Source organism: Stenotrophomonas lactitubi (assembly GCF_002803515.1).
In the GTDB taxonomy this organism is placed as follows: domain Bacteria; phylum Pseudomonadota; class Gammaproteobacteria; order Xanthomonadales; family Xanthomonadaceae; genus Stenotrophomonas; species Stenotrophomonas lactitubi.
Window position 1 is genome coordinate 4,033,856 of the sequence record NZ_PHQX01000001.1, and the last position, 56,392, is coordinate 4,090,247.

Consider the following 56,392-nt stretch of genomic DNA (forward strand, 5'->3'; position numbering starts at 1 on the left):
CCAGCGGTCGCCCTTGCGCAGCAGAGTGTTGACCGAGCCGGCGCGGCGCGCGCGTGCGGTCAGCGTGGTGCACACGGAGAATGCCGCTTCCTTGTGCGGTGAGGTGACGTTGGCACCGACACCGCCCTCAGCGGCGAACACCTCCAGCCCGGCCAGGAAGGCGTCCGGGGCGAGATCGATGCTGCGGTAGTCGAGGGAGATGCCTTCCTGGCGACCGAACGCCGCATGGATCTGCGGCGACTTCGAGTGGGCGACGGGGTGTCCGAAGACGGCGTAACGATCGGTCATGGAATCCTCAAGCTGGCTAGACTGGTGCTCTTTCGTGCATGGACCTGGATGATGCGTATCGCCCCGACCCTGCTGGTGCTCGCCGCCAGTCTACTCTCTGCCCCGGTAGCGATGGCGTTGAACGAGTACGGCATCGAGGGCATGGGCGTGGTCTCCACCCGCGCCGATGAGGGCCGGGCCACGATCAGCGCCGATGGCCAGCGCATCGTCTTCGCCCGCCGTGGCGAGGCCGGCTGGGGACTGTGGCAGGCGCGCGTGCTCGACGGCCGCTGGCAGCAGGCGCAGGCCTTGCCGCTGGCAGTGACCGGCGAGGTGCGCGACCCGTATTTCAGCCGCGACGGCCGCTGGCTGCTGTTCGCCGCAGGCCGCGAGGGCCGGCTGGCGCTGTACCGGGCGGCGATCGCCGCCGATGGCGGCTTGGGCACCCCACAACCGTTGGCCGGCGATGGCGGTCGCCATGAGGAGCGCGGCCCGGCATTGAGCGCGGACGGGCGGCGGCTGCTGTTTGCCCGCCATCAGGGCCGCGGTGCCGGCTGGGACCTGTTTGTGGCCACGCTGGACGCGCAGGGCGCGCGCGGGCCGGCGACGGCGTTGCAGGCATTGAACAGCGCTGCCGATGAAACCGATGGGGACTGGCTGGGCATCGAGGGCGCCGTGGCCTTCAGCCGCGACAGCGGTGACGCCGCGCAGGTCTGGACCAGCGGTTGCGCGTGGACGGGCGCTGCGCTGCAGCCGTTGGGGTTGTCGTTCAACCAGGGAAGCGGCTGGACCGGCGCGCCGGTCGTCGACAACGCCAAGCCGGGCGAAATGATGGTGGCCAGCAGCGCGGCGAAGTCGCCACGCGCCGGTGGCGTGGATGTGTACCGGCTGGCAGTACCCAAGGTGGTGGCGGTGGCGGAGTGCGTGCGGTAGATCCACGCCATGCGTGGATGATCGTTTGGAAGGTGCCGACCGGCTCCCTCCGGTAGGTGCCGACCGCCCCCTCCGGTAGGTGCCGACCTTGGTCGGCACAGAAACAAAACCGCCAACCAAGGTTGGCGACTACCAGTAGATCCACGCCATGCGTGGATGTCGTCTTCTGACAGGTGCCGACCCTGGTCGGCACACCGGAGCGCCAACCAAGGTTGGCGACTACCAGAACATCAGCTCAGCGCGACAGCACCTTCGCGCGCTGCTGCTCGTATTCCACTTCGCTGAGCTGGCCGTTGTCCTTGCGCCGGTTCAGCGCGGCCAGTTCGGCCTGCACGCTCTCCGGCAGGGCCTGCTCGCGGGCAACCTGGGCGGCAGCGGAAAGCTGCTCGGGCGGGCGCCTGGCGGCACGCCAGGCAGCGACGAACACGCCGACGATGATGGCCCCGAACACCAGCGTACCAGTGCCCCAGATCAACCATTGCATCCAACCCATTTCAGGTCCCATCGCGTGTTCCTCCGTCTGTCGTGGGCGCTATTGTCAGCGCTCGCGCAGCCAGCGCGCCACCTGCGGCGCAAAATAGGTCAGCACGCCATCGGCGCCAGCGCGCTTGAAGCCCAGCAGCGATTCCAGCACGCAGGCGCGCTCGTCCAGCCAGCCGTTGGCGAACGCCGCCTTCATCATCGCGTACTCGCCGCTGACCTGGTAAGCGAAGGTCGGCACGCCGAAGGTCTCCTTCACCCGCCGCACCAGGTCCAGGTACGGCATGCCCGGCTTGACCATCACCATGTCCGCGCCCTCCTCCAGGTCCAGCGCGATCTCGCGCATCGCCTCGTCACCGTTGGCCGGGTCCATCTGGTAGGTCTTCTTGTCGGCCTTGCCGAGACTGGCTGCGCTGCCCACCGCGTCACGGAACGGGCCGTAGAACGCCGAAGCGTACTTGGCCGAGTACGCCATGATGCGCACGTTGAGATGGTGGTCGGCATCCAGCGCACGACGGATCGCACCGATACGGCCATCCATCATGTCCGAGGGCGAAATGATGTCCGCGCCCGCGTCGGCGTGCGACAGCGACTGCTTGACCAGCGCTTCGACGGTGATGTCGTTGAGCACGTAGCCCTTGTCATCGATGATGCCGTCCTGGCCGTGCGTGGTGTACGGATCCAGGGCAACGTCGGTCATCACCCCCAGCTCCGGGAAACGCGACTTCAGCGCGCGGATCGCACGCTGCGCCAGGCCGTCCTCGGCCCACGCCGCGGAGGCGTCCAGCGACTTCTGCGAGGCGTCCAGCACCGGGAACAGGTCGATCACCGGGATGCCGAGTTCCAGCGCTTCCTCGGCCACCTTCAGCAGTTCTTCGATCGACAGCCGCTCCACGCCGGGCATCGACGGCACCGCCACGCGGCCGGCCGGTTCGTGCACGAACACCGGATAGATCAGGTCGTCGGTGGTCAGCGTGTTCTCGCGCATCAGGCGGCGCGAGAATTCGTCATGGCGCATGCGCCGCGGGCGGTAATGGGGATGAGGCATGGCAGGCTCCGAGGAGTGGCTATTGCAACAGGTAGCCCTGCGGCAGCAGGGGTTCGGGCAACGGGCGTTCGCCGAGGGCATCGAGCTGGTCGATCTCGATGGTGCGCACCAGCGCGTCCAACGGCAGGTCGTTCGGCTCCAGGCCGAACGGGTCTTCCATTTCTTCACCCAGCTGGTCCAGGCCGAAGAAGGCATAGGCCAGCACCGCCGACAGCACCGGCGTGGCCCAGCCCAGCGAGCTGGCGAGGCCGAACGGCAGCAGCACGCAGAACATCCACGCGCAGCGGTGCAGCAGCAGGGTGTAGGCGAACGGCAGCGGGGTCGTGAGGATGCGCTCGCAGCCGGCCTGGATCGAGGACATCGCGTGCAGGCGCTCTTCCAGCTGGACGTAAAGAATGGAATCGAGCGTGCCTTCGCGACGGGCCTGGGCCAGTTCGGCGGCGATCATCGCCAGCAGCGCATCGGGCACGTTCTCGCGCTGGGCGAGCTGCCCGCGCTGTTCCTCGTCCAGCCATGGCACCGCGGCCAGCGCCACGTCGCGGGCACGCAGGCGCGCGGCCAGTGCATAGGCGAAAGCGGTGGTCAGGTAGCTGATGCGCTGGCGGCGTGGCGCATCGTCGGCCAGCAATACCTGTACCTGCCGCGCCAGCGAACGCGATTCGAACACCAGCTGGCCCCACAGCTTGCGGCCCTCCCACCAGCGGTCGTAGCAGGCGCTGTTGCGGAAGCTGAGGAAGATCGACAGGACCAGGCCGAGCAGGGTGAACGGGGTGACCGAGACGCGCTCGATGCCGACCGGCGGCGCCAGCTCCACCACCGCGGCGACCGCGATGGAGAGGGTGAGGATGGCCAGCACCTTCGGCGCGATCGCCGGGACGATGGAGCCACGCAGGATGTACAGCAGTTGCCAGCCGTGGGGACGGGAACGAATGATCATGGGAGCAGCCGCGCGGCGCGCGGTTCGACAGGCACGCGGGGGGCTCGCGCAGCCGCCCATTCTACTCCCTGCCCGGCCAGCGGCCGTGTCCCTGCGACGCCCTGTCGCACCGGCCGGGGCCGGCTCAGATCACGCCGCCACCCAGCCCCAGGCGCAGGATGCCGACCACCACCACGATGCCGTTCAGGATCAGCCCGGTCCAGGCCCGGCCGCGCTTGCTGGGGTGGGTGAACAGGATGCCGAGCGCGGCGATGATCGCGCCGACCGCAGCAAACGGGATCAGGAACCAGTTGCCCCAGCCCAGCAGCGGTATCAACGCCAGGATCATCCACAACAGGGCCAGTACGCCCCACAACAGACTGATCACACCCATAGCGCGCTCCCGTGGTTGTTCGTGCTCCCAACCATAGCCGTTCCCGGCAGCGCCGCCTACCGCCGTTGCCGTCAACCTCACCGGCGCCGTGCTAGCGTGCGGCCATGGGTCGAGCACCGATGTTGGCGCCGATTCAGAGTGCCCGGCTGATGATCCGAACCAGTCCTACAGGGGTATACGCCATGAACATCCGTTGGGTCGCCTTGGCGGCCATGCTGCTGACCGTTGCCGGTTGCGCCAGCACCTCCAAGGTCATGCTGGGCCGCGCCCGTGCGCCGATCGATCCGGCCCAGGTGCAGATCTATTCGACGCCGCCCGCCGGTTCGCAGGAAATTGCCCAGCTGGAGTCGTCTTCGGCGGTGGGCTTCGGCACGCAGGGCCAGACCGATGCCGCCGTGGCGCGCCTGAAGCGCGAAGCCGCTGCGCTCGGTGCCAACGGCGTGATCCTGATGGGCGTGGGCAGCAGTGGCTCACCGGTCGGCATGTCGGTGGGTGCCGGCAGTTACGGCTCACACGTGGGCGGTGGCGTGGGCATCGGCATACCGACCACGCAGAAACGCGCGGCCGGCGTGGCGATCTGGGTGCCGAACCCGGCGCCGCCGGCACGCCTGCCGACGCAGACGATCACCCCGCAACCGCAGCGGTGACCCGCACGGGTCACCGCGGGTAGCGCCGGGCCATGCCCGGCGTCTCTTCCCTTCCGCTGCGCTCGCCGGGCGTGGCCCGGCGCTACCGTTACTTCTTCTGGTATTTCGGCACGAACACCTGGTTCACCGCTTCGGCCAGCTGGTCCGGCGGCAACAGGCCCTGGTCGAGCAGGAAGTTGTTGAACGCCAGGCGGTCGAACTTCGCGCCCAGTGCCAGCTCGGTCTGCATGCGCAGTTCAAGGATGCGGGTATAGCCGTAGAAGTAGCTGCCCGCCTGGCCCGGCATGCGCACCATGTAGCGGTCCAGTTCCTGGGTGGCCATCGCCTTGGACAGACCCACCTGCTCGATCAGCACGCGTTCGCCGTTGGCACGGTCGGTCAGGCCGAGATTGAGCATTGGGTCGAGCATTGCGCGGGCGGCACGCAGCAGGCGGAACTGCAGCGCGATCATCTGCCCGTCCAGCGGTTCGTACGGCACCATCTCCGCTTCGGCGTACAGCGCCCAGCCTTCCACGTTCACCGAATTGAACGCGAACATCGTGCGCGCCAGCGACACGCCGCGCTCGACCATCGCGGTGAACTGCAGTTCGTGGCCCGGGCGGCCTTCATGCGCGCTCAGCGTCCAGGCCGCCGAACCGAAGTTGAAGTCGTCGTACTGCGCGCCCGCACCGGCCGCCGGGTTGCCCAGCGGCAGCACGAAGGTGCCCTGCTGCCCGGTGTTGTTGACCAGCGGCGCAGGCAGGAAATGCGGTGCCGGGCTGGCAGCGCTTTCGGCGGCCGAGCCCAGGCGCATCTGCATCGCACGCTGCGGTACATCGACAATGCGATGTTCGCGGATCAGCGGATCGATGGCATCGATCACCTTGCGGTAGTGGCCTTCAAGCTGGTCATCGGCGATCTTCTCGCTCTTCAGCGCGCGGATCACCGCCACCGGGTCGCTCGGATCACTGACCTTCAGGCCCTTATCTTTCGCCACCAGCGGTGCCAGCTGGCGCATCGCCGAGCGCGTTTCCATGAACTCCAGCTGCGCACGCTGCATCAGCAGCTTCGGGTCGATATCAATGCCGACCTGCTTGAGCTGATACGCGTACAGCGGGGCCGGCAGGCGCGCATCGGCACGTGCCTTCGGCAGCACCTCCTTGCGGGTCCATGCGGCGTACTCCTTCATCTGAGCGGCGAGCGCCTTCATCGCGTCGTCGACACCGGCGACCTGATACTTCTTCAGCAGTGACTCGATACCGGTGATGTAGGTCTCGACGTTGTCCAGCGACTGCTGCACTTCGATCTTCGTCGGCTGCAGCAGCGTGCTGTCCTTCAACCGCTCTTCGTAGCGCTGGCGGGCCAGCGTAGTGAACGCGGTGCCGCCCGGCTGCAGGCCCGCGTATGCCTTGAGGCGATCGACCGCCTTGGCCCGGCGCTCGGCCGGCACCTGGTCGGACAGCAGCAGGTTGAGGCCGCTGAACACGCTCTGCGGCGCATCCCGCCACGGCAGCAGGTACTTCTGGTTGAGTTCGCTGCCTTCGATGTACTGATTGGCGGCGGCGATCATGATCTCCAGGTCCTGGCGGACGTTGGGATCCTTCTCAGTGGCCAGTTTGGCCTTCAGTTCGTCGCGGGCCTTGGCCATCGCGGCGCGGTAGCGCTGGTCGTTGTCCGGGCCGAGGTCGGCGACCTTGTCGTCGTAGCCGGGCACGCCGAAGAAGCCGGTTTCCTCGGGCTGGAACGGGCCCTGGGCATCCAGCAGGATCTGCGCCAGCGCGTTGCTGCGCGCGACCCAGGCCGGGCTGGCCGGCGTAGAGGCCTTCGCGGCCGGTGCGGCCAGGGCCGGTGGGGCCGACAGCAGCGGGGCGGCGGTCAGGGCCAGGGCGATGGCAAGCGCGATCGGCTTCATGGAGCACTCCAGTACAGGGTTGCCCGCACCCTACGCGCTCATGGCGGTGGCGACAATCGGCCGGAGGTCACGCCCTCTACAGCGCGGCCGTCAGCGCACAGTCTCCGCGCGCGCGACAGGCCTGCAGTTCGCATTCGCCGGCCGCTTCGGCATCATCCAGCGCGCTCAGGTCGAAGGTCTGCTTGTCTTCGGCCAGCACGTACATCACCGGGTAATCCCACACGTCGTCGCTGCGGGTGCCCTTCACGAACAGGCGGCCGTGCGCATGCGGTCCTTCCAGCGCCACGGTCAGGCCGACATCGCGCTCGCCGTTGATGGCGGTCTGCATGCTGCCCAGCGGCAGTGTGCCGGCCTGCAGCGGCTCGCCGAACACCTGCACCAGTTCGACGCTGCAGCCGGCGCGACGCATCGCCTCGCGCATCGGCGCACTGTCATGCGCGGCCTGGGTCCAGCGCAGCACGCTCCAGGCGATGGCGCCGCCCAGCGCCGCCAGGAACAGCAGCACCGCCAACGGCATCGCCCAGCGCCAATGCCGGCACCACCAGCCGGAGGCCAGGTTGGAGGGAGCAGGAATCGGCGGCGGCAGGGTCATGGGCGGGCTCCTTCCCGGATGATGATCAAGGCTTCAGGCAACGTCCCAGGAAGGCTTCGGCAACGCGGTAGCGATGCAGTGCGTCGGCACCGGACAGGCCGTGCTTGGCACCCGGATAGGTCATCAGTTCAAACGGCTGGCCACGCTTCTGCAGCGCGCTCATCAGGCTGGTCGAATTGGTGAACAGCACGTTGTCGTCGGCCATGCCGTGGATCAGCAGCAGCGGCGAGCGCAGGCCCTCGATGTGGGTCAGCACGCGTGCTTCGCGGTAGCCGGCATCGTTGCGCGCCGGCAGGTCCATGTAGCGCTCGGTGTAGTGGCTGTCGTACAGGCCCCAATCGGTGACCGGTGCACCGGCCACACCGCAGGCGTAGCTGTCCGACGCCTTGGCCAGCAGCATCAGGGTCATGTAGCCGCCGTTGGACCAGCCCTGCACGCCGATGCGCGCCGGGTCCACCCACGGCTGCTGCTTCAACCACGCCACGCCACGCAGCTGGTCGGCTACTTCCACCGTACCCTGCTTGCCATACAGGGCGCCGCCGAAGTCACGGCCACGGCGTGGGGTGCCGCGGTTGTCCAGCGAGAACACCACATAGCCCTGCTGGGCCAGATACTGGTTGAACAGATGGTCGCCACGGCCGGGCCAGCTGTCGGTGACGGTCTGGCTGGCCGGGCCGCCATACACGTACACCGCCACCGGGTAGCGCTTGGCCGGATCGAAGCCGGCCGGCTTGATCACGCTGTAGTTCAGCGGCGTTTTGCCGTCGGCGGCAGTCAGCGTGCCGAATTCGACCGGGCGCTGCGCGTCGCGGTAGCGCGCGTAGGGATGCTTGGGATCGGCCAGATCGTTCTCGACCAGGGTGGCGATCTTCTCGCCATTGGCGCGGAACAGTTCGATCTGCGGCGGGGTGCTGTTGTTGGACCAGCTGTCGACGTACACGCTGGCGTTGCGCGCGAAACTGGCGCTGTGCATGCCGGGCGCCTTCGACAGGCGCTGCGGCTGGCCGCCCTGCAGCGGGACGGCGTAGATCTGGCTTTCGCGCGCCGATTCGATGCCGGCACGGAAATACGCCAGGCCGGCCTTTTCATCGACCGCCAGCAGTTCATCGACCGACCAGTTGCCGTGGGTCAGCGCGGTGGCCTTGCCCTTGCTGTCGATGCGGTACAGATGCTGGAAACCGGTGCGCTCGGAGGACCACAGGATGCTGCCGTCGTCGAGGAAACGCAGGCTGTTGTGCAGCGGCACCCAGGTCGGGCTGGTTTCATGGGCCAGCACACGCTGCTGGTTCGAGGCCAGGGTGACTTCCACCAGGTCCAGCTTCTTCTGGTCGCGCGACTGGCGCTGGAAACTCAGGTGCTGCGGATCGCGCCAGTCGACGCGGGCCAGGTAGATATCCTGCTCCTTGCCGAGGTCGATCCACTGCGTCTGCGCCTGTTCCGCCGGCGAGATCACGCCCAGCTTCACCTGCACGTTGGCATCGCCCGCGGCCGGGTAACGCTGTTCGATCACATCGGTGCGGTCGGCATAGACTTCGTAACGCTTCTGCACCGGCACCGGGCTTTCATCGATGCGGGCGTAGGCGATGGCCGAATCGTCCGGCGCCCACCAGTAGCCGGTATGGCGGTCCATCTCCTCGTCGGCGACGAATTCGGCGATACCGTTGCCGATGGTGGTGCTGCCATCAGCGGTCAGCTGCATCTGCCTGCCGCTGGCCAGGTCGATCACCCACAGGTTGCGGCCGCGGATGAAGCTGACGAAGCCGCCCTTGGGCGACAGCTTGGCGTCGGTGGCAAAGCCTTCGCCGTGGGTCAGCTGGCGCACTGCCGCCTTGCCTTCCTGCTTGAGGTCGTACAGGTACAGCTCGCCGCCCAGCGGGAACAGCAGGCGCTGCGCGTCCGGCGACCACTGGTAATCGACGATGCCGGTCATCGCAGCGATGCGCTGGCGCTCGCGGCGGGCCTTTTCTTCGTCACTGAGGGTTTCGGTACCCGGCAGCACCACCTTCGAGTCCACCAGCAGTCGGGTCTGACCGCTGCCGATGTCGTAGCTCCACAGGTCCAGCTGGTTGCGGTCGATGTCCTTGCCGCGCAGGAAGGTCACGCGCGAGCCGTCCGGCGCCACCTTCGGCTTCATCAGGGTCGGGCCGGACAACGGCAGTGGGCCGGTGATGGCTTCCAGAGTGAGTTTTTCAGCGTGGGCGACGGTACTGGTGGCGAGCATGAGGGCGAGCGAGGCGAACAGATGGCGCATGGAGGATCCCGGCAAACGGCAGGTCCGTCACCGCGGCGGGCGCGGGACGGTCAGCCTCCATCCTAACCAAGCCGGTGCGGGAAGACAGCATGACCTTCTGCCCATGATGTCTGCCCATGATGAGTGCCGACCAACGGTCGGCACTCACCGTGCCGGGTCAGCGCTTGCCGAACAGGTGCTTGCGCTCTTCGTCGCTGAGCGGCTTGCCAGCGTCCGGGTTCACCTGCGTGCGCAGCGCATAGGCGCGCTGGGTGGCCGGACGGGCGGCGATGGCCTGGTGCCAGCGCTTGAGGTTCGGGAACGCGTCGAAGTCGACCGGCAGCTTGTCGTAGGCGCCAACCCACGGGTAGCTGGCCATGTCGGCGATGGTGTAGTCCGCGCCGGCCAGGAAGGCGTGCTCGGCCAAGCGCTTGTCCATCACCCCGTGCAGGCGGCGCACTTCATTGTCGTAGCGCTCGATCGCGTACGGGATCTTCTCCGGCGCGTACACGTTGAAATGGCCCATCTGCCCGCTCATCGGGCCCAGCCCGGCCATCTGCCAGAACAGCCATTCCAGGGTGGTGACGCGGCCACGCGGATCGGCCGGCAGGAAGCGGCCGGTCTTCTCGGCCAGGTACAGCAGGATCGCGCCGGACTCGAACACGCTCTGCGGGGCGCCGCCGTCGGCCGGGGCGTGGTCAACGATGGCCGGCATCTTGTTGTTGGGGGAAATGGCCAGGAATTCCGGCTTGAACTGGTCGCCCGAGCCGATGTTGACCGGGTGGATGCGGTACTCCAGGCCAGCTTCTTCCAGCAGCAGGGTCACTTTGTGGCCGTTCGGGGTAGGCCAGTAATACAGGTCGATCATGGCGGCGGCTCTGGGGTACGGAAAGGAACCTGAAGTCTAGTGCGTGCGTTGGCTTGGCACCGTCATGGCGGGCCGGTAACCTCGCCTCTCCCCCGAAACGCAGCATCCTCCGCATGAGTGCAAACCGTCCGCTACTGTCCCCGCTGTCCAGCCTGATCTTCGCTACCCGCTGGCTGCAGCTGCCGCTGTACCTGGGTTTGATCGTTGCCCAGTGCGTTTACGTGTTCCTGTTCGGCAAGGAACTGTGGCACCTGATCTCGCACTCGGTGTCGATGGGCGAGCAGCAGATCATGCTGATCGTGCTGGGCCTGATCGACGTGGTGATGATCTCCAACCTGCTGGTGATGGTGATCGTCGGCGGCTATGAAACCTTCGTCTCGCGCCTGCGACTGGAGGGCCACCCGGACCAGCCGGAATGGCTGAGCCACGTCAACGCCAGCGTGCTGAAGGTGAAACTGGCGATGGCGATCATCGGCATCTCCTCGATCCACCTGTTGAAGACGTTCATTGCAGCCAGCCCGCTGAACGGCCTGCCGCTGTGCAAGCCGGAACAATGGGCGGCGGCGGCTTCGTCGGCATCGGCCAGCTTCTACAACGCCGGCCCCGATACCTGCACGACCCTGACCCCCGATGGCGTGCTGTGGCAGACCATCATCCACTGCGTGTTCATCCTGTCGGCGATCGGCATTGCCTGGACCGACAAGCTGATGTCCAACAGCCATAGCAAGGCTGCCGCGCACTGACGCCAACGCCGGTGGCGGCACGACTGCCGCCGCCGGCTCCGTTCCCGGCCCTTGTACGCATGGGTGGCCGGGATGCTAGATTGCACCCTCGCTGCAGGCGACGGTGACGCTGGGAAACGTCCCCCGCCACGCCCGGACCTTCGGTCCCGGCCATGCGTATCTACGTTTTTCGTAACGTCGTCTTCTTAGAGGGGAGCAGGATGTCGCACGTCGCAATGATCGCTGCCGCGCGCCGGTGGATGCCGGTCGCTCTGGCATTGGCCCTGGCTGCCTGCTCGGGCAAGGAAGAAACACCGGCTCCGGCCGCGCCGGCTGGCGCCGCCCCCGTCGCTGCGGCGCCAGCCGCACCGGCCGTGGCCGCCAAGGTGCAGTCGATGGGCACCGAACAGCTGCGCGAATCGGCCAGCCAGGCACTGCGCGAGAACCGCATGTACGCCCCGGCCGGCGACAACGCCATCGAGTATTACCTGGCACTGCGTGACAAGACGCCGGACGACGCCTCGGTGAAGAGCGCGCTGACCGACCTGCTGCCCTACACCCTGATCGCCGCCGAGCAGCACCTGGGCCGCGAAGATTTCGCCGAAGCGCAGCGGCTGGTCGCCCTGATCGAAAAGGTCGACGCCTCGGCTCCGGCCCTGCCGCGCCTGAAGGAAGGCCTGAGCAAGGGCGTGCAGGTTGCGGCCAAGCGCACCGAAGACGAGACCGAGAAGGTCAAGAAGGACGCTGAAGACCGCACCAAGCAGCTGGCCGAGCAGCAGCGCCTGACCGAACAGCGCGCCAAGGAAGCCGAGGCGGCCAAGCAGATTGCCGCGCAGCAGGATGTTGCCCGTCGTGACAGCGAGCGCCAGGAAGCCGAGCGCCAGGCCGCCGCCCGCCGCGATGCCGAGCAGAAGCAGCAGCAGGCCGCGGCGCAGCAGGCCAACGCCGCCCGCCAGGCAGCGACCGCCGCCGCGCCAAGCCTGCGCCCGGTCAGCACGCCGGCACCGCGTTACCCTGCCGACGCGCTGCGTTCGGGTACCTCCGGCGAAGTGCTGGTGGAAATCACCGTCGGCACCGACGGCTCGGTGACCAACGCGCGCGTTCTGCGCGCGACGCCCTCGCGCGTTTTCGATCGCGAAGCCCTCAACGCGGTCAAGCGCTGGCGTTTCGAGCCGGTCAATGCCCCGGTCACCACCCGCCGCACGCTGGTGTTCGCACCGGGCGGCTGAATTCTGTTTTTCGAAGTTCTTAGCAAGATTATGTACAAGGAAAGTATATGAACGGCATACATTCATCCGGCCCAGAACCTGGCACTGCCGCAGGGGCAGCAAACCCTGCAGAGTGCACAGAAGTTGTTGAGCCTAAGGAGCCTGTGAGGGCCGCCCCACAGAAAGCCGATGAGTCCGCCCCGCCCCCTCTTGTGCGAGCTGAACTGCAAAAGACATTCGTGGCGATGCTCTTTGCGTTTGTCGCAGCGACAGTTGCACAACAACTTGGTGAAATTTTGGTTGTCGCTACGAAGGCATGGAAACTCGCCAACAGCGCTCCGGACATGCTAATCGCAGCTAGAGGTGACGGGTGGCTTCTGGTCGCCGCATCCATGCACGCCATGCTTGCCTTGACAATGGTGACAGTTAGTTGGTTTTCATGGTCTCTGTCTCAAGCTGCAATGCATAAGAGCGACGTAGTCACTATTTTTTCAAGAAAATTTCTTATCTTCTTAATAGAAATCTTCTTGGTCACACTCTACTTCTCGCTCTCAAAATCGGCGGAAGCTGACTATGCAGCCTACCTGAAAGATGGCCTAACAGCATCTTTCGTGAAGAATCCGTCGGCAAGGCCTGAAGCATTGCAACTTCTTTGGGTGTTTATGGTGTTTGCAACATGGGACTACTTTGTCGATGTGTTACGCCCATTCAAGTGGTCACGACTGCGTTTTCATACTCCGTTGAACCACCTGCGTCGGATTGTAGCGTTCTGCGGAGTTTCCCTATTTTGCGCTTCAGTGGCCTATGTCATAGGGTGGGCAACGCCCGCAAGTGGCGGCCAGCCATCTCAGGTTATATTTGGCGACATAGCCCTAATCCTAGCCGTCTTTATGTTCATTGCAGCCAAGCCATTTGAGTATTTCCTTGCGCGCGGGATGAAAAAGGAAATGATTGGAGACGTAACCTTACGCGAGCGCCCCACATCGCTAGAGAAGCGAAGATTTTGGATAATTCTGACCCTTGTACTCGTATGCACCTTCCTAACGAGGAACGCCCCATGTCTCCTGGGATAATTGGATTAGTTGGGCCAATTCGCTCGGGAAAGAGCACGGTCAGTCAGATTCTGGTTGAGGATTTCGGCTACCTGCCGGCATCAAATTCCGACCTGCTCGCATCGATCTTGGATCGAATGAAGATAGAGAAGAGTCGAGCGAATCTAGGAATGCTCGGAAATGCCATATTCGAGGTTCTCGGTAACGATGTTCTCGCCCACTACAGAATTCGCACACTCGGCAATAGTCGAATCGTTGTTGACGGGATTCGTTACGAGGATGAAATCAAAGCGTATTCGTCAATTCCGAACTTTCTGCTCATCGCAGTGGACTCGAGTTCAGAAGATCGACTAAATCGAATCAATGCAAAGTCCGGCCAAGACAAGGACCCAGGCCGCACCGACCTTCACGCATTGAAACGGCTGGACGAAGCAAGGAGCGAAATCGAGGTTCCACTCATCATGGAGAGAGCACACGCCCGAATCCAGAACAACGGGGATCTGAATAATCTACGCGCTGACGTGCATCGCTTTATAAGATCCCGTCTATAGACCAAGAAACCTCAAACCCTCTGGATAGAATTCGTCAGAAGTTTCAGAACGCGCTCCTCAGCCGCCTCGCACTTTGAAACAATCCAGTACTCATGGTCTCTACAGAGGTTCTGGGGATCAGCCTCAGCCCGCACCGTCAAACCGTTACGACGAAAAACATCGATCAGCTGAAGTCGAGACTTCTGAGTGCGGCGATAGACATTGGCAAGAAGCACGCCTTCCTTAGAAAGAATTCGCGAAACTTCTTTGACCTGACTTTCATAGACTTCAAACTGGAATACAAAAACCGCGAGAATGAGATCAATGGAACCACCAGCCACATCAACGCTGGATGAGTCTCCTGAGAATTCAGCCTTCTCACCGTCACAATCACTTAAAGATTCAAAATCCGCGTCCAACACTAGGTACATAAAGCTCGTAGCCTTCCCATCATAAAGAGGGCGCGAACCTGCTCCGATCTCCACCACAGCAAGAGGCGACAAGCCTTCAGTCACTGAGCGAAATATTGCCTTTACTTTATCATTGGGCGACCCAATGGATGCACTATATTTATCTCTAGCGCGACATAGGGAAATAACCTCATCCATTGACAGGCGATCAAGCTCAGCATTAGATACATAGAATTTATTCATAAACCGATAATGCGGGGCACCAAAGAATTCTTTGACTTTTGGGGGGTCCCCCTCCCCCAGCCAGACAGGAATCCTTTCTTCAAACATCGTGTACGACGAACATCCATTTTCGTTGATATGACCCACGCGACCACCCCTAGTTCGAAACGCTGAAAATTAAAATATCCTCATTGGCAACCTTTGCCATGAGTCTCCGTCGATGCGTAAGAATGTCGCGCTCTTTTCTCATCTTAAGATGGAAGCCCGCATCGCTACCCAGCATCAGCAACTGATCGGTCGTTCTTTCACGAGATGCGGATTCACCCACAACCAATGCCAGATGGCCGTCGTCACGTATAACTCTTCTAGCGGAGACGAAGAAATTTCTCATGTATTCTATATAGCTGGAATAACTGCTACCACGCGATCTATTGGAACGCGCTCCCGACTCCCTCGAGCGTAGAGCTTCAAAGTCAGTGAAGCCAAGCTTCCTTCCCTCAAGCTCAGGAATGTCGAACCACAGATAGGTGAGTCTTTGAGACTTGACGTAATCGGCAACGCCGAAGTATGGCGGAGACGTAACAATCAGATTTACACTGCCTACAGCCCGCTTACGCATCATATCTACTGAATCACCATTCAGCACTTTTGATCGGCGGCGCACCACGTCTCTGGTCGCAGTAGCATCATTTGCACAGACTTCGTTGAATGCGGAAGCGCAACTACGCAAATATTGATTGGAAGCACTGACAAAACTCGCGAAGGCGGGACGATACACAATCTCCTGCGGCTTTGGTCGCACGTTGTCGCACACCCAACCCCAATGCCTCCCTTGGGAAGATGTACTTTTTAGAATGCTTGAAAGTACAGCGAGAAAACAATCCTTCATGCGCCCGTCTGGACGAGCAATCGTCGCGGTGAGTACCGCCAGAATTTCCTGCGCGGTTTGGGGATGATACCACCTAGCCAACTCATCGGAACGGGGATGATTTTTGACAAATCCCCGCATCAATAGAGTATTGGCTTCGCGCTGAATTCGCTCAAGTTCTGACCCAAACACCTTCGCTGCAGGAAAATAGAGCTTTGCCGAAGACATCAAGCAGGCGACAGGATTGTTGTCGATACCAATGTACTTTCGCCCCAGCCTTATGGCCTCAACTCCGCTTGTACCAGACCCACAAAATGGATCCAACACCAAATCACCAGGAGATGTTAGGTGGCCAATTAAGGTGCCCGGGATTGCAGACACATAAGTAGCAGGATACCAATGCATCGCATGAATCCCAGTGTTACTAACTGCCGGGAATGACCAGTCGACGCTCCGCAAGTCCTCAATGATGTCCAAGCCCCAGCCCCAATTCCTGAGATAAGTATCGCCCCGAATAGCCCTCAGGGAATGAGGTGACAAAGTCATCATTACCCAGAATTTCGGCGAAGGCACCGACTGCTGCGCGGCGCCAAGACTCGCGGTCACGCTTAGTCATATTTCGTCCAGTCCGCTTGGTTCTAACCAACGCGATCATGCAGCTCCTCGACCCCCACCCAAACCGTACATTGTCGCCACCAGACAAACGGACATCAATTTGGCGAGATATTAATCCATTCTCATTCCATATGAAAAGCGTATGATTGCTACTTTCAACTACGCCTCTATCTATTAGCATTTCCGCAATTTCACTGTTGCTCATCTTAAGGGGGGCACTCAATTCCCTTATCCAAACATAGTCCTCCAGGATGTATTCACAGCCAGATATTAACTGCCATGCAAGCTGTTTTGTCCTTGGGTGATGCCGCAGTGCCTCCTCGAACTCTGGCTCAGTCATTCTCCAGTCGTCAGAAGTGATGATTCCTTCACGAACTGCGGCTCTACATAAATCCGCCTGCAGCGCGTTGTGCGGAATACATTGCGGATGAGAAATTATCATCGTGTATATTCTGTTTCTGAAATCAGCCCAGCGCGCAAGATAAGTTTGCCACTCTGATCCGAACTCCAGGGCAAGATCGTCTCCAACCTTGCAAACCGAAACAAGATCCGAAAGATTCTCCGCAGCGCCTTTCCATCCCAACATGCAGGCCATTCTGTGCACGTTATCAATATTATCGATATCCACACCAGCCGAAATGAAGTTCCCTTTTCCAGGCTCGGGGCAGACCGCGCGCAGGACTTCCAGAGGATCAACTCCGTGCCTGTCGAGTATCTCGATTAATCTTGCCGATTTTCCATGCACCACATGCCCATACTTGTTCGACCGCCCGTCGAGCCCAAACATGAGATTCTTAAGGCGATGCTCATGCGAAAATGCGGGATCTTTAGCTTTCAATTCCGACTCTACTAGATGACCAAATGGCGGAATCGCGGCATCGTGAAGCAACGCGGCGGCCACCAGTGACTTGATAGTGCTTCGATGAAGCGTCTTTCCAGCAGTCAGCTGGTAGGCAAGGTGAGCAACTCCAATTGAATGAGGTAGCCGCCTTGACCGCCCTAGCTCCTGAATAAGGGGGACATCAAAGTTCATCTGCCTCATGTTACGAAGTCGATGAACCTCGGGGCTCTCGAGGAGATCACCAAGGAACGTTGCCATTTCACGGTCATCCACTTCTATGTGACCGTGCAAAATGTCGTGAAACTCCATAGCGTTCTCGCTGGCGACGTTGTGATGTCCATTTTAGGGCATTGCGATACGGTTCGGGTTGGCCTTCAGCCGGAAATCGCCAGGCGTTCGTTGTGGTAACGACGCACGGCAGCAAACCACAGCACTGCGGCCAGACCCAGGCTTGCGCCGAGGTAGACCGCCCAGATGGTCGGGCTGATCGCCTCGTGGCGGATCACCTTCAACAGCATCTGGTTCTGCGACAGGAACGGCACTGCGTACTGCCACAGCTCGCTCTTCACCGGGTAGGCCATCAGCGCGTAGCCGGGCAGCATCGGCAGCAGCACCAGCCAGGTCATGTGGCTCTGCGCTTCCTTCATGCTCTTGGCCGCGGCCGAGAGGAAGGTCAGCAGCGAGGTGCCGATCAGCAGCATCGGCACCATCACCAGCAGCATCTGCAACATCGAGCCGATGTTCATGTTGAGCTGCCGGCCGACATTGCCGGGCGCGATCTGCGCACTGGCCTTGAACGCGATCAACGTCAGCAGCAACGAGGCGAAACCGACCACGCAGGCGGCGGCGATCTTGCCGCTGACGATGGCGCTGCGCGAACCCGGGGTCGCCAGCAGCGGCTCCAGCGATTGCCGCTCGCGCTCACCGGCGGTGGCATCCATCACCAGATAGGCGCCACCGATGAACGAGGTCAGCGTCAGCAGCACCGGCAGCAGCATCGACAGCATCATGCCGCGCTTGGCCTCGGCGCTGGCCATGTCCTGGGTAGCCACCTCCAGCGGCCGCGCCACCTGTGCGTCGACGCCACGTGCCATCAGCCGCAGTGCACCGACCTGGCCGTTGTAGGTCGCCAGGGCCGCCTGCAGGCGGGCGCTGGGTACCTCGGCGGCGCGCCGGGTACTGTCACGGATCACTTCCACCAGCGCGGGCTTGCCGTCGGCCCAGTCCTTGCTGAAATCGGGGCTGATGCGCAGCGCGACGTCGATCTCCTGCGAGCGGATCGCCTCGGCCAGATCCTTGGGCGCCGGCGCGGTGTTCAGCCCCTGCGCGGCCAGGAAACGCACCAGGTTCGGCGCATTCTCGGCACCGATGGTCGGGATCTGCAGTGGCTGTTCAATCTGGATGCGCACACGGCTTTCGGCCAGCTTGCCCATGCCCAGGATCAGCAGCGGGTACAGCAGTGGACCAAACAGCAGGGTCAGCATCAGGGTGCGGCGGTCACGCGAGAGGTCGCGCAGTTCCTTGCGCATCACCGTCATCATGGTCGACATCATGCTCATGCGTGCAGGCCCTCTTCGCTGCCGATCAGTTTCACGAACGCATCTTCCAGGTTGGGTTCGCCGGACTGCGCACGCAGTTCATCGGCGCTGCCGGCGGCCATCACCGTGCCCTTGGCGATGATCACGATGTGGTCACACAGCGCACCGACCTCCTGCATGATGTGGCTGGACAGGATCACGCAGCGCCCTTCCTCGCGCAGGCCCAGCAGGAAGCGGCGAAGTGCGCGGGTGGTCATCACGTCCAGGCCGTTGGTGGGTTCGTCGAGGATCACGTTGCGCGGGTCGTGCACCAGCGCGCGGGCAATAGCGGTCTTGGTTCGCTGGCCCTGCGAGAAGCCATCGGTCTGCCGATCTAGGATGTCAGCCATGTCCAGCGCATGCGACAGCACTTCGATGCGTTCGCGGATGCGCGACGCGGACAGGCCATGCAGCTCGCCGAAATAGGCGATGTTTTCACGCGCGGTCAGCCGCTTGTAGACGCCACGCGCGTCGGGCAGTACGCCGAGATGGCGACGTACTTCCACCGGATTGCGGGCGGCATCGATGCCATCGACGGTGATGCTGCCTTCATCCGGCGTCATCAGCGTGTACAGCATGCGCATGGTGGTGGTCTTGCCGGCGCCGTTCGGACCGAGCAGGCCGGTGATGCGCCCATCCTCGGCGCGGAAGCCGACATCGGCCACGGCCTGGATACGGCCGGTGCGGGTATTGAAGGCCTTGTGCAGGTTGTCGGCGACGATCATGGGGCCCATCCGTTGAACGAGGTGAACGCCGGCACGTAGCTCAGCGTGTCCAGGCAGCTGGCATCCAGCGCCTTGGCATCGGTGGTGTCGATGAACTGGCCGAGCAGGCGCGGCATGCAACCGGCGGCCAGGGTGCCGTGGCCTTGCCCGCGGGCAACCAGCGCACGTCCCTTCGGCAGCCCCTTGAGCACCTGTTCGGCGTAACGCGGCGGCGTCACCGGGTCCAGCTCGCCGGACAGCAGCAGCACCGGCAGATCACTGCGCAGTGGCGCTGCTGCTGCCGCCGGTGCCGGCTGGTGCGGCCACACCGGGCAGGCGGCAAAGAACGCACGCGCCGCTTCCGGTCCGAACAACGCATCTCCGCTTTCCGCCGGCGCCTGGTAGCGCGGTGCATCTTCGCTGCAGATCACCGACCACTGCATCCCGCGGTTGATCTGGAAATCCATGCTGCGGGTCGCACCGCGTACCAGCGAGGCCAGTGGCGCGTAACGCCCCTGCGCGGCCTCGTCCAGCACCAGTGGCAGCAGCGAGGAATACTGCGGCACGTAGGAGAAAGCGAACGCAAGGCCGACCACGCTGTCCGGGGTCAACACATCCTTGCGCGGCGCATTCGTGCCCGGATCGCGGTACTCGACGGTAACCGGCGTGCGGCGCAGGGTGTCCGCAACGCTGCGCAGCTGTGCGCGGGTATCGACCGGGAAGCGCTTGCTGCAGGCAACATCCTTGCGGCACTGCGCCGACTGCAGGGTGATGGCGTTGTCGAAGGTATTGGCGAATTCGCCCCCGACCACCAGATCGTTCGGCACCACGCCGTCGATGACGATGCTGCGGGTGTGCTGCGGATAGGCCGCAGCGTAGCGCTGGGCAACGCGGGTGCCGTACGAGCCGCCAACCAGGTTGAGCGTATCGGCGCCGAGCGCCTGGCGTACCGCGTCCAGATCGGCGATGGCCTCGGCGGTGGTATAGAAGCGCGGGTCGGCACGGCCCTTCAGCGACGCGGCGCAGCGCTCCGCGTACTCGCGCAGCAGCGCCTCGCTGGGCGCAGCGTCTTCATCCATCGGCAGCTCCTTGCCATCCGCGCCCAGGCAGCTGAGCGGGTTGGAGCCACCGGTGCCACGCTGGTCGATCAGGAAGATGTCGCGCTGCTTGCGCACCTGGCGCAGTGCCGTATCGACGATGACGGCGACCTCGCTGGCCGCCTGGCCAGGGCCACCGGCCAGGAAGAACACCGGGTCCGGCAGGCCGGAACCGCTGTTGCCCGACTCCAGCCAGGCCACGCGCAGGTCGATCCTGCGGCCATCCGGACGGGACCGGTCTTCCGGCACCTGGAAGGTGGCGCACTGCGCCTCGACGTTGGCGCTGGCGCCTTCGGTGGCCAGCGTGCAGGGGCGGAAATCGATCTGGCCGTAGCGGCGGCTGAGCGAATCGCCTGCGCCGTCGGACCCTGCCTGCGGCGGTGCGCTGCAGCCGGCAATCAGCATGCTGGCCAGCAACCCGGCCCGCGCGAAATGGTGTCGTTGCATCGTGCGTGATTCCCCTGGGAATGTTCCTGTCCACCACGACGGTGTGCCGCGGCAGATGTGACCAAACAGATGTGACCCAACTTACACGCGCCGGGCGCTGGCGGCGACAGGCGGATGTCCTAGGCCGGCGTCGGCACCGCCACCAGGCGGTTGCGGCCCTCGGCCTTGGCCCGGTACAGGGCCGTGTCGGCCAGCGCGATCAAGCCGGAAAGATCGGTCCGGCCATCGTCCAGCACCAGCCCGATGCTGGCGGTCACCGCCACCGGACCGGCATCGAGCAGGGCCGGACGCTGCTGCAGCCCCTGGCGGATCGCGTCGGCCAGCGCTGTCGCCTCGTTGCCGCTGCTGCCAGGCAGCAGCAACAGGAACTCCTCGCCCCCATAGCGGCTGAGCAGATGCACGCGGCCGATCGCGCAGCGCTGCAGCACCCCGGTGAAGTGCTGCAGCACGTGGTCACCCGCCAGATGACCCCAGCGATCGTTGACCTGCTTGAAATGATCCACATCCAGCAACAGCAGCGCCAACGGCGTACCGTGCCGGCGCGCCTGTTCCAGCTGCAGCTGCCCATCCGCGAGCACCGCGCTGCGATTGAGCAGGCCGGTAAGACCATCGATCCGCGCAGCCCGACGCAGTTCCACCAGCATGCGTTCGACCAGCAGCAGCACCAGAGCGAAGCAACGGGCCAACTCCAGCATTACCCCGGCCAGGTAGGTCACGAACATCGGCGTGCCGGTGCGCATGATGTCCTCGCCGGCGCCGGCCGCCACGGGCAGGAACAGGCGCACCACGTACAGCAGGCCCTCGGCGAGGAATACCGCAGCGGCCAGCCTGCAGCTGGTGCGCTGCTGTGGCGGGGCGTGGCGCAGCAGCAGCCAGGCGATCCAGCCGTCGATGATCGCAGCGAACACACTGAATACATGCAGGCGCACGACCAGGTTCGGCCACGGCACCAGGAACAGAAAGATGCCGGCCATGAACGCGGCCACCAGCAACAGCGGTCCCCATACCGGCAGGGGTTGGTCCAGATGCAGGGCCATGCCACGCAGCAGCAGCACCGCGCAGGCAGCCATCGCTGCGTTGCCGGCCAGAATCGCCGGCACCTGCGGCAGGTAGGGGCGCAGCGCCAGCAGGGTCACGCCCAGGGTCAGGGCCCACAGGCTGAGCGTCCACAGCCGCAGCACCGGTTGCCCGCGCAGCACCACCAGCAGCAACGAGAACCCCAGCGCGATGCCCACGCAGAGCAGGAAGCCAAGCACGGCGACGGTGGGGAAATCCAGGGACATGCGGCGCTGCAGGAAGGGCGGCGCGCGCATCTTAGCGCCTTGTGGCGGCCGCACGGACCGTCGCACTTGGGCAGGGGCAGGCGAGCCATCGAATCCGGTGGCGGAAAATGGCGAGCACGCAGCCCGTGTCGCCGACAGAATGCGCGGAAAACCGGGAGACACTCCATGCATTCGTGGCAACTCAGTGGCATCGACCACCAGCCGTTCGAAGCACTTTTCGAATCCAGCGACGATGCGTTGGCTGCACAGGGAATCGTGCGGCGACGCGCCGGCGACAGCGGCGGCTACCCCTGCAGGGTCAGCCTGACCGACGCGCCGGCGGGTGCGGAACTGCTTCTGCTGCCATACACACACCTGGCCTCGCAGTCGCCCTACCGCGCCTCGGGCCCGATCTTCGTGCAGCGTGGTGCCACCCGCTGCATGCTGCCGGCAGGCGTGGTACCTGCCTACGTGCACCGTCGGCTGATGTCAGTGCGTGCCTATGACAGCGCGGACTTCATGCTGAGCGGCTTGGTATGCCAGGGCAACGAGGTTGCTGCGCACCTGGACCGGTTGTTCGCCGATGCGACGGTGGCCTTCGTGCAACTGCACAACGCAGGGCATGGATGCTTTTCGTGCCAGGTGGATCGAGCCGGCAATCAACGGTCGTGACGGTGCGCGCGAACGTGATCGTTGCCGCGATGCAGGCGTGACCGCCAACGCATTCGTTCAGTGTGGCGTGAAGCCTGCGGGAAGGGCTTCACACGCGCAGTCACGGATCGGCATCGACGAGGTTTCGCGCTGTGCATTGCCGCTCGATACTCGCGGCGGTACCGCTCATCGTCCGTCGCGCGGCACAGCGCGGGTACAGCGGTCACCGCTCTCTTCGACGACCACAAGGATGCGCCATGTCTCTGCGATACACCCCATTGCTGTTGGCTACCGTCTTCGTTGGCGCCGGTGTTGGCGTTGCCGGCAACGCGGCCGCACACGGCACGATGATCACCCCGGTCAGCCGCGTCTATGCCTGTTTCCAGGGCAACCCGGAAAATCCCACCAACCCGGCCTGCGCGGCCGCCAAGGCAGTGGCCGGCTCACAGGCGTTCTACGACTGGAACGGCATCAACCAGGCCAACGCCAACGGCAACCACCAGGCCGTGGTGCCCGACGGCAAGCTGTGCAGCGGCAGCAACCCGACTTTCCGCGGCCTGGACCTGGATCGCAGTGACTGGCAGACCACGCCGATCCAGCCCGATGCGAACGGCAGGTTCACCTTCGTGTTCAAGGCCACCGCCCCGCATGCCACGCGTGACTGGAAGTTCTTCGTCACACGCGCCGGCTGGCAGCCGGGCAGCCCGCTGCGCTGGGCCGACCTGCAGGAATTCTGCTCGCTGGGCAATACGCCGCTGTCGGCCGATGGCACCTACAAGCTGCAATGCACGCTGCCGCAGCGCAGCGGCCAGCATGTGATCTACAACACCTGGCAGCGCTCGGATTCGACCGAAGCGTTCTACACCTGCATGGATGTGCGCTTTGAAGGCGGCGGCGGTACCACGCCGGTACCGCAGTGGCAGGATGCCGGGCCGGTCACCGCGCGTACCGAACTGCCGGTCGGCACCACCCTGGCGCTGCGTGTGTTCAATGCCAACGGCAACGATGTGGAACGTGTGGAAGCCACGCTCGCCGCAGGCCAGACCGCGCCAGCGCAGTGGCCGCTGGCGCTGGCCCGCAAGGTCAATGCCAGTGCCCAGCATGCGCGCGTGGGGGTGCTCAGCAACGGCGCGATCACGCCGATCGCCTCGGCCACCGACAACCGCGTGTACCTGAAGGACGGCAACCGCTTCCAGCTGGACACGAAGGTGCCGGACCCGGGCACGCCGTCGCCCGGCGGTGACTTCGACCATGTGTATCCGGCCGGCATCGGCAGCTACGTACCCGGGCAGACCGTGGTGAAGGGCAGCGACGGCAAGCTGTACGCCTGCCGCCCGTTCCCGGAAGGCGCGTGGTGCAACGTCAATGCCGAGGCGTACCGGCCGGGCGTGGGCTCGGCGTGGCGCGATGCCTGGGTGCCGTACTGAGTGAGTGAGAGATGGAGCGGGAGCGGCGCGCACGTGCCGCCCCGCTTCTGCAATCGGGCAGATGCAGACCCGCGGGTACAACATGAAGTGTTAACCCGTTCGCGCAGGCAATGCACATTGCGTCGCAACCTGCAGCTTTTCGGAATCGTTGAATGGATGGCGCTGTGCATCGTGTGGAGACTCGCTGGTCCTTCCACCGTTCACAGGATCCCCACCATGCAACCGCTCAATCGACTCGCTCTCGCGATGACTGCCATCGCCGGCCTGGGCGTCTCTGCCAGTGCGCTGGCGCACGGCACCATGTCCAAACCCAGCAGCCGGGTCTATGCCTGCTACCAGGGCAATCCGGAGAACCCGACCAATCCGGCGTGCGCCGCCGCAAAAGCGATCGGCGGTGCACAGCCCTTCTATGACTGGTCCGGCATCAACCAGGCCAATGCCAACGGCAATCACCAGGCCGTGGTGCCGGACGGACAGTTGTGCAGCGGTGGCAACAGCAAGTACCGCGGCCTGGATCTGGATCGGTCCGACTGGTCGACCACCCCGATCCGCGCCGATGGCAACGGCCGCTACACCTTTGAATTTCTTGCGCCCGCCCCGCATGCCACCCGTGACTGGAAGTTCTATGTGACGCGCGAAGGATGGCAGCCAGGTTCGCCCGTGGGCTGGTCGGATCTGCAGGAGTTCTGCACCTTGGGCAACGTGCCGCTGTCGGAAGGTGGTGTCTACAAGCTGGATTGCCCGTTGCCCCAGCGCACCGGCCAGCATCTGATCTACAACACCTGGCAGCGCTCGGATTCGGCCGAGGCGTTCTACACCTGCATGGACGTGCGTTTCGAGGGTGGCGGTGGTGTAACGCCGCCGCCGCAATGGCACGATGCCGGCCCTGTCACCGCGCGCGGAGCCCTGGATGCGGGTACGACCCTCACCCTGCGCGTGTTCAACGCGAACGGCAATGATCTGGAACGCATCGACACCACGCTGACCACTGGCCAGACGCTGCCAACGCAGTGGCCGCTGACGTTGGCCCGTGCGGTCAATGCAGGCGCGCGGCATGCCCGCATCGGCCTGCTGGAGAATGGTGTGATCACGCCGATTGCCTCAGCAACGGCGAACCGCGTCTACCTGGCGCAGGGGCATCGGTTCCAGCTGGATACGAAGGTGCCCGATCCGGTGCAGCCGCCGGGCGACTTCGATTTCATCTATCCGGCCGGCATCGGCAGCTACGTGCCCGGGCAGACCGTGGTGAAGAGCAGCGACGGCAAGCTCTACGCCTGCCGCCCGTTCCCGGAAGGCGCGTGGTGCAACGTCAATGCCGAGGCGTACCGGCCGGGCGTGGGCTCGGCCTGGCGCGATGCCTGGGTGCCGTACTGATCCCGTCGTCGGAGGCGGCCATACGCCGCCTCCGTTGGGAATGCGCGTCAAGCGTCCATGAGGTTGCCGGCCAGCGGCCGGCACTACCTGGGTCTATTTGCTGCTGACGTACTTCTCGCGGCGGATCTGCGGATTGCCCAGGCCCGCCGCCTTCAGCGCTTCGGCGCAGGCGTCGACCATGTCCGGGTTACCGCACAGGTAGGCGATGTCGGTGGCCGGGTCCGGCGTGAATTCCGCCAGCGCCTGCTGCACGTAGCCATGGTGTACATCCGGGTGCGGCTCGGCCGGCAGTTCACGCGACAGGCACGGCACATACCGGAAGTTCGGGTGCTTTTCGGCGAAGCTGTAGAAGTCTTCGCTGTACAGCAGCTCGCCCGGGCTGCGTGCACCCTGCAGCAGGACCACCTGCACGCCGCGCTCGGCCATCGCCGTTGCCAGCAACGGCAGCATCGAGCGGTACGGGGTGACGCCGGTGCCGGTGGCGATCAGCAGGTAGCGGCCGTTGTGGTCGCCCGGGTTCAGGCAGAACCGGCCGTAGGGGCCGGACGCGCTGACCTGGCCGCCGATGTCCAGCGCCTCGAACAGGGCCGTGGCGGCGCCGCCGGGGACGAAGCTGACCGCGATATCCACCGCCTCGCCCGGGCCCAGCGCGTGGTCGTGGATGGTCGCCAGCGAATAGCTGCGCTTGGTTTCGGTGCCATCGGCGTAGCTGAAATGGACCTGGATGAACTGGCCGGGCTGGAAATCCAGCGGCTGGCCGTCGTCACGCACGAACTGGTAATGGCCGATGGAGGGCGCCAGCATGCGGCGGTCGACCAGTTTGATGGGGAATTGGACAGGCACGACTTTTCGGGACAGTGTGTAGCCGGGGCAAGCCCTCGGGGTCTTCTATAATAGACCTTCCCCGCCCCTCTCCAGCGCCAGCCCATGGGCGCGAAGGCTTCGAGCTTGGCTTCCCAGAACGATACGGCGCCCGCCCTGCGCGTGCGCGACCTGCGTAAAACCTATGACAACGGCACCCAGGCCCTGAAAGGGGTCTCGCTGGAAGTGGCCCCGGGCGATTTCTTCGCCCTGCTGGGCCCGAACGGCGCCGGCAAGTCCACCCTGATCGGCATCATCAGCTCCCTGGTCAACCTCAGCGAGGGCCAGGTGGAGGTGTTCGGCAGCGACCTGGTGCGCAACCGCAGCGCCACCATGCGCCTGATCGGGCTGGTGCCGCAGGAGATCAACTTCAACTTGTTCGAAAAGCCCTTCGACATCCTGGTGAACTACGCCGGTTTCTACGGCGTGCCGCGCGCGGAAGCCGAGCAGATGGCCGAGGTCGAGCTCAAGCGCGCCCACCTGTGGGAGAAGGCGCAGGTGATGAGCCGCACCCTGTCCGGTGGCATGAAGCGCCGGCTGATGATCGCCCGCGCGATGATGACCCGGCCGCGCCTGCTGATCCTGGACGAACCGACTGCCGGCGTGGACATCGAGATCCGCCGCGACATGTGGCGGGTGCTGAAGGAGATCAACGCCGCCGGCACTACGATCATCCTGACCACCCACTACCTGGAAGAGGCCGAGCACCTGTGCCGCAACCTGGCCATCATCGACCATGGCCAGATCGTCACCCAGGGCCCGATGCGCGAACTGCTGGCCAAGCTTGATGTGGAAGGCTTCCTGCTGGACATCGACGGCGCCCTGCCCGCGCAGCTGCCGGTGATCGAGGGTGCGACCCTGATCGCCACCGACAGCCACACGCTGGACATCGACATGCCGCGCGCGATGGATCTGAACCGCGTGTTCGAAGCACTGAACGCAGCGGGCATCCGCGTGCGTTCGATGCGTACCAAGAGCAACCGCCTGGAGGAACTGTTCGTGCGCCTCACCGGCAACCAGGAGACGTCCGCATGAGCAGCACCCCGACCCCGGTCCTGACCGACGGCCAGCGCAACCGCATCGCACTGATGACCATCGTGCGCCGCGAAGTCGCCCGCATCATGCGCATCTGGGGCCAGACCCTGGTGCCGCCGGCGATCACCATGACCCTGTACTTCCTGATCTTCGGCGGCCTGATCGGCTCGCGCGTGGGCGACATGGGCGGCTACACCTACATGCAGTTCATCGTGCCGGGCCTGGTGATGATGAGCGTGATCCAGAACAGTTACGGCAACATCAGTTCGTCGTTCTTCGGCGCCAAGTTCGGCCGCCACGTGGAAGAACTGCTGGTCAGCCCGATGCCGAACTGGGTGATCCTGTGGGGCTACGTGGCCGGTGCGGTGCTGCGCGGGCTGATGGTCGGCGTGATCGTGCTGATCATCGCGATGTTCTTCACCCCGGTGCGCATCCCGCATCCGCTGGTGACGCTGACCACGGTGATCCTGGGCGCGACGATCTTCTCGCTGGCCGGCTTCATCAACGCGGTGTATGCGAAGAAGTTCGATGACGTGGCGATCGTGCCGACCTTCATCCTGACCCCGCTGACCTACCTGGGCGGCGTGTTCTATTCGGTGAAGCTGCTGCCGCCATGGGCGGAGGCGGCCACGCACGCGAACCCGATCTTCTACATGGTCAACGCGTTCCGCTATGGCCTGCTGGGCAGCAGCGATGTGCCGGTGGTGGTGGCGTATGCGCTGATGATCGGTTTCGTGGTGGTGCTGACGGCGCTGGCGCTGTGGTTGTTGAAGCGCGGCGTGGGCATGCGCAGCTGAGGATGTCCTGCAGGGCCTGCGGCCCTGCACCCGCGGTGGTAGTGCCGGCCGCTGGCCGGCAACAGCAACGTCAACGTCAACGTCAACGTCAACGTCAAACGCTAGCTATCCGTGGGGTGGCGGGGTGGTGTCGGGTGGCGGGGACGCCGCAAGTACGTCCTTGTAGGCTTGGCCGCGCCATCCATGGCGCGGACACCCCGCAACCCGACACCACCCCGCCTTCGACAGTTTCCCGATGCTGTTGGAACGGCGGTCTTTGCTGCTGTTGGTGGATGTCGACCTTGGTCGACACGGTAGATCCACGCCATGCGTGGATGGCTGGAGATCATGTAGAGCCGAGCCAATGCTCGGCTCTTTTTGTTTGCGATCTGATGGATGTGGATCCATTGGAAAGATGATCACGAGAAACGAGCGGAGCGACCCGCTGTTGCTTTTGATTTTCTTCTTTGTTTTCCGTGGTGGACGCACACGGAACACGTCCGTGGCCGGGTGGGTAGGTTGCGCAGGGGCGTGAGCCGCATGGATGCGGCGACCGAGCCTACAAGGACGTATTTACGGCGCCCCCTGCGCAACCTACCCACCCGGCCAACCTCATGAACAGCGCTTTGCGCGAACCACCACGAGGGGCGCAGCCGTTGGCCGCAAACTCCGGCACAATCACGGCAGTGAATCCCCCAACTGCAGTGAGCGTGCAATGCGTATCCTGATCCTCGGCGCCGGCGGTACCGGCGGTTACTTCGGTGGTCGCCTGGCCCAGGCGGGTGTGGACGTGACCTTCCTCGTGCGCCCTGCCCGCGCCGCGCAACTGGATCGTGATGGCCTGGTGCTGCGCAGCCCGGTGGGTGACGCCACGTTCCCGGTGCAGCATGTCACCGCAGATGCCCTGGCGACGCTGGCTGCAGACACGCCGTTCGATCTGGTGATCCTCAGCTGCAAGGCCTACGACCTGGACAGCTCGATCGATGCCATCGCACCGGCCGTGGGCGCGAACACCACCGTGCTGCCGATCCTCAACGGCCTGCATCACTACAACGCGCTCGACGCGCGCTTCGGTCGCGATGCAGTGCTCGGCGGGCTGTGCTTCATCAGTGCGACCAAGGCGCCCGATGGTGCCGTGCTGCATCTGGGCAAGCCGGCCAAGCTGACCTTCGGCGAACGCGATGGCGGTGCGGCCTCCGCGCGCGTGCAGGCATTCGCTGCAACCTGTGCACAGGCGAATCTCGATCATCTGGCCAGCGAACACATCGGTCAGGAACAGTGGATCAAGTACACGTTCCTCACCGCGCTGGCGGCGGCTACCTGCTTGCTGCGTGCGGACATCGGCACCATCGTCGCCACCGACGACGGCGACGCCATCGTGCGCGGGCTCTACGACGAGTGCCTGGCGGTGGCCGAAGCCGCGGGCGAACCAGTGCCGGACGCTGCGCAGGACACCGCGCGTGGCACCCTGACCCAGACGGGTTCGGCGTTGAAGGCGTCGATGCTGCGCGACCTGGAAGCGGGCCAGCAGGTGGAAGCCGCTCAGATCGTCGGCGACATGCTGGCGCGTGCGCGCGCCGCGGGCCAGGAAGCGTTGCTGCTGCAGGTGGCCTACAGCAGCCTGCAGGCCTACCAGGCCCAGCGCGCGAGCTGAGCCGATGAACCTGCCTGGCCCGTTGCCGAAGCGGGTACTGATCCTCGGCATGGGCTGGAGTGGGCGCGTGCTGGCTGCGCGCCTTCAGGCCCAGGGCGTGCAGGTGGAAGGCACGGTGCGTGATCCGGCGTCGGCACCTGACGATGGCCTGCAGCGTCATCAGCTGCGTGCCGACGCTGCGCTCTCACCCGCCCTGCTCGATGCAATCACACACGCCGACGCGGTGCTGTGCAGCGTGCCACCCGATGCCGAGGGCGACCCGGCACTGCGCCTGCTGCATGACGCGTTGCGCGACAGCGCGTCATTGCGTTGGCTTGGCTATCTGTCGTCGACCTCGGTCTATGGCGACCGTGACGGTGGCTGGATCGACGAGAGCAGCGTTGCCGATGCCACAGAACCCACGGGCATGCAGCGTCAACTCGCCGAAACGCAATGGCGTACGCTGGCGGATGCGCGCGGCATCGCCTCGGCGGTATTTCGCCTGCCGGGCCTCTATGGGCCCGGGCGCAATGCGCTGCTGCAGCTGTCCCAAGGCCGCGCGCGGCACGTGGTGCGGCCAGGGCTGGTGTTCAATCGCCTGCATGTCGAAGACCTGGCAACGGTGGTGATCGCCGCGATGCGCCGCCCCATGGCCAATGCGCTGTATCTGCCGAGCGATGACGAGCCGGCGCCGTCGCAGGATGTACTGGCCTTCGCCGCGCAGCTGGGGGGCTTTGCCCTGCCGCCCGCAGTGGCCTGGGATGATCCATCGCTCAGTGCGACGTTGCGGCGCTTCTACCAGAGCAACAAGCGCATCGACAGCCGCGGCACGCGCGAGGCGCTGGAGTGGACACCGCGGTTTCCGAGCTATCGCGAAGGGCTGACGGATCTTGCCGCTTCGCTCGCCGGGCATGGCCCGGCGCTACCGGATCAGGGCGTTCCCGGCTGACGGGTAGTGCCGGTCAGGCAGCGTCGGGCAGGCGGAAGAACGCACGCGTGGCGGCCGTGGCGTTCGCTGCCGTGGTCTGCACATCCTCGCCACGGTCCCGCGCCAGCTCTTCCACGATGTGCGACAGGAACACCGGTTCGTTGCGGCGGTCCTTCGGCATCGGCTTCAAGGTGCGCGGCAGCAGGTACGGCGCATCGGTCTCGATCATCAACCGGTTGGCCGGAATGTTCTTCACCAGCTCACGCAGGTGCCCACCACGGCGCTCGTCGCACAGCCAGCCGGTGATGCCGATGTACCAGTCCTGGTCCAGGTAATCGAACAGCTCCTGGCGCTCACCGGTGAAGCAGTGCACCACGGCCGGACCGATGCGGCCTTCGAAGTTCTTCATCTGCGCCATGAAATCGGCATGCGCGTCGCGCTGGTGCAGGAACAACGGCTTGCCATTGTCCGCAGCCAGCTGTAGCTGGCGCTCGAACGCGCGGTGCTGCGCCGGGCGCGGCGAGAAATCGCGGAAATAATCCAGCCCGCACTCGCCCACTGCGACGACTTCAGGGTGGGCATGCAGCGCGCGCATCTCCGCATCGCACTCGTCGGTGTACTCCACCGCGTGGTGCGGGTGCACGCCGGCGGTGGCGTACAGGAACCCCGGGTGCTGCTGCGCCAGCTGCAGGGCCAGCGGCGAGTGCTCGCGGCTGGCACCGGTGATGATCATCTGCACCACACCGGCCTGCCGTGCGCGGTCCAGCACGGCCTCGCGGTCGCGGTCGAAGGAGTCGTGGGTCAGGTTGGCGCCGATATCGATCAGATGCATGGGGGCAGCAGGGGCAGGAAAACCCGCGCATTGTACCCGTGCCCGTCATGGCCCCTTATCCTTTGCACATGAACGCCCCGCAATTCCCCATTTCTCCGCTGCTGCCGCAGATCCAGCAGCACCTGGCCGCGCACCCGCGGCTGGTGCTGGAAGCCCCACCCGGTGCCGGCAAGACCACCCAGGTGCCGCTGGCGCTGCTCGATGCGCCCTGGCTGCAGGGCCGCAGGATCATCCTGCTGGAACCGCGCCGGGTGGCTGCGCGCAGTGCCGCGATGTTCATGGCGCGCCAGCTCGGCGAGGAGGTCGGCGGCACCGTCGGCTACCGCATCCGCTTCGAGAACAAGGTATCGGCGCGCACCCGCATCGAGGTGGTCACCGAGGGCATCCTGACCCGGATGCTGCAGGACGACCCGATGCTGGAAACCGTCGGCGCGATCCTGTTCGATGAATTCCACGAACGCCCTCTCAGTGGCGATTTGGGCCTGGCGCTGGCCCTGGACGTGCAATCGCAGCTGCGCGACGACCTGCGTTTGCTGGTGATGTCGGCGACGCTGGACGGTGAGCGCCTGGCCCGCTTCCTCGATGCACCACGGTTGAGCAGCGAGGGCCGCAGCTATCCGGTGGCGGTCAGCCACTTCCCGGCGCGGCGTGACGAGGCACTGGAGCTGCAGGTGCGACGCGCGGTACAGCAGGCGCTGGCCGAGCACCCCGGCGACCTGCTGGTGTTCCTGCCCGGCCAGCGTGAGATCGCACGCGTCCAGGCCGGCCTGCAGGACAGTCTTGATGGCGCTGCGGTGGACGTACTGGCCCTGCACGGTGAACTGCCGGTGGAACAGCAGGCGCGCGTGCTGCAGGCCTCCAGCGACGGCCGCCGCCGCGTGGTGTTGGCCACCAACGTGGCCGAGTCCTCGGTGACGCTGCCCGGCGTGCGTGTAGTCATCGACAGCGGTCAGGCACGCGAGCCACGCTACGACCCCAACAGTGGCTTCACCCGCTTGGACGTGGTGGCCATCGCGCAGGCCTCGGCCGACCAGCGTGCCGGCCGTGCCGGGCGTGTGGCCGAGGGCGTGGCGTGGCGGCTGTGGCCGCAGTCGCAACGGCTGGAGCCGCAGCGTCGCGCCGAGATCGACCAGGTTGAACTGGCCGGCCTTGCGCTGGAACTGGCCGCCTGGGGCAGCAGTGACCTGCGCTTCCTCGACCCGCCACCGAGCGGGCCGATGGCCGCCGCACGCGAACTGCTGCAGCGCCTGGGTGCGTTGTCCAGCAGTGGCGCGATCACCGCACTCGGCCGTCGCGTGCTGGCGCTTGGCACCCATCCGCGGATGGCCGCGATGCTGCTGGCCGCACCCGATGCCCGCGCACAGGCCTTGGCCGCCGATCTTGCCGCATTGCTGGAAGCCCGCGACCCGTTGCGCCAAGGCGGTGATGCAGTGGCCGCGCGCTGGCGTGCACTGGCGGCCTTCCGCAATGGCCGTGCGCCCGCCGATGCCAATCGCAGCGGCCTGGCCGCCATCGACGCTGCTGCCAAGCAATGGCGCCGCCGCTTGCGCTGTGATGCCGCAGCACCGGCCAGCATCGAAGCGCACGAACTGGGCGACCTGCTGGCGCACGCCTTCCCCGACCGCATCGCCTTCCAGCATCCGAACGACCCGCTGCGTTACCTGCTGGCCAACGGCCGCAGCGCCCGCCTGCATGAACTGAGCGACCTGCGGGGCGAACCGTGGCTGGTGGCGAGCGAACTGCGTTTCGAGGCACGCGACGCGCTGCTGCTGCGCGCCGCACCGGTGGATGAAGGCTATCTGCGCAGGTGCTGGCCCGACCGCTTCGTGACCGAAGACGTGGTGCGCTGGGATGACACGCGCCGCGCGCTGGTTGCGCTGCGCGAAACACGCTTCGACCGCATCGTGATGGACAGCAGTTCGGCCGGCCGGGTTGATCCGCAGCTGGCGGCGCAGGCACTCACCGATGCGGTTGCCGAGCTCGGCCTGCAGGCGTTGCCATGGACCGAGGGCCTGCGCCAGTGGCAGGCACGGGTGGAATCGCTGCGGCGCTGGATGCCCGAGCTGGGCCTGCCCGACTGCAGTGACACCGCATTGCTGGCCAACCGTGCGCAATGGCTGCAGCCGGCATTCGCTGGCAGGACACGTCTGGATGCGCTGGACGAGGCCAGTTTCGGCGAAGCGTTGAAGGCGCCACTGGAATGGTCGCAGCGGCAACTGGTCGAGCGCCACGCGCCGACCCGGATCACCGTACCGTCGGGGCTGGAACGGCCGATCACCTACGCGCTGGACGGTGAAACCGGCGAGCCGCTGCCGCCCGTGCTGGCGGTGAAGCTGCAGGAGTTGTTCGGCCTGGCCGACACGCCGCGCATCGCCGATGGCCGGGTGCCGCTGACCCTGCACCTGCTGTCACCGGGTGGTCGGCCGTTGCAGGTGACCCAGGATCTGCGCAATTTCTGGGAGAACACCTACGCCGAGGTGAAGAAGGAAATGAAGGGCCGTTACCCGCGCCACCCGTGGCCGGACGATCCGTGGACGGCCACGGCGACCCACCGGGCCAAGCCGCGCGGAACCTGAGTGGCGGGGTCGGACCCCTTTGCGTGGCAAAGGGCTCTGACCCAAGGATGCGCGCCGGGGTCAGAGCCCTTTCCCAACGGAAAGGGATCCGACCCCAGCCCGCCCGTTCCTGAATGGCTGCGTTAGAGTCACACCACGCGCCCGCCTGACTGACATACCGTTTACGGGCAACAGGCGACACTGGACTTCGACCCGAGGCAAGGACACCCCCGCATGAGCAAACTGACCGTAATCACCGACCGCGCCCTGGAGCGTGCCCTCGACCTGGCCCACACCGCGGGCGATGGCCTGAAGAGCGCCGGCGGCAGCCTGCGCCACCTCGGCCCGCAGGCCAGCGACTGGATCAAGACCGGCGCCGCGCTTGGCGCGGTGAAGACCGGCGGCAAGGTCGCCACCAAGTTCGCCCGCCGCAATCCGGCGGTGACCATCGCGGCGGCTGCCGTGGGCGTGGGCCTGCTGGGTTACGCGCTGTACCGCAAGCAGCAGAAGAAGAAGGCCGCCAATGGCCATGTCGTGAACGGCCAGGCCCAGCGCATCAATGCGCGCGACCGCCGCAACGACACCGTAGTCGATGAGCACAGCGATATCGGCAGCGACGCCTGATTGGCCGGGGTCGGATCCCTTCCGCAGGAAGGGCTCTGACCCCACGACGCTGCACGAGGGCCGGACGCCGCAAGGACTCCGGCCCTTTTTTGTTTCAGCCGATCTGCCGCCACTGCCCCGGCTGCAGGTCATCCAGCCGGTACGGCCCCATCGCAGCACGTACCAGGCGCAGCGTCGGCAGGTTCACCGCAGCCGTCATCCGCCGCACCTGACGGTTGCGTCCTTCGCGGATCGTGATCGCCAGCCAGCTGTCGGGCACCGTCTTGCGGAAGCGCACCGGTGGATCGCGGAGCCACAGCTCAGGCGCAGGGTCGAGGCGCTCGATCTTCGCCGGCAGCGTCAGCCCATCATTGAGCACCACGCCATCGCGCAGCTGCTGCAGCTGCTCGTCGCTGGGCGTGCCTTCCACCTGCACCCAGTAGAGCTTGTCCGCCTTGTGCTTCGGGTCGGTCAGCTTGTGCGCAAGCGTGCCGTTGTCGGTCAGCAGCAGCAGGCCTTCGCTGTCATGGTCGAGGCGGCCGGCAGCGTAGACGCGCGGCGGTAAACCAAAACCCGCGAGGGTCGGCCGCGGCGGCACGCTGCGGTCGGTGAACTGGCAGAGCACGTTGAACGGCTTGTTGAAGGCAATCAGCATTACGGGTACGGCAGGCGGCGGGTAAGGCATTGTCCCACGCCGCGCGTCGTGCAACCGACCTGTAGAGCCGAGCCAATGCTCGGCTCCTGTTGCGTTCCGTCGCGCTGTGCGCGATGAGCCGAGCATGGGCTCGGCTCTACAGCGGGGAATCCGTGCTGGCAGTACGACGTGCCGGCTTACGGCTTCACGAAACGCAGGGTCATGCGGTCGCTTTCACCGATGGCCTGGTACTTGGCGTCATCCGCCTTGTCATGCTGGTTGGTCGGCGGCAGGGTCCAGACGCCATTCGGATGGTCCTTGGTATCGCGCGGGTTGGCATTGACCTCGGTACGCGCATCCAGCTTGAAACCGGCGGCCTCGGCCATCGCGATCACCTGCTGCTGGCCCACATAACCGGTGTCGTCAGCGTCGGCCACGTCGGCCTTGGCGCGGTGCTCGACCACGCCGAGCACGCCGCCCGGCTTGAGCACGTTGAAGAAGCCCTGGAACATGCCCTGCGCCTGGCCGGCCTTGCGCCAGTTGTGCACGTTGCGGAACGTCAGCACCACATCAGCCGAGTTGGCTGTGCCGAACACAGGCTTGGCCGGGTCGTAGGCGACCACGGCGGTCTTGTCGAACTGTGCCGGTGCCGCGGCGTACTTCTTTTCCAGGCTGTCGCGGCTGCGCTGCTGGTAGTCGCGGCCGCGGCCTTCCGCCACGGCCTGCGGATCAACCACCGCAGCGATGTAATGGCCCTTGTCGCGCAGCAGCGGCGCCAGGATTTCCGAGTACCAGCCATTGCCGGGCGTGATCTCGATGACGGTCTTTTCCGGCGCCACGCCGAAGAAGCCCAGCGTCTGCGCAGGATGACGGAAACCGTCGCGCTTGACGTTGGCCGGGTCGCGGGTCGAGGCCTTCACCGCCGCATCGATCGCCGGCGACACCTGGATCTTTGCCGGTGCGACCGTGGCCGGCGCAGCGAATGCGGGAACGGCGACCAGCAGCGCCGAGGCAAGCAGCACGCGGCAACTACGCAGGGATGAGGCAGCAATCATCGGGGCGACTCCAGCGGAAGATGCGGCGAGACTAGCAGCCGCCGCGCCGCAGGTGTTCACAAAACGTTAGCCGCGTGCGCGTCGCGGAACACAGTTTTGTGGTCAGCGCCGCAGCGCGGTCACACATCGCGTTCTATCCTGAAGGACTTCCCCCAAGGAGTCCGTGCCCATGACGGCAATCCGCGAACTGGGCCGTTCCGGCCTGCATGTAGCTCCGCTCGCCTTCGGTGGCAACGTATTCGGCTGGAGCGCCGATGAGAAGGCCAGCTTCGCCCTGCTGGATGCCTTCGTCGATGCCGGCTTCAATCTGGTCGACACCGCCGATGTGTACTCGGCGTGGGTGCCGGGCAACCAGGGTGGCGAGTCGGAGACCCTGCTCGGCAAGTGGTTCGCGCGCAGCGGCAAGCGCGACAAGGTGGTGCTGGCGACCAAGGTGGCCAAATGGGCCGAGCGGCCCGGCCTCACCCCGGACAACATCAATGCGGCCGTCGAAGACTCGCTGCGTCGCCTGCAGACCGATGTGATCGATCTGTACCAGGCCCACGAGGACGATGAATCCACGCCGCTGGAAGCCACCCTGGCTGCGTTTGGTCGCCTGATCGAGGCGGGCAAGGTGCGCGCGATCGGTGCGTCCAACTACAGCGCCACGCGCCTGGCCGAAGCGCTCAAGGTGTCCACCGACTACAAGCTGCCGCGTTACGAAACCCTGCAGCCGGAGTACAACCTGTACGACCGCGCCGGCTACGAGAAGGAACTGGAGCCGCTGGTGCAGCGCGAGCAGATCGGCGTGATCAATTACTACGCACTGGCCAGTGGCTTCCTCAGTGGCAAGTACCGCACGCCCGACGATGCCGGCAAGAGCAGCGCGCGTGGTGCCACCGTGGTCAAGCGCTATCTGAACCCGCGCGGCCTGCGCATTCTGCAGGCGCTGGATGATGTGGCCAGCAAGCACAACGCCACTGCCGCGCAGATCGCCCTGGCCTGGCAGATCGCACGGCCGTCGATCACCGCACCGATTGTCAGCGCCACCAGCGTGGAACAGCTGCACGACCTGCTGGCGGCGGCGAACGTCGCGTTGAGCGTGCAGGACGTGGCGCAGCTGGATGCGGCCAGCGTGGAAGGTTGAGCAAGGACGGTGCCGACCAACGTCGGCACCGTTCAGTAGATCCACGCCACGCGTGGATGCAGCAGCTCAACGCGGCAGGCTGTCTTCGCCGACCAGCGCATGGTGCACGCCGATACCCGCACGCACCCCTTCGGCCATGGCCAGGGTGATGTTGCCGACCGTGGTCGCATCTCCGGCCGCATGGACGTTCGGCACCGAGGTCTGTTTCATCATGTCCACCTCGATCAGCACGCCCAGCGGACTTTCCACCAACGCGCAGCCCAGTTGCTGCACCAGCGGCGTGGCCATCGCCTGCCCGGCAGGCACGAACAGCGCACGCTGGGCGATGCGGCGGCCATCGGCCAGCTCGACCTCCAGCCATGTGGGCTGTTCGCCGTGCACGCCGACCACCGGCGTGGTTTCGATCTGCACGCCGCGCTGCTGCATGGCGGCCAGTTCCTCGTCGCTGATCGGCAAGCCCTGGCTGAAGAAGGTGACGTTGCCCCAATCGGCGAACAACGGCGCCTTGCCGGCCGACATCGGATGGCCGCCGAGCAGGCCGATCGAACCGCCACCCACTTCGTAACCATGGCAGTACGGGCAGTGCAGCACGGTGCTGCCCCAGCGTTCGGCCATGCCGGGCAGTTCGGGCAGCTGGTCGGCGATGCCGGTGGCCAGCAGCAGCTTGCGCGCGGTCAGCATCTGGCCGTCGGCGGTATGCACCTCCACACCCTCGGCGCTGGCCGTGGCCCGCACCGCTTCGGCATTCAGCCAGCGCACGGTCGGGTAATCCAGCAACTGCTGGCGTGCGCTCTTCAGCAACTCGGCGCCACTGATGCCGTCCATGCCCAGTACGCCGTGCGAATGGCTGGCAAAGCGGTTGCGCGGTGAACCCGCGTCGATGATCGTGACCGGCCGACGCGCACGCGCCAGGATCAGTCCGGCGGCGATGCCGGCGTAGCTGCCGCCGACGATGAGGACATCAGGATTCATGGTGAGCTTCCAGGGAACGGTGATGGGCAAGATGGCGGGCGAAGTCGGCGCCAAGCTGGTCGAGGGTGGTTGCCTGCAGCCGCTGCTCGAGCAGGCGCTGCGCTTCGCGGGCGCTCTCCAGCAGGGCCTGGTTGACCAGCTGCTGGATCGGGCAGCCGCCCCTGCCTTCGCGGGTACCGACCTGGACCATCGGCGGCGCGCCGATGGCCTGGTAGACGTCGTGCAGGGTGATCGTCGCCGCATCGCGGGCGAGCTGGCTGCCGCCACCGTGGCCGCGCGTGCTGCGGACCAGTCCAGCCTTGTGCATCTGCGCCAGCAGGCGGCGGATCACCACCGGATGGGTCGGCAGGCAGGTGGCCAGCTGTTCGGAGGTTCGCGGCCCGGGCTGGCCGACCAGATGGGCCATCACGTGCAGGGCATCGGAGAGCGGATTCGCGGATTTCATGTAACTAAGATAGTTACATTTAAACCAGCTGTCGAGGGTCTGCTTTCGTTCCATATGGACACATTTGTCCTATGAAACACATTCTTCACATCACTAAACAGAACGGGAATGTGACACGCATCGCACTTCAGAGACCTAAAGGATGGTCGATACCGCATCGCACCCCTTCCGAGATCTCGTCCCATGAAAGCCTCTTCCCATGCGCCGCGGCTGCAGTCGAAGCTGCTCGGTGCCGTTTCTGTTGGTCTGGCCGTTGTTCTGGTGTGTGCCCTGGCGGGCCTGGCGTCTGCCTGGTTGAAGCTGTCCACCGAAGTGCCCCCGGAGGTCGCCGACAGCCGCAACGCCGAGCGCCTGCAGCGTGAGTTCCGCGGGCAGGTGCAGGAATGGAAGAACGTGCTGCTGCGTGGCCACGATGACGCGTTGCGCCAGCACCATCTGCAGGCCTTCGACAGCGGAGGCCGCCTCGTTGCCGAACTGGCCAAAGGCCTGGCCGCCAGCCCCGATGCGCGCACGCGGGAACTGGCTCAAGCGTTTTCCGGCCTGCATGCTCAATTGCAGCTGGATTACCACGCGGCACTGCAGGCCTTCGCTGCAGCCGACTACGATCCTGCGGCCGGCGATTCACTGGTGCGTGGCAAAGACCGACCGGTGGCGACCGCGCTGGATGCGCTGGGTACGCAGGCCACCCAGGTGGCCGAAGCCGCGGTGACCGCGCGCTCGCAGGATTCCCGGCAGGTGCTGGTGGCGTGCGCCGTACTGACCATCGGCGCCGCCGTGCTGCTGTTGATCGGCCTCGGCTGGTGGCTGCGGCGTGCCGTAGTGCGGCCGGTGCTGGCCGTGGAAGCGGCCGCGCGTGCGGTCGCTGCCGGCGATCTCGACTACCACGTGCAGGTGCGCAGCCGCGACGAGATCGGCCGCCTGGCGCAGGCGATGCAGGCCGTGCAGAGCACCGTGCGCGGCGTGCTCGACGCGCAGACTGCGATGGCCAAGGCACACGACGCCGGCACGATCAGCCACCGCATGGACAGCAGCGCCTTCCCCGGGGCCTACGGCACGATGGTGGCCGATACCAACACCCTGGTCGATGCGCACATCCAGGTAAAGATGCGCGCGATCGCGATCATGGGCCGCTATGCGGTGGGCGACCTCAGCCTGGACATGGAGCGTCTGCCGGGCGAAAAGGCGGTGATCACCCAGGCACTGGATGCGGTCAAATCCAACCTCGGCGCGATCAACAGCGAGATTCGTCACCTGGCCGAAGCCGCTGCCGCAGGCGACTTCAGCCAGCGCGGCGACAGCGCGCGCTTCGAGCATGATTTCCGCGCGATGGTCGATGGCCTGAACCGGTTGATGCAGACCACCGAACACAACCTCGGCGACGTCTCGACGATGCTGCGTGCCATTGCCGATGGTCGCCTGGGGGCACGCATGCACGGTGATTTCCAGGGCGTGTTCGCCCGCATTGCCGGCGATGCCAACACCACGGCGGCACAGCTGGCCACGATCGTCACCGACATCAAACACGCCTCGGGCAACATCCACACCGCCGCCGCCGAGATTGCCGCCGGCAACAACGACCTGTCACGCCGCACCGAACAGCAGGCGGCGAACCTGGAAGAAACCGCTGCGTCGATGGAAGAACTGACCTCCACCGTGCGCCAGAACGCCGAGCATGCGCGGCAGGCGAACCAGCTGGCGATCGGCGCACACAGCGTGGCCTCGCACGGCGGTGAAGTGGTCGGCCAGGTCGTGGCGACGATGGATGCGATCGAAGGCTCCTCGCGGCAGATCGCCGATATCATCAGCGTGATCGACGGCATCGCATTCCAGACCAACATCCTGGCGTTGAATGCGGCGGTGGAAGCGGCGCGTGCCGGCGAGCAGGGCCGCGGCTTCGCGGTGGTCGCCAGTGAAGTGCGCACGCTCGCGCAGCGGTCGGCGGCAGCGGCCAAGGAAATCAAATCGCTGATCGAGGCATCGGTGGAACAGGTGGGCCACGGTGCGCAGCGTGTGCGCCAGGCCGGCGACACCATGGCTGAGATCGTCGCTTCTGTGCAGCGCGTGACCGACATCATGGCCGAGATTTCGGCTGCTTCGCAGGAGCAGTCGGCCGGCATCGAGCAGGTCAGCCAGACCATCATCCAGATGGATGGCACCACCCAGCAGAATGCCGCGCTGGTGGAAGAAGCGAGTGCGGCGGCGCGCAGCCTGGAGCAGCAGGCGAACCGGTTGATCGACTCGGTGGATGTGTTCGATCTGTCGACCACGTCGACGGCAAAGGGTGTGCTGGCGCACGCGGCCTGAGTGTGTCGTGTGCCGGCCAGCGGCCGGCACTACCGGTAGTGCCGGCCGCTGGCCGGCAACCCACACAATGCATCAGCGCAGGTAATCCGATGCGGCCATCGCTTCACCCAGGTAATCCAGGAACGAGCTGATCCGCGCCGATACGGCCGTGTTGCGGTAGTACACCGCGTGGATCGGCTGGTACACATCCAGCGTCTGTGCGGCCAGCACCGGCACCAGCGTGCCGGCCGCGCGATCGCGTTCAGTCACGAAGTCGGACAGGCAAGTTATGCCCACGCCCTCCACCGCCAGCGTGCGCAGCGTCTCGCCGCTGGATACCGCGATATCCGGGCGCACCAGCAACTGCCCGTCGGCATCGCCCGGCAGCGGCCAGCGGTTCAGCGATTCCGGTTCGTTGAAGCTGAGCAGCGTGTGCTGGCCCAGCGCCGCCACGCTGGCCGGCTCGCCGTGCGCGGCGAGATAGCCCGGGCTGGCCAGCACCTGCAGCCGGCAGCGCCCCAGCGGCCGTGCATGCAGGGTGGAATCAGCCAGCGGGCCGATGCGGATCGCCAGGTCGGTACGCCGTTCCAGCAGGTCGATGTAGCGCTCGGAACTGTTCAACTCCAGCTGCACGTCCGGATAGCGCGCGCGGTAGCCAGCCACCAGCGGCGCGATCACGTGCAGCACGAACGGCATCGCCGCATCCACCCGCAGTCGGCCAGCCGGGCGCTCGCGGCGCGCGGCCATCTGTTCCTCGGCCGATTCCACTGCATCGATGATCGCGCGCGCATGACGCAGGTAGGCCTCGCCCTCGGCGGTCAGGTGCAAGCGGCGGGTGGTACGGGTCAGCAGGGTGGTGCCCAGCTTGTCCTCCAGCCGGCCCAGCGCGCGGCTCACGCCTGAAGGCGTCTGCCCCAGCTGCTCGGCAGCGGCGCTGATCGAACCGCTGTCGATCACCGCCAGGAAGGCCTGCATTTCGTCGAGGGTGGTTTTCATGACGCCATTATTGACCATCAGGCAAGAGTGATTGGCGTGAAGACCGGTTTTTCGGCAAAGGTCGGCCGCGCACACTGCGCCCCTTCCTTCGCTCTGGACACTGTCATGATCCGTGGCATTCCGCTCGCCCTGCTGGCGCTGACCCTCGGCGCCTTCGCCATCGGCACCACCGAGTTCGTCATCGTCGGCCTGATCCCGACCATCGCCGCCGACCTGCAGGTCAGCCTGCCGTCGGCCGGCCTGCTGGTCTCCCTGTATGCCCTCGGCGTGGCCGTCGGCGCACCGGTGCTGACCGCACTCACCGGCCGTGTGCCGCGCAAGACCCTGCTGGTCGCGCTGATGGTGCTGTTCACCCTCGGCAACGTCATCGCGTGGATGGCACCGGGTTACACCTCGCTGATCGTCGCCCGCATCCTCACCGGCCTGGCCCACGGCGTGTTCTTCTCGATCGGCTCGATCATCGCCACCGCCGTGGTGCCGAAGGAGAAGGCCGCCAGCGCGATCGCCATCATGTTCACCGGCCTGACCGTGGCACTGGTAACCGGCGTACCGCTGGGTACCTTCATCGGCCAGCACCTGGGCTGGCGCGCCACGTTCCTGGCGGTGGCCGGGCTGGGCGTGATCGCGCTGCTGGGCGCCCTGCTGTTCGTACCGCGCGGCCTGGCGCAGAGCGCGCCGGCCACCTTCCGCCAGCAGCTGGGCGTGCTTGCGCAGCCGCGCCTGCTGATGGTCTACGCCATCACCGCACTCGGTTACGGCGGCACCTTCCTGTCCTTCACCTACCTGACGCCGATCCTGCAGGACGTCACCGGCTTCTCGGCCAACGCGGTCAGCCTGGTACTGCTGGTGTATGGCGTGTCGGTGGCGTTCGGCAACCTGTGGGGCGGCCGCATGGCCGACCGCATGGGCCCGGTGCCCGCGTTGAAGCGCATCTTCGCGCTGCTGGCCGTGGTGCTGCTGGCGATGACCTTCACCGCCCACAACACCTGGTTGATGCTGCTGACCGTACTGGCACTGGGCGCGGTGGCATTCGGCAACGTGCCCGGCCTGCAGGTGTATGTGGTCAAGCAGGCACAGCGCTACGCACCGCAGGCCACCGATGTTGCCTCAGGCCTGAACATCGCCGCCTTCAACATCGGCATCGCGCTGGGTGCGTCGCTGGGCGGCCTGGTGGTCGAGCACATCGGCCTGATGCACACGCCGTGGCTGGGCGCGTTGGTGGTGGTCGGCGCGTATGGCCTGACCGTGCTGAGTGGCCGTCTGGACCGTCGCGACGGCATCGATGATCGCGCCGACGGCATCACGGTGGCGGCGCATTGATGAGCGCAATGCACCGTTGCCGGCATGCACACGGCCCCTGCCCTACCCTCTGCAATCACCTCCTTCCCCCGCTTTGGAGTTCCCCATGACTGTCCCCGCTTTCGGCCTTGGCACCTTCCGCCTGAAAGACCAGACCGTGATCGACTCGGTGCGCAACGCACTGGACGTCGGCTACCGCGCCATCGACACCGCGCAGATCTACGGCAACGAAGCCGAGGTCGGCCAGGCCATCGCCGAGTCCGGCGTGCCGCGTGACGAGATCTACCTGACCACCAAGGTGTGGATCACCGAGTTCAAGCGCGATGCACTGCTGGCGAGCCTGCGCACCAGCCTGGAGAAGCTGCGCACCGACCATGTCGACCTGGCGTTGATCCACTGGCCGTCGCCGAACGACAAGGTCGACACGCCGATGGAGGAGTACCTGACCGCGCTGGCTGAAGCCAAGGCGCAGGGGCTGACCCGCGAGATCGGCATCTCCAACTTCACCATCGCCCAGACCCGCAAGGCGATTGAGATCCTCGGTGCCGATGCCATCGCCACCAACCAGGTCGAGATCCATCCGTACCTGCAGAACCGCCTGCTGGTGAAGTTCCTGCAGGACAACGGCATCCGCGTCACCGCGTACATGAGCCTGGCCTACGGCGAGGTGATCAAGGACCCAGTGATCCAGGCCATCGCCGGCCGCCATCAGGCCAGCCCGGCACAGGTCGCGCTGGCGTGGGCGCTGCAGCAGGACTACGCGGTCATTCCGTCGTCGACCAAGCGTGAGAACCTGGCCAGCAACCTGGAAGCGGCAGCGATCCGCCTGACCGAGGACGACATGGCGCAGATCGCCAAGCTGGACCGCGGCCATCGCCTGGCAAATCCGGAAGGCATTGCGCCGGCCTGGGATTGAGCAAAAGCCGCCGGGCATGGCCCGGCGCTACCGGTAGGTGCCGACCTTGGTCGGCGCTTTCCTCTGATCGATTGATGAAACACCGTGCCGACCAAGGTCGGCACCTACCAGAAGCGTGGATTCAATCCTCGCCTTGCAACAGCCACGCCCGCATCGCTGCACTCACCTCTTCCGGCTTTTCCATCGGCGCGAGGTGCCCACAATCGGGCACCACCACCAGCTGCGAATGCGGCACCAGCGCGTGTATCTCTTCGCTCACCGCCAAGGGCGTGATGCGGTCGTTCGCACCACAGACGATCAGCAACGGATCGCGGTAGCCGGCCAGCACGTCGTGGCCGTCACTCCGTTCCAGTGCGCTCTGCCGCAGGAATACCTCCGCACCCAACCGCGCGGTCATGTCGCGCACGCGCTGCACCAGCACGTAGTCGTCCAGCCGCGAGGCATCAATGTAGCTGCGCATCAGCACATCGCCAAAGCCATGGAACTTCCCCGGCAGGCGCACGCTGGCACGCTGGCTGCGCCGCTGTTCGGCGCGTTCCGGGGAGTCGGCATGGATCGAGGTGTCGATCAGGGCCAGTTGCAGCACGCGCTCCGGCGCGGTGCGCAGGATCTGCTGGGCGACGAAGCCACCCAGTGAGAAACCGGCCAGCGCGAATCGCGGGGGCGCCTGCGCCAGCACGTCCTCGGCCACCGCCTGCAAAGTCTCGCCCCGGGTCTGGTCGCCCACGCTGCAGTCGGCGATATCGGCCAGGTCGGCCAGCTGTGCGCGCCAGAGTTCGGCATCGTTGAGCAGGCCGGGGAGGAGGAGCAGGGGAATACGGTCGGTCATGGCGGTATTGTGGCGCCTTCAAACCCACAAGACGACCAGACACCCATGGCCGATCCCTACAACAGTGGCACTCCCACCACCTCCGCAGCGCGCTTCGATGATTCGATGGTGACCACCGCCTTCGAGCTGCCCGGCTACCGCATCGAGCGCAACCTGGGCGTCGTGCGCGGCATCACCGTGCGCTCGCGCTCGATCGTGGGCAACTTCCTTGGCGGCATCCAGACCATCTTCGGCGGCAACATCACCATCTACACCGAGCTGTGCGAGCAGGCACGCGAGGAAACCTATCGCGACATGGTCAAGCACGCGCGGCAGCTGGGTGCCAACGCGGTCATCGGCATGCGCTACGACGCCACCGACGTGATGACCGGGCTGACCGAAGTGCTGTGCTATGGCACGGCGGTGGTGGTCGAGCCGCTGCGATAACCCACGAAAATCCTGCCATGATGGATGTGAGGATCTACCGTCCCTGCGAGGCGAGTGATGTCCAGAGTGCCAACGATTGTGCTGTTCCTTTGCTTGGCCTGCCCTCCCTCCTCAGGTGTTGCCTCCGCCAGGGATGGTCTGGCCGCGCTGCCTGCGGCGGTAAGAGCCACCATACTGGCTGCGCAGAAGCAGCCCGAATGCGTACGTGTCGTGGAGGCCTACGTCCGGCGTACCAGGGCTTGGAATAAGACGACGTATCTCGTAGCCACATCGCCCCCCGTATCCGGCGGCCGCGGTTTTGCCGTGCTGCATCAGGACGATCTTGCAGATCCACTGTCCACGCAGGAACGCAAATCGTTCCATCTGGAGCTGGATCAGTCGTGCAGCAAGGTTATCGAGGAGTTCTGGTTCCAGTAGAAGCACCAAGGTGAAATGAACGAGGTGTCGATCACACTGGGACGTCGGGTACTTCCACCTGCTGCACCGGCAACGTCACCATCATCACCGTCGGATCGTCGGGGTCCAGCCGGGTCTTGAAGCCCAGGCTCTGGCACATCGCCAGCATGGTGCTGTTCTCACGCAGCACCTGGCCTTCCACCACGTCCAGGCCCAGCCACTTGGCGTACTCGATCATGATCGCCATCAGCCGCCAGCCGATGCCATGGCCCTTCAGGTCAGAACGGATCAGGATGCCGTACTCACCGCGGTGATAGTCCGCATCGGCATGCAGTCGCACCGCACCGAGCATCTCGCCGGTGCGCGGCTCAATAGCCACCAAGGCGATCGAGCGCGCGTAGTCCAGCTGGGTCAGGCGGGCGATGAACTCGTGGCTGAAGTGCTTGACCGACTGGAAGAAGCGCAGGCGCAGATCCTCATCGCTGACGCGCGCGAAGAACGCGCGGAACAACGCGTCATCTTCCGGCCGCACCGGGCGTACGAAGGCGCGACCGCCGTCGGACAGTTCGATGGTGCGTTCCCATTCCTTCGGATACGGGAAGACGGCGAAGCGCGGATGGCCACGGCCCTTGTGCAGGATGCGCGACGGCGCAACCGCCACGCGCGCGTCCAGCGCCAGGATGCCCTTGCTGTCGACCAGCAGCGGGTTGATGTCCAGCGTGCGTACTTCGGGAATATCTGCTGCCAGCTGCGCCAGCTTGACCAGCGCCAGCGCCAGCGCGCGCTCGTCGGCCGCTGGCACATCGCCGTAGGCCTTGAGGATGCGCGAGGCGCGGGTCTGGCCGATCAGCTCGTGGGCCAGGCGCAGGTCCAGCGGGGGCAGCGCCAAGGCCTTGTCATTGATGACTTCCACCGCCGTGCCACCACGACCGACTACGATCACCGGGCCGAACGTGGCGTCGTCGGCGATGCCGACGATGAGCTCGCGCGCCTTCGGGCGGACGATGGTCGGCTGCACCAGCAGGCCGTCGATGCGGGCGTCCGGCCGCAGCTGCCGTGCACGGGCAAGGATCGCCTTGGCCGCGCTCTGCACCGCAGGCAGCGTTGCCAGATTGAGGCGCACGCCATCCACTTCGGATTTGTGCGGAATATCGGGCGACAGGATCTTCAGCGCGACGGTGGCACCACGCTCCAGCAGCGGTTGCGCCAGGTCCATCGCCTCGTGCGCATCGCGCGCGTGCATCACCGGCGCAGAGGGGATGCCGTAGGCCTTCAGCAGTTCATGGGTGGCCAGCGGATCCAGCCAGCCTTGACCGTTGGCCAGCGCGGCCTCGACCAGCGCACGTGCACGCACGGTGTCCACGCTGAAGTCCTGCGGCAGGCTGGGTGGCGTTTCCATCAACGCGTTCTGTGCTTCGCGGTAACGCACCAGATGCTGGAAACCGCGCACGGCCTCGGCTTCGGTGGGATAGGTCGGCACGCGTGCCGCGTTGAGGGTGGCGGTGGCCTGGTCGTCGTTGCCCAGCCACACCGCGAATACCGGCTTGTCGCGGTGATGGCGCGGGCGCAGGCCGAGCGTGCGGGTCAACGCCTGCGCGGCGTCGGCCGAGGAGGTGAACGCCGTGGGCACGTTGACCACCAGCACCGCGTCGTTCTCGTTGTCGGCCAGCAGCGCCTCGATGGCCGTGGCATAGCGATCACCATCGGCATCGACCACGATGTCGACCGGGTTGCTGCGCGACCAGCCCTGCGGCAGTACCGCATCGAGCTTCTGCACGGTGCTGTCGGACAGCTGCGCCAGCGTGCCATGCAGGGCGATCAGCTGGTCCACCGCCAGGTGGCCGACACCGCCGCCATTGCTGAGGATGGCCAGGCGACGCCCGGGGAAGGTACCGAGGCGGCCCAGCGATTCGGCCGCGGTGAACAGTTCGTCCAGCGCGCTCACCCGCAGCAGGCCGGCACGGTTGAATGCCGCGCCGTAGACATCATCGGCACGCGCCAGGGCCTGCACGTGAGTATCGGCGCTGCCCGGCTGCACCCGTTCGGCGCGGCCGGACTTCACCACCACTACCGGCTTGGCACGCGCCGCGGCACGTGCGGCCGACATGAACTTGCGGGCGTCCTTGATCTGCTCGACGTAGAGCAGGATGGCGCGCGTGCGGTAGTCGGTGGCGAAATAATCCAGCAGGTCGCCGAAGTCCACGTCCATGGTGTCGCCCAGCGAGACCACGGCGGAGAACCCCACCGAACGTGCCACGCCCCACTCCACCAGGGCGGCGGCGATCGCCGAGGATTCGGAGATCAGCGCGAGGTCGCCGGCCTGCGGGAAATGCGCGGCGATACTGGCATTGAGCCGTGCATGCGGTGCGATCACACCCAGGCAGTGCGGGCCGAGGATGCGCAGGCCATGCGCGCGCGCGGCGGCCTCCACCTGTGCCCACGGCGAGCCTGGGCCCTCACCCAGATGCGCAGTGAGGATGATCGCGGCCTGCACGCCACGTTCGGCAGCGGTGCGTACCACCTGCGGCACGATCGCCGCCGGCGCGGTGATCACCACCAGTTCCGGCACCCAGTCCAGGTCCTTCAACCGCTTTACCGTGCGGATGCCATCGATCTCGGCGTGGCGCGGGTTGATCCATGCCACCTTGCCGGGGAAGCCGGTGCCACGCAGGTTGCGCATCACTGCGCGGCCGGCCGAGCGCTCACGCGGGCTGCCGCCGATCACCGCGACCGACTGCGGACGGAACACGGACTGCAGGTGGTAGGTACTCATGTGCCTACGGTACACGGACCGGCGCTGCGGCGGCATGATCGTGCGCAGGAACCTGGCATCGCATCCACGCATGGCGTGGATCTACTACGGCGGCCAGGACCAGTAGATCCACGCCATGCGTGGATGACGCCCCCCTTACAGTAGATCCACGCCATGCGTGGATGACGCCCCCGTTACAGCAGGGTGCCGTGCAGAATCATCGCAGCGATGCTGAAATAGATCACCAGGCCGGTCACATCCACCAGGGTGGCGACGAACGGGGCCGAGGCGCTGGCCGGGTCGAAGCCCAGCCGCTTGAGGATGAAGGGCAGCATCGACCCGGACAGCGAGCCGAAGGTAACGATGCCCACCAGCGCAGCGCCGATGGTGATCGCCAGCAGGATCCAGTGCTCGCCGTAGTCATGGAATCCACCGAGCTGCCAGATCACGATGCGTACGATGGCCAGGCAGCCGAGGATGGCACCGAGCACCATGCCGGTGGGCACTTCGCGCAGGGCGACCTTCCACCAGTCGCGCAGGCGCAGCTCGCGCAGGGCCAGGCTGCGGATCAGCAGCGAAGTGGCCTGCGAACCGGAGTTGCCACCCGAGCTCATGATCAACGGAATGAACAGGGTCAGCACCACCGCACGCGCCAGTTCGTCCTCGTAGTGCTGCATCGCGCTGGCGGTCAGCATCTCGCCCACGAACAGCACGCTCAGCCAGCCGGCGCGCTTGCGCAGCATCTCGAAGAAGCCGATCTGCATGTACGGCTTGTCCAGCGCTTCCATGCCGCCGAACTTGTGCGCGTCTTCGGTGGACTCTTCGATCAGCGCATCGAGGATGTCATCGACGGTGACGATGCCCAGCATGTGCTGCTGCGCGTCCACCACCGGAATCGCCAGCAGATCGTGGCGGCGGATCAGCCGTGCCACGTCTTCCTGGTCCATCTGCGCATCCACCATCACCGGCGGATTGACCTGGGCCACGTCCAGGATCGATTCCTCCGGCAGACCGGTGATCAGCCGCCGCATGGTCACCACCTGCTGCAGCCGCTGGTTGGCCGGGTCGAGGACGTAGATCGCATACACGGTCTCGCGCGTGCGCTCGACCTGGCGGATGTGCTGCAGGGTCTGGGCCACGGTCCAGGTGGCGGGCACGGCGACGAACTCGGTGGTCATCAGCGCGCCGGCGGTGTTCGGCGGGTAGCTCAGCAGCTTCTGGATGGTCTGCCGGGCTTCGTTGCCCAGCAGCGGAATCAGCCGCGCGCGTTCTTCTTCATCCAGCTCGTGGACGATGTCGGTGGCACGGTCGTCGGCCATCAACCCCAGCAGCGCGGCGGCGCGTGCCGGCGGCAGCGCGGCAACCAGTTCGCCGCTGCGGTGCAGCTCCGGCGCCTCCAGCATCTTCACTGCACGCGGCAACGACAGCGCGGCCAGCGTCTCGGCGGCGCGCTGCAGTTCGAGCGTGTTGAGGAATTCCACCGCGTCGGCGGTGTTGTAGTTCGCCAGCGGTGCCGACAATGCTGCGGCATCGGCCACCGGACGCAGCAATTGCTTCTGGTTCATGGTGATTCGCCTTCATGGGGTGCGACATCGCGCAACGCCAACGCAGGCAAACCGTCCCGATGTCAGGCGGTGGCCATCGCTGGCGTCGATCGAGGTCGACTTCTACTGTCGCTGGACATGGGTTGGGGACTCCGGAGGGGTGTACTGACGGACACGCCGGCAGCGGCGGCAGTCTGGACCTGCGGTCGGTGCAGGTCAACCCGCGGCCGGTGACCGGGCAAGGGGTCCACCGCCGTTCTCGTGCGTACACAGCCGCGCGCGCATAATGGCCAGGTGGCATCCGCCGCGCTTCCCCCCGCCGAACGGACGCACAGCCGGCCTCCCGATGACCAGGTATTCCCATGCATAGCGGTGGTCTGGAACTGGCATTGGTGCTGCTGCTGGCCGCGGTGATCGCGGTGCCGGTGTTCAAGAAGTTCGGCTTCGGCGCGGTGCTGGGCTACCTGGCGGCCGGCGTGGTGCTGGGGCCGGATGGCCTCGGCTTCGTACAGGACGCCGACCGCATCCTCGGCGCGGCCGAGATCGGCGTGGTCATGCTGCTGTTCGTGATCGGGCTGGAGCTGTCCCCTGCCCGCCTGAAGGTGATGCGGCGCTCGGTGTTCGGTGCGGGCGCGGCGCAGGTGGCGCTGTCCGGGCTGGTGCTGGGCGGCCTGCTGCTGCTCGATCACTTCCAGTGGAAGAGCGCGCTGGTGGTGGGCGTGGCGCTGGCGCTGTCGTCGACCGCGGTCGGCCTGCAGCTGCTGTCCGAGCACAAAGCGATCAACAGCGACCATGGCAGGCTGGGGTTTGCCATCCTGCTGTTCCAGGACCTGATCGCCATTCCGCTGCTGGCCGCGATTCCGCTGCTGGGCGGGGTCAAGAACGAGACGCTGCGCTGGGAAGATGCGGCCGTCGCGCTGGGCGCGCTGGCAGTGGTGATCCTGTGTGGACGGCCGGTGCTGCGCCGCCTGTTCGGCATCATCGCGCGCACCCGCAGCCCGGAAGTGTTCACCGCCACCGCCTTGCTGGTGGTGCTGGGTACCGCCTGGTTCATGCAGGAGGCCGGCCTGAGCCCCAGCCTGGGAGCGTTCCTGGCCGGTGTGCTGCTGTCCGATTCGGAATTCCGGCACGAGCTGGAATCGCAGATCGAGCCGTTCAAGGGTTTGCTGCTGGGCCTGTTCTTCATCGCGGTGGGCATGGGCATCGACCTGGACCGCATCGCCGCCGAACCGTGGATGATTGCCGCGGGTGTGGCGATCCTGCTGGTGGTGAAGTTCAGCCTGCTGTACGCCATCGGCCGCATCGCCAAGCTCAGTTCCCGGCAGTCGCTGCTGCTGGGCAGCGTGCTGTGGCTGGGCGGCGAATTCGCCTTCGTGGTGTTCAACGAAGCGCAGCGCGCGCACCTGCTGGGCAATGCCAACCATGACCGGCTGGTGGCGATCGTCGGCCTGTCGATGGCGATCACCCCGTTGCTGATGATCGCCCTGATGCGCCTGCTCGGCGAGGAGAAGGCCGCGCCACGCCAAGCGGCGGAGGCCGACAAGGTGGCGCCGGACAATCGTCCGAAGGTGCTGATTGCCGGCATGGGCCGCTTCGGCCAGGTGATCGCGCGCCTGCTGACCGCGCAGAAGGTGCCGTTCGTGGCGCTGGAAGCGAACCCGGACACGGTGGCCGACCTGCGCCGCTTCGGCAACCAGCTGTACTACGGCGACCCGACCCGGCCGGAGATGCTGCGCGCCGCCGGTGGCGAGCACATCGACGTGTTCGTGATCACCGTGGACGACCCGGAAACCAACCTGCGCGCGGTGCGCATGGTGCGCCGCCTGTACCCGGGTGCGACGGTGCTGGCACGTGCGCGCAACCGCCAGCATGCGTGGCGGTTGATGGACATGTCGGCCGAACCGTTCCGCGAAGTGTTCGGTACCAGCCTGGAAATGAGCGGGCGCGTGTTGACTGCACTGGGCGTGGCCCCGAACGTGGCCGAGCGCCACGTGCAGCAGTTCCGCGAACACGACGAGAAGCTGCTGCGCGACCAGTATCTGGTCTACGACGACGAGGCGGCGGTGATCCAGACCTCGCGCGATGCGCGCAACGACCTGATGCACCTGTTCGAAGCGGACGCGGAAAGCGACGACAAGTAGATCCACGCCATGCGTGGATGCTTCTCTGTTTCGCCGCACGATCATCCACGCATGGCGTGGATCTACTGAAAGCATCCTGCCGACCAACGGTCGGCACCCACCCTATGGAGTGCGACCTTCAGCCGTTGTCGCGCAGGAACCTGGCCATCGACGATACGCCCGGCACGCGCGGCTCGAACTCGGCGGCGACGTCGATGAAGCCGCGCATCACCGCGATCTCGCGCGGGCTGCGGTTCAAGCCATCGCGCGCTTCCGGATCGGCACCGGCGCGCAGCAGGCGCTGCACCAGCAGCGGCAGCCCGTGCAGGGCGGCCAGGTGCAACGGGCCGAAGCCACGCGGATCGCGCACATCCAGGCTCACGTCTTCATCCAGCAGGCGCTCGACAGCGGCCATCACCACCTGCTCGTCGCAGGCGGTGCCCGGTTCGGCGCGCGCACCCATCAGCAGCAGCAACGGCGTAACCGCACCGGCGGCGGCCTGGTCCGGCTCTGCACCGGCCAGCAGTAGGGTGTCGAGCAGCGCCAGCAGGCGCGAACGATCGCGCGCACTGAAGCCATACAGGGCCGCGCAGTGCAGCGGCGCCAGCTGCTGGGCATCGCCGGCATGCACGTCGGCACCGGCGGTGAGCAGGCGCGCCACGATGTCCGGCAGGCCCAGCGCCGAGGCCAGCATTAGCACGGTGACGCCGCCTGGCAGGCGGTGCTCGAGCTGCGCCCCGGCGTCGAGCAGGGCCGAGACGATCTCGACCTGGCGCATGCTGACCGCCGCCGACAACGGCGTCGCACCACTGGCAGCGGCATGCTGCGGATCGGCGCCGCGCGCCAGCAGCAGGTCGACCACGGCCAGATGGCCACCGCCGGCAGCACGCAGCAGCGCGGTGCAGCCCTGCGCATCGACGGCGTCGACGGCAAAGCCCAGATCATTCAAACGACGCACGGCATCAACATCACCGGCCATCGCGGCGGCCGGCAGATCGCCTTCGCGCAGGGTCCTGCGCGGCAGCGGCCAGACCCGCCAGTCCAGCCAATCAGCCAGATCGCGACGACCGATCGACAGCGCCACGCCCAGCGGCGTCTGCCCATCGGCAGCACGCGCTTCGGGCGAGGCACCGTGCTGCACCAGCAGCTTCAGGGCGCTTTCGCGCGCCAGTGCGGTGGCCAGATGCAAGGCGGTCATGCCATGGCTGTCGCGTGCTTCGCGGTCCACGCCAGTGGCAAGCAGCGCCTGCTGCAGGCGCAGCCAGCCCAGACGCACGGCCAGTGACAGCGGCGGATCACCGGCCGGCGAGGCAGCAAACGGATCGGCGCCGCGTTCCAGCAGCTCCAGCGCCAGCTGTTCCAGGCCACGCGCCGCCTGGTCGTGCTGCGCACAGGCGGCCAGGAAACGCGCCAGGCCACCACGGCCGGCCGGCGACAGGCCATGCTGCAGCATCACCTGCAGGGCCGGCACGGCATCGATGCCACGCGACAGCAGCGCGAACATCGGTGTATCGGCACAGGCGTCACGCACGTACGGATCGGCACCGTGGGCGAGCAGCCAGTCGACCGCGCGCGGCTCCAGCGCCAGCTCCGGATCGAGCAGCAGACCACCCAGTTCTTCCGGCTGGCACAGCCTGGCCAGTGCGGCCATGCCATCGGTATTGCCGAACCCCAGCGCCTCGCGCAGCAGGGTCAGCGGCGGGCGATCGGGCAGCAGGCCGCTGGCACTGGCCGTCTCACCGCGCTCGGCCAGGCCATCGCTGACCGCGGCTGGCAACGGGTAAGACGGATCCAGCAGGGCGACGATCGCCCAGCGACCGGCTTCGGCGGCGTAGTCCACCGCGCGTCGGCCTGCCGGATCGCTGCCGTCGGCGGCGATGCCCAGTTCCAGCAGGCGCTTGATCAACAGCGGCGAAACGTCCTCGGCCATCGTTGCCAGCAGCACCGCGTTGCGGCCATCGGTGTCGACTGCAACCAGGTCGGGCTTGTGCGGCAGCAGGTGCTCGACCACGGCGGCGCGGCCGGCACGTGCAGCTTCCAGCCACGGGGTACGGCCGAGCGCATCACGCGCTTCCAGGTTGGCACCGGCGGCAAGCAGCACGCCGATGATGTCCACGTGGCCAGCCAATGCCGCTTCGTGCAGCGCGCTGCGGCGCTGGCGGTCACGCGCGTCGGCACGTGCCTTGTGCTTCAGCAGCAGCTGCACGCCGGCCGGATCATCGTCTTCGGTGGCGGCCGCGGCCAGCAGCACCGGGGTGCCGTCAGCCGGTTCGCTGCGGGCGCCGCGCTCCAGCAGGAAGCGCGCGAGGCGCCAGTTGCCGACCTGGCAGGCCACCGCCAACGGCGACCAGCCATCACGGTTCAGTGCGTCGACTTCAGCGGCCGCGTCACGCAGCAGCGCAGCCACGCCCGGGTCGGAACTGCGCGCGGCATGGTGCAGGGGCGTATTGCCCTCACTGTCGGTGGCGCGCGAATCGGCACCGTTGGCCAGCAGGGTCATCACCGCTTCCGGCCGCCCATGCCAGCTGTCGCGGGTCGCGGCCAGCAGCGGGGTCATGCCGCGATGCGGCGCGTTCACATCGACGCCGCGGCCGATCAGCTCACGCAGCAGGCGCAGGTCCGGCAGGACGGCGGCGAGCACTGCCAAGCTGCGCTGGTCGCGCCAGTTCGGGTCAGGCAGGGAATACGGATCGGCGCCGGCCTGCAGCAGTTGCAGCGCACGATCGATGCGGCCGTGGCGCGCGGCTTCGTACAGGGCCGGGGTCAGCTCCTGCGGCGCCAGAGCTTCCAGCGGCGTGGTGTCCACGACCGCGCTGAACAGCGTTTCGCGATCGACTGGCAGTTCCGCGCCAAGCGGGCTGCGCAGCGAGACCAGCGGCGCCGGTGCAATGCGCTGCAGCAGCAGGTGCAGCAGCGGCGACAGCAGCAGCACCGCCAGTGCCGACGGCCAACGTGCGCTTTCCGGCAGCAGGTCCGGCCAGGTCGGCAGTACCACCAGTGCCGCCAGGGCCATCACCAGTGCTGCCGCGCCAAGGCCACGCCAGGCGCTGAGGTCACGACCGGCCAACGCCTGCCAATGTTGGGCCAGGCCACCATCGAGACGCTCGACATCGTTCCACAGCGGCCAGGTGCGCCAGGCCGCCAGCAGGCCGGCGCTGACCAGCACGCTCAGGCCCAGCACCGCGGCAAGACTGCCGCTGTCGCGCAGCGCGGCCAGTGGCCAGGCCAGCAGCAGGGCCAGCAGCAACGGCGCGGCGGTCCACAGTGCCAGCAGCGCCGGCAGGTCCTGGCGGGCGATCACCTTCGGCGGCAGCAGCGTGCGGCTGCGTCGCCACCACGAGATTCCCAGTGCGAACGCCGGTTGCGCCAGGGCCGCCAGTACCGCACCGGGCAGGCCACCCAGCGCCGATCCCAGCGCCAGCAAGGCACCGAGGGTGAAGGCCAGCGACAGAGCGCGGGAGCGGGAAAGCTCAGTCATAGTGGCGCAGCATCATGCTGCTCACCGAGGGCGGCACCTGCAGGTAGAACCCGCGCTCGGTCAGTTCGCTGCGCACCTTGGCCGGGTCGGCCTGGGCCAGCCGGTGCTGCGCGTCCAGGGTCACTTCCAGCACGAAGACGAGCGCACCCAACGACGCCGACAGCGGCGCAGGCAAAGCGCTGAAGTCATCGCGTCGGGCGAGATAGACGTAGGTGTCCGGCTTGAGTTGGCTTTTATAGACGTAGGCGTGCATGTCCACGGGACGATAACCCGGGAAGAGCCGTGATTGTGTCGGAAAGCCGACACCGGGGAAAGCCGTCACGCGACGATGGCGGCGTGATCGACGGCGTTTCCCCGGTGAGGTTCAGCAATGTGGCGGCGCCGTTCAGCCAGCGGGCACGCTCAGTTGGCCGCCACGTCTTCGGTCATCAGCGGATCCAGGGTGGGTTGTTCGAGCCAGCGCGCCACATCGCCGCCCAGCGCTTCGGCGATCAGCTTCAGCGTGGTGCAGGCGCGGAAGGTGAAGGGCCGGCTGGTGGTGCGCTTGAAGCTGAAATTGCCGACCACGCGGCCGTCCTCCTTCAGTTCGCCATAGATCCGGCCCCACTTCGGCCCGGAGATGGCA

General features: G+C 65.9%; 50 protein-coding genes (2 of these 50 cut by a window edge). 21 read left to right on the top strand and 29 right to left on the bottom strand.

Annotation, left to right across the window (positions count from 1 at the left end; genetic code table 11):
• A protein-coding gene (aroE, locus tag CR156_RS18880) for a shikimate dehydrogenase (protein ID WP_099819830.1) crosses the window boundary here: on the bottom strand, positions 1-288 show its beginning. The gene continues 558 nt to the left of window position 1, outside the view; the window shows 288 of its 846 coding nt (coding positions 1-288); the start codon lies at positions 286-288; its stop codon lies beyond the left edge, outside the window.
• Between the two features lie 48 nt (positions 289-336).
• Here aroE and CR156_RS18885 point away from each other — a divergent pair, with 48 nt between their 5' ends.
• A complete protein-coding gene (locus tag CR156_RS18885; protein ID WP_100553949.1) occupies positions 337-1,200 on the top strand; it encodes a TolB family protein in 864 nt (287 codons plus the stop codon).
• A 235-nt stretch (positions 1,201-1,435) separates the two neighbouring features.
• Here CR156_RS18885 and CR156_RS18890 read toward each other — a convergent pair whose 3' ends face one another.
• From CR156_RS18890 to CR156_RS18905, 4 genes are all read right to left on the bottom strand, one after another.
• Positions 1,436-1,705: a gas vesicle protein GvpG gene (locus CR156_RS18890; RefSeq protein ID WP_100462057.1), complete on the bottom strand. Its 270-nt coding sequence runs from the start codon at positions 1,703-1,705 to the stop codon at positions 1,436-1,438.
• A gap of 33 nt (positions 1,706-1,738) precedes the next feature.
• On the bottom strand, positions 1,739-2,728 hold the full coding sequence (gene hemB / locus CR156_RS18895) for a porphobilinogen synthase (RefSeq protein WP_100553950.1): 990 nt from the start codon (positions 2,726-2,728) through the stop codon (positions 1,739-1,741).
• A 19-nt stretch (positions 2,729-2,747) separates the two neighbouring features.
• Complete coding sequence (locus CR156_RS18900) at positions 2,748-3,665, bottom strand: bestrophin family protein (RefSeq protein ID WP_100462056.1); 918 nt, start codon at positions 3,663-3,665, stop codon at positions 2,748-2,750.
• 124 nt (positions 3,666-3,789) lie between these two features.
• A complete protein-coding gene (locus tag CR156_RS18905) occupies positions 3,790-4,038 on the bottom strand; it encodes a hypothetical protein (RefSeq protein WP_032952021.1) in 249 nt (82 codons plus the stop codon).
• A 182-nt stretch (positions 4,039-4,220) separates the two neighbouring features.
• Here CR156_RS18905 and CR156_RS18910 point away from each other — a divergent pair, with 182 nt between their 5' ends.
• A complete protein-coding gene (locus tag CR156_RS18910; protein ID WP_089237661.1) occupies positions 4,221-4,685 on the top strand; it encodes a hypothetical protein in 465 nt (154 codons plus the stop codon).
• Positions 4,686-4,773: 88 nt separating this feature from the next.
• Here CR156_RS18910 and CR156_RS18915 read toward each other — a convergent pair whose 3' ends face one another.
• The 4 genes from CR156_RS18915 to CR156_RS18930 form a co-directional block, all read right to left on the bottom strand.
• Positions 4,774-6,576: a DUF885 domain-containing protein gene (locus CR156_RS18915; RefSeq protein ID WP_100553951.1), complete on the bottom strand. Its 1,803-nt coding sequence runs from the start codon at positions 6,574-6,576 to the stop codon at positions 4,774-4,776.
• 76 nt (positions 6,577-6,652) lie between these two features.
• Complete coding sequence (locus CR156_RS18920) at positions 6,653-7,168, bottom strand: cytochrome c oxidase assembly factor Coa1 family protein (RefSeq protein ID WP_100553952.1); 516 nt, start codon at positions 7,166-7,168, stop codon at positions 6,653-6,655.
• A 25-nt stretch (positions 7,169-7,193) separates the two neighbouring features.
• On the bottom strand, positions 7,194-9,419 hold the full coding sequence (locus tag CR156_RS18925) for a S9 family peptidase (protein WP_100553953.1): 2,226 nt from the start codon (positions 9,417-9,419) through the stop codon (positions 7,194-7,196).
• A 157-nt stretch (positions 9,420-9,576) separates the two neighbouring features.
• Positions 9,577-10,266, bottom strand: coding sequence for a glutathione binding-like protein (locus CR156_RS18930; protein ID WP_100553954.1), 690 nt, complete (start codon positions 10,264-10,266; stop codon positions 9,577-9,579).
• 113 nt (positions 10,267-10,379) lie between these two features.
• On the opposite strand from CR156_RS18930, the gene CR156_RS18935 reads away from it, so the two are divergent.
• From CR156_RS18935 to CR156_RS22805, 4 genes are all read left to right on the top strand, one after another.
• Positions 10,380-11,009, top strand: coding sequence for a TIGR00645 family protein (locus tag CR156_RS18935; protein ID WP_100553955.1), 630 nt, complete (start codon positions 10,380-10,382; stop codon positions 11,007-11,009).
• Between the two features lie 200 nt (positions 11,010-11,209).
• Positions 11,210-12,217, top strand: a complete 1,008-nt coding sequence (locus CR156_RS18940; protein WP_100553956.1) for an energy transducer TonB — start codon at positions 11,210-11,212, stop codon at positions 12,215-12,217.
• A gap of 47 nt (positions 12,218-12,264) precedes the next feature.
• Positions 12,265-13,269, top strand: a complete 1,005-nt coding sequence (locus CR156_RS22800) for a hypothetical protein (RefSeq protein WP_133120117.1) — start codon at positions 12,265-12,267, stop codon at positions 13,267-13,269.
• Positions 13,254-13,799 carry an AAA family ATPase gene (locus tag CR156_RS22805; RefSeq protein ID WP_133120118.1) on the top strand — a complete coding sequence of 182 codons (546 nt, stop codon included), beginning with the start codon at positions 13,254-13,256 and terminating at the stop codon, positions 13,797-13,799. Before CR156_RS22800 ends, CR156_RS22805 begins: the two co-directional genes overlap by 16 nt.
• Before the next feature lie 11 nt (positions 13,800-13,810).
• Here CR156_RS22805 and CR156_RS22810 read toward each other — a convergent pair whose 3' ends face one another.
• The 7 genes from CR156_RS22810 to CR156_RS18970 form a co-directional block, all read right to left on the bottom strand.
• Complete coding sequence (locus CR156_RS22810; protein WP_133120119.1) at positions 13,811-14,557, bottom strand: hypothetical protein; 747 nt, start codon at positions 14,555-14,557, stop codon at positions 13,811-13,813.
• 10 nt (positions 14,558-14,567) lie between these two features.
• On the bottom strand, positions 14,568-15,755 hold the full coding sequence (locus tag CR156_RS23320; RefSeq protein WP_279324088.1) for a DNA methyltransferase: 1,188 nt from the start codon (positions 15,753-15,755) through the stop codon (positions 14,568-14,570).
• Entirely contained in the window at positions 15,742-17,043 is a 1,302-nt protein-coding gene (locus CR156_RS23240; protein WP_133120120.1) for a hypothetical protein, read from the bottom strand. The genes CR156_RS23320 and CR156_RS23240 overlap by 14 nt, the downstream gene beginning before the upstream one ends.
• A 65-nt stretch (positions 17,044-17,108) precedes the next feature.
• Positions 17,109-18,293, bottom strand: a complete 1,185-nt coding sequence (locus tag CR156_RS18955) for an ABC transporter permease (protein ID WP_100553959.1) — start codon at positions 18,291-18,293, stop codon at positions 17,109-17,111.
• Positions 18,290-19,036 carry an ABC transporter ATP-binding protein gene (locus CR156_RS18960; protein ID WP_100553960.1) on the bottom strand — a complete coding sequence of 249 codons (747 nt, stop codon included), beginning with the start codon at positions 19,034-19,036 and terminating at the stop codon, positions 18,290-18,292. Before CR156_RS18960 ends, CR156_RS18955 begins: the two co-directional genes overlap by 4 nt.
• Positions 19,033-20,559: an alpha/beta hydrolase gene (locus CR156_RS18965; RefSeq protein WP_100553961.1), complete on the bottom strand. Its 1,527-nt coding sequence runs from the start codon at positions 20,557-20,559 to the stop codon at positions 19,033-19,035. The genes CR156_RS18960 and CR156_RS18965 overlap by 4 nt, the downstream gene beginning before the upstream one ends.
• Positions 20,560-20,678: 119 nt before the next feature.
• Entirely contained in the window at positions 20,679-21,872 is a 1,194-nt protein-coding gene (locus CR156_RS18970; RefSeq protein ID WP_243381928.1) for a GGDEF domain-containing protein, read from the bottom strand.
• A gap of 135 nt (positions 21,873-22,007) precedes the next feature.
• Here CR156_RS18970 and CR156_RS18975 point away from each other — a divergent pair, with 135 nt between their 5' ends.
• The 3 genes from CR156_RS18975 to CR156_RS18985 all read left to right on the top strand — a co-directional run bounded on the left by CR156_RS18975 (position 22,008) and on the right by CR156_RS18985 (position 25,273).
• Entirely contained in the window at positions 22,008-22,493 is a 486-nt protein-coding gene (locus CR156_RS18975; protein WP_100553962.1) for a DUF1203 domain-containing protein, read from the top strand.
• A 236-nt stretch (positions 22,494-22,729) separates the two neighbouring features.
• On the top strand, positions 22,730-23,899 hold the full coding sequence (locus CR156_RS18980; protein ID WP_100553963.1) for a lytic polysaccharide monooxygenase: 1,170 nt from the start codon (positions 22,730-22,732) through the stop codon (positions 23,897-23,899).
• Positions 23,900-24,115: 216 nt separating this feature from the next.
• Complete coding sequence (locus CR156_RS18985; protein WP_100553964.1) at positions 24,116-25,273, top strand: lytic polysaccharide monooxygenase; 1,158 nt, start codon at positions 24,116-24,118, stop codon at positions 25,271-25,273.
• Between the two features lie 93 nt (positions 25,274-25,366).
• On the opposite strand, the gene CR156_RS18990 is transcribed toward CR156_RS18985, so the two are convergent.
• A complete protein-coding gene (locus CR156_RS18990; RefSeq protein ID WP_089237690.1) occupies positions 25,367-26,116 on the bottom strand; it encodes a ferredoxin--NADP reductase in 750 nt (249 codons plus the stop codon).
• Positions 26,117-26,200: 84 nt separating this feature from the next.
• Here CR156_RS18990 and CR156_RS18995 point away from each other — a divergent pair, with 84 nt between their 5' ends.
• The 4 genes from CR156_RS18995 to CR156_RS19010 all read left to right on the top strand — a co-directional run bounded on the left by CR156_RS18995 (position 26,201) and on the right by CR156_RS19010 (position 30,527).
• A complete protein-coding gene (locus CR156_RS18995) occupies positions 26,201-27,169 on the top strand; it encodes an ABC transporter ATP-binding protein (RefSeq protein ID WP_162291996.1) in 969 nt (322 codons plus the stop codon).
• Positions 27,166-27,966 carry an ABC transporter permease gene (locus CR156_RS19000; RefSeq protein ID WP_099819852.1) on the top strand — a complete coding sequence of 267 codons (801 nt, stop codon included), beginning with the start codon at positions 27,166-27,168 and terminating at the stop codon, positions 27,964-27,966. The genes CR156_RS18995 and CR156_RS19000 overlap by 4 nt, the downstream gene beginning before the upstream one ends.
• Positions 27,967-28,660: 694 nt before the next feature.
• Positions 28,661-29,599 carry a 2-dehydropantoate 2-reductase gene (gene panE, locus CR156_RS19005; RefSeq protein ID WP_100553965.1) on the top strand — a complete coding sequence of 313 codons (939 nt, stop codon included), beginning with the start codon at positions 28,661-28,663 and terminating at the stop codon, positions 29,597-29,599.
• A gap of 4 nt (positions 29,600-29,603) precedes the next feature.
• On the top strand, positions 29,604-30,527 hold the full coding sequence (locus CR156_RS19010) for an NAD-dependent epimerase/dehydratase family protein (protein WP_100553966.1): 924 nt from the start codon (positions 29,604-29,606) through the stop codon (positions 30,525-30,527).
• 13 nt (positions 30,528-30,540) lie between these two features.
• Here the strand turns inward: CR156_RS19010 and CR156_RS19015 are convergent, their stop codons facing one another.
• Positions 30,541-31,338 (bottom strand): TatD family hydrolase, encoded by a 798-nt coding sequence (locus CR156_RS19015; protein WP_099819855.1) that lies wholly within the window; start codon positions 31,336-31,338, stop codon positions 30,541-30,543.
• Between the two features lie 68 nt (positions 31,339-31,406).
• On the opposite strand from CR156_RS19015, the gene hrpB reads away from it, so the two are divergent.
• Both hrpB and CR156_RS19025 read left to right on the top strand, forming a co-directional pair.
• The gene (gene hrpB / locus CR156_RS19020) at positions 31,407-33,914 is read left to right on the top strand and encodes an ATP-dependent helicase HrpB (protein ID WP_100554234.1); all 2,508 of its coding nucleotides are present in this window, start codon (positions 31,407-31,409) and stop codon (positions 33,912-33,914) included.
• Between the two features lie 213 nt (positions 33,915-34,127).
• Entirely contained in the window at positions 34,128-34,517 is a 390-nt protein-coding gene (locus CR156_RS19025; protein WP_025877588.1) for a hypothetical protein, read from the top strand.
• A 94-nt stretch (positions 34,518-34,611) separates the two neighbouring features.
• Here the strand turns inward: CR156_RS19025 and CR156_RS19030 are convergent, their stop codons facing one another.
• Both CR156_RS19030 and CR156_RS19035 read right to left on the bottom strand, forming a co-directional pair.
• The gene (locus CR156_RS19030) at positions 34,612-35,151 is read right to left on the bottom strand and encodes a pseudouridine synthase (RefSeq protein ID WP_100553967.1); all 540 of its coding nucleotides are present in this window, start codon (positions 35,149-35,151) and stop codon (positions 34,612-34,614) included.
• A gap of 176 nt (positions 35,152-35,327) precedes the next feature.
• Positions 35,328-36,185, bottom strand: a complete 858-nt coding sequence (locus CR156_RS19035; RefSeq protein WP_100553968.1) for a class I SAM-dependent methyltransferase — start codon at positions 36,183-36,185, stop codon at positions 35,328-35,330.
• Positions 36,186-36,354: 169 nt separating this feature from the next.
• Between CR156_RS19035 and CR156_RS19040 the strand changes: the two genes are divergently transcribed.
• Positions 36,355-37,311 (top strand): aldo/keto reductase, encoded by a 957-nt coding sequence (locus CR156_RS19040; protein ID WP_099819859.1) that lies wholly within the window; start codon positions 36,355-36,357, stop codon positions 37,309-37,311.
• A 66-nt stretch (positions 37,312-37,377) separates the two neighbouring features.
• Here the strand turns inward: CR156_RS19040 and CR156_RS19045 are convergent, their stop codons facing one another.
• Entirely contained in the window at positions 37,378-38,283 is a 906-nt protein-coding gene (locus CR156_RS19045; protein ID WP_100553969.1) for an NAD(P)/FAD-dependent oxidoreductase, read from the bottom strand.
• Complete coding sequence (locus tag CR156_RS19050) at positions 38,273-38,728, bottom strand: Rrf2 family transcriptional regulator (protein ID WP_100553970.1); 456 nt, start codon at positions 38,726-38,728, stop codon at positions 38,273-38,275. The genes CR156_RS19045 and CR156_RS19050 overlap by 11 nt, the downstream gene beginning before the upstream one ends.
• Before the next feature lie 183 nt (positions 38,729-38,911).
• On the opposite strand from CR156_RS19050, the gene CR156_RS19055 reads away from it, so the two are divergent.
• The gene (locus CR156_RS19055) at positions 38,912-41,032 is read left to right on the top strand and encodes a methyl-accepting chemotaxis protein (protein ID WP_100553971.1); all 2,121 of its coding nucleotides are present in this window, start codon (positions 38,912-38,914) and stop codon (positions 41,030-41,032) included.
• 72 nt (positions 41,033-41,104) lie between these two features.
• Here the strand turns inward: CR156_RS19055 and CR156_RS19060 are convergent, their stop codons facing one another.
• The gene (locus CR156_RS19060) at positions 41,105-42,007 is read right to left on the bottom strand and encodes a LysR family transcriptional regulator (RefSeq protein ID WP_100462033.1); all 903 of its coding nucleotides are present in this window, start codon (positions 42,005-42,007) and stop codon (positions 41,105-41,107) included.
• A gap of 105 nt (positions 42,008-42,112) precedes the next feature.
• Between CR156_RS19060 and CR156_RS19065 the strand changes: the two genes are divergently transcribed.
• Positions 42,113-43,327 carry an MFS transporter gene (locus CR156_RS19065; RefSeq protein WP_100553972.1) on the top strand — a complete coding sequence of 405 codons (1,215 nt, stop codon included), beginning with the start codon at positions 42,113-42,115 and terminating at the stop codon, positions 43,325-43,327.
• Positions 43,328-43,412: 85 nt separating this feature from the next.
• Positions 43,413-44,222 carry a 2,5-didehydrogluconate reductase DkgB gene (dkgB, locus tag CR156_RS19070; protein WP_100553973.1) on the top strand — a complete coding sequence of 270 codons (810 nt, stop codon included), beginning with the start codon at positions 43,413-43,415 and terminating at the stop codon, positions 44,220-44,222.
• 121 nt (positions 44,223-44,343) lie between these two features.
• Here the strand turns inward: dkgB and CR156_RS19075 are convergent, their stop codons facing one another.
• Entirely contained in the window at positions 44,344-45,051 is a 708-nt protein-coding gene (locus CR156_RS19075) for an alpha/beta fold hydrolase (protein ID WP_100553974.1), read from the bottom strand.
• A gap of 45 nt (positions 45,052-45,096) precedes the next feature.
• On the opposite strand from CR156_RS19075, the gene CR156_RS19080 reads away from it, so the two are divergent.
• Positions 45,097-45,477, top strand: coding sequence for a YbjQ family protein (locus tag CR156_RS19080; protein ID WP_100553975.1), 381 nt, complete (start codon positions 45,097-45,099; stop codon positions 45,475-45,477).
• A gap of 448 nt (positions 45,478-45,925) precedes the next feature.
• On the opposite strand, the gene CR156_RS19090 is transcribed toward CR156_RS19080, so the two are convergent.
• Together CR156_RS19090 and mgtE are read right to left on the bottom strand one after the other, a co-directional pair.
• Positions 45,926-48,646: a bifunctional acetate--CoA ligase family protein/GNAT family N-acetyltransferase gene (locus CR156_RS19090; protein ID WP_100553977.1), complete on the bottom strand. Its 2,721-nt coding sequence runs from the start codon at positions 48,644-48,646 to the stop codon at positions 45,926-45,928.
• 173 nt (positions 48,647-48,819) lie between these two features.
• Positions 48,820-50,190 (bottom strand): magnesium transporter, encoded by a 1,371-nt coding sequence (gene mgtE / locus CR156_RS19095; RefSeq protein WP_100553978.1) that lies wholly within the window; start codon positions 50,188-50,190, stop codon positions 48,820-48,822.
• A 341-nt stretch (positions 50,191-50,531) separates the two neighbouring features.
• On the opposite strand from mgtE, the gene CR156_RS19100 reads away from it, so the two are divergent.
• Positions 50,532-52,310 carry a monovalent cation:proton antiporter-2 (CPA2) family protein gene (locus tag CR156_RS19100; RefSeq protein WP_100553979.1) on the top strand — a complete coding sequence of 593 codons (1,779 nt, stop codon included), beginning with the start codon at positions 50,532-50,534 and terminating at the stop codon, positions 52,308-52,310.
• A gap of 118 nt (positions 52,311-52,428) precedes the next feature.
• On the opposite strand, the gene CR156_RS19105 is transcribed toward CR156_RS19100, so the two are convergent.
• The 3 genes from CR156_RS19105 to CR156_RS19115 form a co-directional block, all read right to left on the bottom strand.
• Positions 52,429-55,767, bottom strand: coding sequence for an ankyrin repeat domain-containing protein (locus CR156_RS19105; RefSeq protein ID WP_100553980.1), 3,339 nt, complete (start codon positions 55,765-55,767; stop codon positions 52,429-52,431).
• Entirely contained in the window at positions 55,760-56,020 is a 261-nt protein-coding gene (locus CR156_RS19110) for a YcgL domain-containing protein (RefSeq protein WP_100553981.1), read from the bottom strand. The genes CR156_RS19105 and CR156_RS19110 overlap by 8 nt, the downstream gene beginning before the upstream one ends.
• Positions 56,021-56,169: 149 nt before the next feature.
• Positions 56,170-56,392, bottom strand: partial view of a hypothetical protein gene (locus tag CR156_RS19115; protein WP_133120121.1) — the 3' end only. It continues 278 nt past the right edge of the window; the window shows 223 of its 501 coding nt (coding positions 279-501); the start codon falls outside the window, past its right edge; it ends in the stop codon at positions 56,170-56,172.

What these genes read in the sequence shown, in the direction of transcription:
- CR156_RS19090 (WP_100553977.1), bottom strand. Translation starts at nt 48,646, where the DNA reads ATGAGTACCTACCACCTGCAGTCCGTGTTCCGTCCGCAGTCGGTCGCG.
- CR156_RS19000 (WP_099819852.1), top strand. Translation starts at nt 27,166, where the DNA reads ATGAGCAGCACCCCGACCCCGGTCCTGACCGACGGCCAGCGCAACCGC.
- CR156_RS19080 (WP_100553975.1), top strand. Translation starts at nt 45,097, where the DNA reads ATGGCCGATCCCTACAACAGTGGCACTCCCACCACCTCCGCAGCGCGC.
- CR156_RS18965 (WP_100553961.1), bottom strand. Translation starts at nt 20,559, where the DNA reads ATGCAACGACACCATTTCGCGCGGGCCGGGTTGCTGGCCAGCATGCTG.
- CR156_RS19060 (WP_100462033.1), bottom strand. Translation starts at nt 42,007, where the DNA reads ATGAAAACCACCCTCGACGAAATGCAGGCCTTCCTGGCGGTGATCGAC.
- CR156_RS22805 (WP_133120118.1), top strand. Translation starts at nt 13,254, where the DNA reads ATGTCTCCTGGGATAATTGGATTAGTTGGGCCAATTCGCTCGGGAAAG.
- CR156_RS18900 (WP_100462056.1), bottom strand. Translation starts at nt 3,665, where the DNA reads ATGATCATTCGTTCCCGTCCCCACGGCTGGCAACTGCTGTACATCCTG.
- CR156_RS18920 (WP_100553952.1), bottom strand. Translation starts at nt 7,168, where the DNA reads ATGACCCTGCCGCCGCCGATTCCTGCTCCCTCCAACCTGGCCTCCGGC.
- CR156_RS18960 (WP_100553960.1), bottom strand. Translation starts at nt 19,036, where the DNA reads ATGATCGTCGCCGACAACCTGCACAAGGCCTTCAATACCCGCACCGGC.
- CR156_RS18930 (WP_100553954.1), bottom strand. Translation starts at nt 10,266, where the DNA reads ATGATCGACCTGTATTACTGGCCTACCCCGAACGGCCACAAAGTGACC.
- CR156_RS18935 (WP_100553955.1), top strand. Translation starts at nt 10,380, where the DNA reads ATGAGTGCAAACCGTCCGCTACTGTCCCCGCTGTCCAGCCTGATCTTC.
- CR156_RS19035 (WP_100553968.1), bottom strand. Translation starts at nt 36,185, where the DNA reads ATGATTGCTGCCTCATCCCTGCGTAGTTGCCGCGTGCTGCTTGCCTCG.
- CR156_RS19055 (WP_100553971.1), top strand. Translation starts at nt 38,912, where the DNA reads ATGAAAGCCTCTTCCCATGCGCCGCGGCTGCAGTCGAAGCTGCTCGGT.
- CR156_RS18955 (WP_100553959.1), bottom strand. Translation starts at nt 18,293, where the DNA reads ATGAGCATGATGTCGACCATGATGACGGTGATGCGCAAGGAACTGCGC.
- CR156_RS19040 (WP_099819859.1), top strand. Translation starts at nt 36,355, where the DNA reads ATGACGGCAATCCGCGAACTGGGCCGTTCCGGCCTGCATGTAGCTCCG.
- CR156_RS18985 (WP_100553964.1), top strand. Translation starts at nt 24,116, where the DNA reads ATGCAACCGCTCAATCGACTCGCTCTCGCGATGACTGCCATCGCCGGC.
- CR156_RS18940 (WP_100553956.1), top strand. Translation starts at nt 11,210, where the DNA reads ATGTCGCACGTCGCAATGATCGCTGCCGCGCGCCGGTGGATGCCGGTC.
- CR156_RS18905 (WP_032952021.1), bottom strand. Translation starts at nt 4,038, where the DNA reads ATGGGTGTGATCAGTCTGTTGTGGGGCGTACTGGCCCTGTTGTGGATG.
- hrpB (WP_100554234.1), top strand. Translation starts at nt 31,407, where the DNA reads ATGAACGCCCCGCAATTCCCCATTTCTCCGCTGCTGCCGCAGATCCAG.
- CR156_RS18975 (WP_100553962.1), top strand. Translation starts at nt 22,008, where the DNA reads ATGCATTCGTGGCAACTCAGTGGCATCGACCACCAGCCGTTCGAAGCA.
- CR156_RS18910 (WP_089237661.1), top strand. Translation starts at nt 4,221, where the DNA reads ATGAACATCCGTTGGGTCGCCTTGGCGGCCATGCTGCTGACCGTTGCC.
- CR156_RS18995 (WP_162291996.1), top strand. Translation starts at nt 26,201, where the DNA reads ATGGGCGCGAAGGCTTCGAGCTTGGCTTCCCAGAACGATACGGCGCCC.
- panE (WP_100553965.1), top strand. Translation starts at nt 28,661, where the DNA reads ATGCGTATCCTGATCCTCGGCGCCGGCGGTACCGGCGGTTACTTCGGT.
- CR156_RS19025 (WP_025877588.1), top strand. Translation starts at nt 34,128, where the DNA reads ATGAGCAAACTGACCGTAATCACCGACCGCGCCCTGGAGCGTGCCCTC.
- CR156_RS18885 (WP_100553949.1), top strand. Translation starts at nt 337, where the DNA reads ATGATGCGTATCGCCCCGACCCTGCTGGTGCTCGCCGCCAGTCTACTC.
- CR156_RS19105 (WP_100553980.1), bottom strand. Translation starts at nt 55,767, where the DNA reads ATGACTGAGCTTTCCCGCTCCCGCGCTCTGTCGCTGGCCTTCACCCTC.
- CR156_RS19015 (WP_099819855.1), bottom strand. Translation starts at nt 31,338, where the DNA reads ATGCATCTGATCGATATCGGCGCCAACCTGACCCACGACTCCTTCGAC.
- CR156_RS22800 (WP_133120117.1), top strand. Translation starts at nt 12,265, where the DNA reads ATGAACGGCATACATTCATCCGGCCCAGAACCTGGCACTGCCGCAGGG.
- CR156_RS19030 (WP_100553967.1), bottom strand. Translation starts at nt 35,151, where the DNA reads ATGCTGATTGCCTTCAACAAGCCGTTCAACGTGCTCTGCCAGTTCACC.
- CR156_RS18915 (WP_100553951.1), bottom strand. Translation starts at nt 6,576, where the DNA reads ATGAAGCCGATCGCGCTTGCCATCGCCCTGGCCCTGACCGCCGCCCCG.
- mgtE (WP_100553978.1), bottom strand. Translation starts at nt 50,190, where the DNA reads ATGAACCAGAAGCAATTGCTGCGTCCGGTGGCCGATGCCGCAGCATTG.
- CR156_RS18970 (WP_243381928.1), bottom strand. Translation starts at nt 21,872, where the DNA reads ATGCGCGCGCCGCCCTTCCTGCAGCGCCGCATGTCCCTGGATTTCCCC.
- CR156_RS23240 (WP_133120120.1), bottom strand. Translation starts at nt 17,043, where the DNA reads ATGGAGTTTCACGACATTTTGCACGGTCACATAGAAGTGGATGACCGT.
- CR156_RS18980 (WP_100553963.1), top strand. Translation starts at nt 22,730, where the DNA reads ATGTCTCTGCGATACACCCCATTGCTGTTGGCTACCGTCTTCGTTGGC.
- CR156_RS19065 (WP_100553972.1), top strand. Translation starts at nt 42,113, where the DNA reads ATGATCCGTGGCATTCCGCTCGCCCTGCTGGCGCTGACCCTCGGCGCC.
- CR156_RS19075 (WP_100553974.1), bottom strand. Translation starts at nt 45,051, where the DNA reads ATGACCGACCGTATTCCCCTGCTCCTCCTCCCCGGCCTGCTCAACGAT.
- CR156_RS19010 (WP_100553966.1), top strand. Translation starts at nt 29,604, where the DNA reads ATGAACCTGCCTGGCCCGTTGCCGAAGCGGGTACTGATCCTCGGCATG.
- dkgB (WP_100553973.1), top strand. Translation starts at nt 43,413, where the DNA reads ATGACTGTCCCCGCTTTCGGCCTTGGCACCTTCCGCCTGAAAGACCAG.
- CR156_RS19050 (WP_100553970.1), bottom strand. Translation starts at nt 38,728, where the DNA reads ATGAAATCCGCGAATCCGCTCTCCGATGCCCTGCACGTGATGGCCCAT.
- CR156_RS19100 (WP_100553979.1), top strand. Translation starts at nt 50,532, where the DNA reads ATGCATAGCGGTGGTCTGGAACTGGCATTGGTGCTGCTGCTGGCCGCG.
- CR156_RS18925 (WP_100553953.1), bottom strand. Translation starts at nt 9,419, where the DNA reads ATGCGCCATCTGTTCGCCTCGCTCGCCCTCATGCTCGCCACCAGTACC.
- hemB (WP_100553950.1), bottom strand. Translation starts at nt 2,728, where the DNA reads ATGCCTCATCCCCATTACCGCCCGCGGCGCATGCGCCATGACGAATTC.
- CR156_RS19110 (WP_100553981.1), bottom strand. Translation starts at nt 56,020, where the DNA reads ATGCACGCCTACGTCTATAAAAGCCAACTCAAGCCGGACACCTACGTC.
- CR156_RS19045 (WP_100553969.1), bottom strand. Translation starts at nt 38,283, where the DNA reads ATGAATCCTGATGTCCTCATCGTCGGCGGCAGCTACGCCGGCATCGCC.
- CR156_RS18890 (WP_100462057.1), bottom strand. Translation starts at nt 1,705, where the DNA reads ATGGGACCTGAAATGGGTTGGATGCAATGGTTGATCTGGGGCACTGGT.